The following is a 50508-nucleotide window of genomic DNA, read 5'->3' as shown; positions in this document are numbered from 1 at the left end:
GTATTATTAAAATCGCCACAAACAATTACTTTGTAAGGAGACTTCGACTTATGCTCTAAAAATAATTCCGTTTGCGCTTGCTGTAAACTAAAAGTTTTCTCTACGCGTTTAAACAGGTTTTCTGAAGTTTCCTTTTTTAATGGATCCGAACTCACATCAATTTTAAAGGATTGCAAATGTACATTATAGACTCTTATGGTATCTTTCCCCTTTACGACATCCGCAAAAATAGCATTGTTGAAGGTGTTTGGGAATTCAATGATACCTTTATTTATGATAGGAAACTTAGAAAATATAGCTTGTCCATTTATAATTTTACCACCAGAAAGCGATTCAAATTTGTAATAGCCCTTTAACGCCAATGCTTTATCAGGTCGGTAATCCTGCATACTGATGATATCAGGGTTCTTTTCATTAATAAACTCACTTATTTCTTTGCCAGCGTTGATATCAGGAATCCACTCAAAAACATTAAACAACCGGACATTATAATTCATGACGACAATATTATCAGTATCGACATCTTGGTTTGAACTGGTAAATTTATATAACGATCCTAAGTGTTTAAAACCGATCAGCAGAACAATCAAAGACAACAATAATTGTTTTCGAACTTTTAAAAGCCAATAGATTACAAAAAGAAGATTAACGATAATAAGAAAAGGCATCGTCAAGCTTAAAACAGATACAAAAGCAAAGCGTTTAGGCTCCACATATGGTAATATATAAGCTAACAGAAGTGTGACTGCCGCTAGGGAATTTAAGAAAAACACAAACTTATCAAACAGATTAAGTTTTTTCATTGGTCTTAGTCTTTAGCTTTGAATAAAAAAGCTTTTTCTTCTTCCGTCAGGCTCTCATAGCCACTTTTACCAATCTTATCCAGGATGATGTCGATTTGCTTTTGCTTATTAAACTCATTAAACTCCGATTTAGTATGACCTGCAACGGTATTTGATTTCCGCTTGTGAACCGTTTTTAAGGTCGATTTTTTAGAAGACTTAAAAAAACTGACAATCCCATCCATGAATTTTTCAAAACCTTTGCCAATATCGTGGCCCTTGATCAACTGTTTGGCATAAAAATAACCTAATCCCACACCACCCAAATGCGCAATATTGCCACCTTGATTCATTCCAAAAAGGCCTATAACATCAAAAACTACCAACGCAACGCCCAAATGCCAAAGCTTGATATTGAAGAAAACCACACGCACTTCGGTATTAGGCATATAAGCGCATAAAAAAATCAACAATGCTCGGACTCCAGCCGAAGCCCCAACCAAAGCACCAACAGGTTTTAATAAATTTTGCGGCAACACATTATAGGCAAAGAGGAAAAAAAGTCCGCCCATAATAATTCCGAGGAAATAAATATTTAAGGTCAATTTTTGGCTAAATAAATTAAGCATCATTCGCGATACATAATAAAGCACCAGCATGTTGAAAAGCAAATGAAAAAGGCCATAATGGATAAAACCATATGAAATGATACTCCATGGCTTAAAGATAAAATCGCCAACCTCTTTTGGTAATTCCAACCAATACAAAGGACTAGCAGTTTTGACAATCAGAGAAAGCAGTAGCCCTATTACAAAAATAGCCACGTTAATGCCGATAATTTTTTCAAGCACATTGAGTTGTCTCAATTTATCCTGAAGATCTTGATTTATTGAGGTCATCTATCCCAACGGTTTTTATTGAATTGCGTCTTTTTCCAATACCACATCATCAAGAATCCAGTCAACGCGCCACCAAGATGGGCAGCATATGCGGTATTACTCGGGCTAAAAAAGGATTGCCCTGTTACTGCCGAAATAAAGTCCAAAGCGATAATTCCCGGGATAAAATATTTGGCTTTTATAGGCACCGGCAAAAAGATAAGCATCAATTTTGATTCAGGAAACAACATACCGAAGGCCACTAAAACCCCCATAATAGCCCCTGAAGCACCGAGCATGGTCGAGTTAAAAATGTAAAACATACTTTGCAGCTCCTCTCTTTGTACGGCATTGACCCCGTTCATAATTTTCCCGGTACTCAATGTCTCATGGATTTGGGACGATGTAAATCCCGCTGATAGAATATTAGATTCTAAAGGTAAATATTGAATGTAATAGACCCCTAGCATAATTAAAGCTGCTCCTAAACCTGATGAAATATAAAAGAAAATAAACTTCTTAGCGCCAAATACTTGTTCAACAGCAGTACCAAACATCCATAAAGCGAACATATTAAATAAAATGTGCATAAAATCGCCATGCATAAACATGTGCGTGATAATTTGCCAAAACTGGAAGGCATCGTTCTTAGGGAAATGCAATGCAAATAATTCATCTAATACACCATTGTGCATGGTCATTTTAGCAATAAAAAATAATACATTGATAATGAGCAAATGCTTAACGGTATCTGTAATTCCTCTCATTCTTTTTAATCTTAACTTTAAATAAAATTACATAAATTTTCTATCAACTTCATCAATCGACATGGTAATAAATGTGGCTCTATTAGTTGGTGAAACCGATGGTTCCTTGCAAGCAAACAGACTATTCACTAAATGTTCTTGCTCTAAATTTGATAAAGACTGTCCTGTTTTGATGGCCAAAGTCTTCGCCATGGATTTTGCCAGCAAATCGGTCGCACTAAAATGGCTATCAGGTACTTCCTGCTCCACATCGCTTATAAGTTGTTCCAAAATCATGGAAACTTCGCTGTCCGGCACATTTATAGGAAGTCCTATAATTTCTACAAGTTCGTCGTCAATGGTTGAAAAAACAAAGCCTGTAGCTTCTAAATCTTCTTTTAATTGGTTCAAAATCGACAGCTCAGAACCTGTAAAATGCAATTGTAAAGGAAACAACAACTGTTGACTTACCGCCTCCTTAACTGTCATGCTTTTCAATAAGCCTTCATATAAAACCCGTTGGTGTGCTCTATGTTGATCAATCATCAACATTCCGGATTTTATGGTGCTGATGATGTATTTATTTTGAAATTGATAGGTACTTTGTGTGGTATCTGTGTATAATCCGCCGTCAAACAAAGACGTTTTTTCGGGTTCACTCTCAAATTCCACTTGACTAAAATCTTGCTTATCACGCGTGCCTTTGGATTCTAATCCCACATATAAACTATCCCAGTTGTTGGGCGTTTGTTTTCGAAAAGCTGTGATTTGCTTGCCAGAAATGCGTTCTTCCCGAAACGGATTATAATCTCTATCGACTTCAACCGTTGGGGTTGAAGCGCCTTTATCCTTATAATCATAAGGCGTATCCAGATTGGTGTCATATTCAAAATCCAACACTGGCGCAATATTAAACTGCCCCAAACTGTGCTTTACCGACGACCTTAAAATAGCATAAAGCGTATGCTCATCATCAAACTTTATCTCCGTTTTTGTGGGATGGATATTGATATCAATCGATTTTGGATCGACCGTTAAATTTAAAAAATATATAGGATGATTGCCGTCTTTGATCAAGCCTTCAAAAGCGGCGTTGATCGCATGATTAAGATATGGGCTTTTAATAAAGCGATTGTTGACAAAAAAGAACTGTTCTGTTTTGGTTTTTTTAGCAAATTCCGGTTTGCCCACAAATCCTGAAATGGTCAACACCTCCGTGGTTTCCTCAACGGGAACCAATTTTTCATTGGTTTTTGTACCAAAAATATGAACCACACGCTGGCGATAGTTGCTCTCCTGAAGATTGAAAACTTCGCTTCCATTATGGTACATCGCAAAGGCGATTTTTGGATGAGCCAGAGCCACACGATGAAATTCGTCAACAATATGGCGAAATTCGACCGTATTCGATTTTAAAAAGTTACGACGCGCGGGAATATTAAAAAATAAATGCTTTACAGCAATCGAAGTACCTGTTGGCGTAACCGTAACTTCTTGGGTTTTAATTTCACTGCCTTCAATGGCAATCAGCGTTCCAAGTTCGTCCGCATCTTGTTTTGATTTCAATTCGACATGTGCAATAGCGGCGATACTCGCCAATGCTTCCCCTCTAAAACCTTTGGTATTCAAACTGAACAAATCATCGGCTGATCGAATTTTAGAAGTGGCATGACGTTCAAAACTCAAGCGTGCATCCGTCGCACTCATACCTTTACCATTATCAATGACTTGGACCAGTGTTTTGCCCGAATCTTTAATAATTAATTTAATAGTAGTTGCATCAGCATCAATGGCATTCTCAAGTAATTCCTTGACCACAGAAGCAGGACGTTGCACGACCTCTCCTGCCGCAATTTGATTAGCAACATGATCTGGTAAAAGTTGAATAATATCTGACATTATTAGCCTTTTGGAAAGAATATGGACAAATCAAAACCTATTATTAACAGAAATATAAAAACTAAAATGCCAATAATAATGAGCGTTCGTCTGTTTGCTGCCGCATCAGGTGTGTTTTTATAATCGTCCCAAGCATTTATGAATTTACCTTTTAAACCCACCTTTGTGATGGTTTTTCTTTGGTCGTCAAATTTATGCTTGATTTCAAAAGGATTGCCTTCCCCTTGATAGTGACGCGGTACGTAATTGTATTTTTTGTTTTGACGTGTTTTAAAGATGCTCATAATTTCTAAATTTCGTAGTTACTTAAAACATACCAGATAACAATTACCATACCTAGAATAATAAGGAGAATAGGTAATGATGGCGTTTTCTTCTTACGCTGTGTCGTTTGACGCCATTGAGGATCAAAGTCATTTGATTTGTCCTTATGGTGTACTTTGAGATGTCTTGGTGTGTAACTGAAACGTTTAGGTTGACGCTGATTAAATAAATTCACTGTTGAATGTTTGCCTTTGTGAATTTCAAATGTACTCAAAATACGAGGAAAACCGATACTTTAACTGCTAAAAATTGTTAACGAAAAGCACGAATTTGGAAGTACTGACCGATGACCGATGACCGATGACCGATGACCGATGACAGATGGCCGATGACCGATCTACCTATCAGCCATCTGCGACTGTGACTGCAAACTGAAAAATGCCAACTGCCGACTGAACTACGCTTTCTGACGTAAAACCGCCATCTTAATAGCAGCTACTGCAGCTTCTACACCTTTGTTTCCATGCTTACCACCTGAGCGGTCGATAGATTGTTGCATGTCATTGTCAGTCAACACACAAAAGATAACAGGTGTGTCGTATAGAACATTAAGGTCTTTAATCCCAGAAGAAACGGCTTCACAAACAAAATCAAAATGTTTGGTCTCTCCTTGGATCACGCAACCTATGGCAATCACGGCATCCACTTTATGTTCCTGCATTTTTTTGCTACCATAAATGAGCTCATAACTACCTGGAACATGCCAGCTGATAATATTTTCAGACAATGCTCCGTGTTCAATCAATGTATCAACAGCACCTTTAAAAAGATTGTCTGTGATATTATTATTCCATTCTGAAACAACAATCCCAAACCGAAAGTCCTTCGCGTTTGGGATTGTGTTTTTATCATAATCTGATAAATTCTGATTTTTTGTTGCCATTTTTTTACAAACTTGCTTGTGCTTTTCCTATAAACACATCAATATTAGCTGCTTCACTTGACGTTGGATACGTATCTTTAATGGTATTAAAATGCTCAAGAGCCTTTTTTGTTTTACCTAAATTCAATGCTACATTACCTGCTTTAAACAAAAACATTGGAGTCGTGTAGTCGTTTGTATTCATTTTTGCAGCGTTTTCGTAATAGCTCAACGCATCTTCAGGTTGGTTCAACTGTACAAAAGCGTCTCCAATTCTTCCTTTTGCAATAGGGCCTAACATTTTATCTTTAGTTGAAAAATTACCCAAATATTTCACAGTATTTTGGTAGTCATTCAAGCTATAATAAGCCATTCCAGCATAATAGTTAGCTAGGTTAGCTGCTGGTGTACCACTGTGTTCTTTAATAATATCCAACATACCATATTTTCCTTCACCTCCGTTTAGAGACAAGGTATATAAGGAATCTTTAGCTGTATTTCCATTAACGGCTTGCTCAAAATACTGTTGTGCTTTAAACATATCGTTCATTGCTTCACTAGCCTTAGGCTCTGCAACAAACTTGTTGTATCCCAAAAACCCTAAAACAACCACAGCAACAACTGCAATAGCACCAATAATATAATTTTGGTTTTTTACTGCCCATTCTTCCGTTTTAGAAGCGGTCTCGTCTAAAGTATTAAATACCTCAGCCGTTGTTGAGTTTGCTTCTAAAGCTTCAGTCTTTTCTTCCTGCGTTTTCGGTTTGAAACCTCTTTTCTTATAAGTTGCCATATCGTCATTATTAATGCGCCGCAAAATTATAATATTTATTGATATTTGAAAGGTAATTTTGTTATTTTTCAATAATTTGCGCATCCTTTCGCATTGTTGGAAAACAATCTGATTATAAAGCGAATATTTTACATGATTTTAAACTCACTTTCTTTACTAAATTACAAGAATTTTGATAGTCAAAACTTCACTTTTGATCAAAAGATCAATTGCTTTGTAGGCGCCAATGGCATTGGAAAAACCAACGTTTTGGATGCGATTTATCACTTGTCTTTCGGAAAAAGTTATTTTAATCCATTAGCTTCTCAGAACATCAGACATGGCGAGGATTTTTTTGTGATTGAAGGTGTTTTTGAAAAAGACGATCGTGAAGAAAAAATCGTCGTCTCACTAAAAAAGGGTCAAAAAAAAGTAATTAAGCGAAATTCTAAAGTTTATGAGAAATTGAGCGACCATATTGGGTTTATTCCAGCGGTCATTATTTCTCCTGCCGATAGAGATTTAATTATTGAAGGCAGCGAGACCAGACGGAAATTTATTGATAGTGTCATTTCGCAAAGCGATAAAAACTACCTCAACCAGCTTATCAACTACAATAAAGTGTTGCAACAGCGCAATGCCTTATTAAAATATTTCGCACTGAACAACACCTTTAATGCGCAAACCCTGGAAATTTACAACGAGCAATTGCATGGCTATGCCTCTGAAATATTTACCATCAGAAAAGCGTTTTTGGAAACATTTATTCCGATTTTCAAAGCACGCTACAATGCGATAAGCAATAACAACGAGCCTGTACATTTGAGTTATAAAAGCGATTTATTTGAAGAGGATTTAAACGTTCTTTTAAGAAAAAACATCAATAAAGATAAGGCCCTACAATACACCTCGGTCGGCATTCACAAAGACGATTTGAATTTTGAGATTGATGGTTTTCCGATTAAAAGATTTGGTAGCCAAGGACAACAAAAATCGTTTTTGATCGCCTTGAAATTGGCACAATTTGATTTTATAAAACAAAAAAGTGGCTTCTCCCCGATTTTGCTTTTGGATGATATTTTTGATAAATTAGATGAAAATCGCGTGGCGCAAATTTTAGAACTGGTCGACAACAAAAATTTTGGACAGCTTTTTATTAGTGATACACACGCCGATCGCACCGAAAACATTATCAAACAAGTGCATCAATCTTATAAAATATTTAAATTGAAATAACTTACAAATTTAAAATTCCAAATCCCAGAGACTCTTTAAAATGAAAGTACTTTTGAAGTTTGGTACTTGATTTTTGAAAATTAAATGATTGACATCTTATGAAAAAATATATAATTTTAGTTTTTAGCTTAATTTTCCTGAACTGTTCGAATGATCCAAATTCATTTGTCAAACATTTGAACGGTTATTGGGAAATTGATGAAGTGACCTTAGCCGATGGTTCCAAACGCGATTACAACTATAACGATACGGTCGATTATTTTAATATTTCCGACAGTTTAACAGGCTTTCGAAAAAAACTAAAACCAGGTTTCGATGGGACTTACACAACTTCTGACGATGCTGAAAGTCTAAAGTTAAAAATAGAGAATGACAGTCTGCATATTTATTATTCCACACCTTTTTCTGAATGGAAAGAAACGGTTTTAAACGCCACGGAAGATCAACTTTTAATCATCAATGATCAACACATAAAGTATCTTTACAAGCGCTTTGAGCCTATAAATGTGAACGAATAATCTCCAAAATTGTAAAAAACTTGGTTCCAAAGAACAATTAACAACTTCTAAAATGGCAAAACGTACTAAAGACAACCTCTCCATCAGTGATCTCCTTAAAGAATTTGTGGACTCCAACAAGCTCCAAACAGGTTTGGACAAAGTAAACGTTCAAGACGCATGGGCACAAATGATGGGGAACGGCGTCAACAATTACACAACGGCCATCCAATTGGAACGCGATACACTTTATGTACAGCTCAGCTCGAGCGTTCTTCGGGAAGAACTCAGTTATGGCACCGAGAAAATCATTGCCATGCTGAACGAGTCGCTTGGCAAAGAAGTCATTAAAAAGCTGGTACTTCGTTAAATGAGAGCAGCCTGGACCGAACTGCTGTGTTTTTGATTCCATTTTTAGCGGTTTTTTTATCAAAAAATAGCGGTGTTGTTGCCTTTGGACGGGAGTTCATTTATATTGCTTTTAATTACAGGTCTTATTGGCGGCATTGCGGCAGGAGTCTCAGCTCTATTAGGAAAACAATGTAGCTTACTGGTTAATAGAGAGCAGCTGTTATAACCGCTCTTTTTTTTTGACCGATTTTTTCTCAAACGAAATAATACTGAATTATATTGTTAATAATCGGAATTAGGAATTGAATTGGTATGGCTATAATAGCCATATAACTGTGCAACCTGCTGATTTGAAATGATGAAAGAAAATTTACGCGAAAAAAATATTCAAAAGAATTTTGTCCAAAATGTAATTTGTATTCTTTTTGGAACTATCTTTGACTTATTATATACAATTAATTTAATATTTATTACAATGAGTAAAGGAACAGTAAAATTTTTCAACGATGCTAAAGGCTTCGGTTTTATCGTAGAAGAAGGAAACAACAAAGAACATTTTGTTCACATTTCAGGTTTAATTGACGAGATTCGTGAAGGCGATGACGTTGAATTCGATCTTACAGAAGGGAAAAAAGGATTAAACGCAGTTAACGTAAAAGTTATCTAATATATAAGCTTTTTTAATGATAAAGCCCTGCAACACTAGTTGCAGGGCTTTTTGTTTCAATGAGATCTCCAGCAAAAAAAGCCTGGAATTATATCATTCCAGGCTTTTTTATAGGTATTGTATTGATTTATCATGCTGAGATTTAAATCCTAGATCAAAATAAAACACAAAAGCCTGTATTCTATTATCTTTTAGTCTAGTCTCTAACGTCTAAAGCCAAAGCTGTCTAATCTCTTAATTAGAACATATCTCTTCCAGCAAAATGAAAAGCGCTTTCAATAGCAGCATTTTCATCACTGTCACTTCCGTGAACTGCGTTTTCACCAACAGAAGCTGCGAACAGTTTACGAATGGTTCCTTCAGCTGCATCAGCAGGGTTTGTTGCACCGATCAAAGTTCTGAAATCTTCAACCGCATTTTCTTTTTCTAAAATTGCAGCAACAATTGGTCCGCGTGTCATAAATTCCACCAACTCGCCGTAAAAAGGTCTTTCGCTATGAACAGCATAAAACGCCTGTGCGTCAGCAGTAGTCATTTGTGTTAATTTTAATGCTACGATTCTAAAACCTGAAGCATTGATTTTTTCTAATATTGCGCCAATATGTCCTTTTTCGACTGCATCTGGCTTAAGCATTGTAAACGTTCTATTAGTTGCCATATTTGTAATTTAATTAATTCTGATTACTATTATTTTCATTATTTGGTCCCTCCAAACTGATCCCCTTTCAGCGATTCGCCTTTTACAAAGCGCTTTTAAATTTCGTGCAAAAGTAAGGCATTTATAAGTAAAAACCATATTATGGATATTAAAAAATTGTATCTTCGCAGGCTATGACAGAACAAGATATTAAAGAAATTAAGGCCTTATTAGCGACGACAAAACACATCGTCATTGTCCCACACAAAAATCCTGATGGAGACGCGATGGGCTCTACCCTTGGTCTTTGCCACTATCTTATAAAGAATAACCATCAAGCGACCGTTGTTGTCCCAAATGATTATCCTGATTTCCTGAAGTGGCTACCAGGCCATGAAGATGTCATCATTTACGAATCTGATAAATCCAATGTAGAAAATCTGATCGAAAAAGCGGATATCATCTTTACCTTAGATTTTAACGCATTTCATCGCGCTGGCGACATGGAATTGCCTTTGGCCAATTCAAAAGCGATCAAAATCATGATTGACCATCATCAACAACCAGATCACTATGCTAAATATATGTATAGTGATGTCGGCATGAGTTCTACTTGTGAAATGGTCTACCATTTTATAAGCAAGCTTGGCGATGTTGACGCTATCGATGGAGCCATGGCGACATGCCTTTACGCTGGTATTTTAACCGATACTGGATCTTTTAGATTTCCGTCGTCAACAAGCACCACGCACTTGGTAGCCGCCTATTTGATCGATAAAGGCGCTAACCATTCTGAAATTTATAACGCCATATACGATACCAATAGTTATGAACGTTTACAACTTTTAGGAGTTGCCCTTAATAATTTAAGGGTGCTTCCAGAATATAAAACAGCATATATTACTCTATCGCAAGAAGAACTGAATGCTGGTAACTTTAGAAAAGGAGATACTGAAGGCTTTGTAAACTATGGACTTTCTATCAAAGGTGTCATTTTTGCAGCTATTTTTATTGAACACAAACAGGAAGGCATCATTAAAATATCTTTGCGAAGCGAAGGCGATTTTTCAGTGAACGAATTCTCCCGTGAAAACTTTGAAGGCGGTGGCCATACTAACGCTGCTGGTGGTAAAAGTGACCTCAGTTTAAATGATACAGTTGAAAAATTTATTAGTATATTGCCACGCTATAAACACACCCTAAATCCATGACAAGAGCCTTTCTTTTCATCTTAATATTAGCCGTTGGCCTCAGCAGTTGCAAGTCTCCTGAAGCCAGAAAACCAATTTCTCAAAAGTCGGGATCCTTTATAAAAATATCAGCAGAACGCAACAAAAAGCTGAATGCAAAAGAGTTTACGCAGATTCAGAATATCATCAAACAAGATACCTCAAAAAAATATATTGCTTCAGAAAGTGGCTTTTGGTACTATTATAACACGAAAGTTGAAAAAGACACCATAACGCCTTCCTTTGGCGACATTGTCAACTTTGATTATGATGTCAAAGATTTTAATGGCAATGATATTTATTCAGATGAAGAGATTCGTCCACGGGATTATGCCATGGATCAGCAAGAAATCTTTACAGGACTTAGAGAAGGTTTAAAACTAATGAAGCCGGGTGAAACCGTTACTTTTTTATTTCCTTCCCAAAAAGCTTATGGTTACTATGGTGACAAAAACAAAATTGGCACCAACACTCCAGTAATTTGCGAAGTGACCGTAAATTCAATAATTCAAACCAAAAACGAATAAACTATGCGAATGATTAAAAAGGCTCTTGGCCTCGTATTACTAATGGTCCTTGTTACTGCAACGGCTTGCAAAGACAAATATCCAGATTTAGAAGATGGATTGTATGCTGAAATTATTACCAACAAAGGCACGATGGTACTTCGTCTGGAATATGAAAAAGCACCTATTACCGTTGCGAATTTCGTGTCGCTAGCCGAAGGCACAAACACGCTTGTGGATAGTATGCACATTGGTAAAAAATATTACAATGGCTTAACTTTTCACAGAATTATTGATGAATTCATGATTCAGGGTGGAGATCCAACAGGCACTGGAAGCGGAAGCCCAGGATACAAATTTAACAATGAAATTTCTGAAGATTTACTACACGACAAAGTAGGAACTTTAGCGATGGCCAATTCAGGTCCAAACACCAACGGAAGCCAGTTTTATATTACGGAAGTTCCGACGCCATTTTTAGATGGTGCCTATAATGTATTTGGATACATCGTCTTAGGTGAAGATGTACTCCATACGATAGCTGGCCTTGAAACCACAAAACCAGGCGACAAACCAGTAGAGCCAGTTATTATGGAAGAAGTCAATATCATCAGAAAAGGAAAAGACGCTAAAAACTTTGATGCTCCAAGTATTTTCAAAAACCATTTTGCAGATGCTGAAAAAGTTGAAAAAGAACGTCTTGCCAAACAAGAAGAAGCTGAAAAGGAGAAAGCAGAAAAAATCGCAGCAGCTGCTGCAGATATGAAGCCAGCATTAGATACTTATGAAGGCAAATCAAAAACCTTGGCTTCTGGTTTAAAAATGTACAACATCACAAAAGGATCTGGTGCAAAACCAAAAAATGGCGAAACAGTAATGCTTAATTACGAAGGCTATTTTACAGACGGACGTCTTTTTGACAGTAACGTAAAAACTGTTGAAGAGCATTACGGCATGTACAATCCACAGAAAGATGAGGCGCAAATGTATAACCCAATGCCAATGCCAATTAGCCCAGAGGCTCAAATGATTCCTGGTTTTAAAGAAGCAGTCAATCAAATGCAGGTTGGGGACAGATCATACTTCTATTTACCATCACATTTGGCTTATGGAGAACGTGGTAATCGCATGATTGCACCAAATACAGATTTGATTTTTATTATTGATATGGTGGAAATACAAAAGTAAATCTTTGAAATTCCAAAAATATAAATTCCAATAATTATAGCGGAATAAGAAAACAAAAAAGCAGCTTTGAGAAGTCTTAAAGCTGCTTTTTTTTATAACTATTTCTATTAATAATAAGAACTCAAATTTTCATTCCGAATCTATTTTTCCAAAAAATATCTTACTAAATTATCAATGCCATTTTGGATTTTGGAATTTAGAAATTGGAATTTCAATCCCCTTACTTTTTTGGAATGTTCTTCAAAATCTCCAATACAAATTTCCAGTATTTTTGTACTGATGAAATTTGTGCACGTTCATCTGGAGAATGCGCTCCTTTGATATTTGGACCAAAACTGATCATGTCCATCTCTGGATAATTCTGTCCTAAAATACCACACTCCAAACCGGCATGACAAGCGGCTACATGAGCGTCCTTACCATTTAATTTGGCATATAATTCTGACAATACCTTTAAGATTTTAGAATCCATATTTGGTTTCCATCCTGGGTAATCACCATCAAATTCCACTTCACAACCCGTTAGTTCAAACGTAGCACGTAACATATTCGCCAAGTCCCATTTTGAAGTTTCAACAGATGAACGCGTCAAACAAGCAATCGTGATATTGCCATCCTTAACAATAACTCTTGCAATATTATTTGAGGTTTCCACCAAACCTTCAATGTCTAGACTCATTCTGTAAACACCATTACAAGCTGCATAGATTGCTCTGGTCAAACCTTCTTGAACTCCTAAATCCATCATCTTTTCTGGAGTCTCTATTTTGCTGATATCAATCGTCAAATTAGGTTCCAAAGTTTTATATTCGGTTTTGATATCGTCGATGACCTCTTCCATTTCCGTATGAAAAGCGGCTTCATTCATCGTGTCAATCGCTACAATCGCGTTGCTTTCCCTTGGAATGGCATTACGCAAACTGCCGCCATCAATTTCAGAAATACGCAATCCGAAGTTTTCAAAACCATCAAAAAGCAAACGGTTCATCAACTTGTTAGCATTCCCAAATCCTTTATCGATATCCATTCCGGAGTGACCACCTTGCAAGCCTTTTACCGTGATTTTATAACCTGTTTTAAACTCAGGTGTTTCTTCTTCCTGATACGTTCTTGTGGCAGTCACATCAACACCTCCAGCGCATCCAACACCAATTTCGTCATCTTCTTCGGTATCCAAATTCAAAAGAATATCGCCTTGCAACAAACCGCCTTCCAATCCTTTAGCACCGGTCATTCCAGTTTCTTCATCAATCGTAAATAACGCTTCAATAGCAGGATGTGGAATGTCTGTACTTTCTAAAATGGCCATAATGGTGGCAACACCGATACCATTGTCAGCACCCAACGTTGTACCCTTTGCCTTTACCCAGTCGCCGTCCACATACATATCAATCCCTTGGGTATCAAAATCAAATTGCGTATCGTTATTTTTTTGGTGGACCATATCCAAATGCGATTGCATGACCACAATTTGACGGTCTTCCATCCCTGAAGTTGCAGGCTTCTTGATAATTACGTTACCTACTTTATCTTCAAAAGTTTCCAATCCTAATTTCTGACCGAAATCCTTTATAAAAGCAATTACACGTTCTTCTTTTTTTGAAGGTCGCGGTATGGCATTCAAATCGGCAAATTTATTCCAAAGCACTTTTGGCTCTAGTTGTCTTATTTCTGTATTCATATGTAGATGTTTATTATTTTTTTAATGGTCATATGTATTTCGCAATTTTCCATTCATGTATGTGGACGAATTTTGGTCATGCTCATTTCATAAGTCTGAATTATGTTGTTCTACAAAGGTAGGGATTCATGGATGTTTTATAAAACAATTTTCTATTTTTGAGGCATGCGCAAACACACAAAACTTATTATTGCCCTTTCTCTGATACTTCAAATATTGCTCATAAAAGTATTGGCAAATTTTCCTGGATTAGTTGAGACCTATTATAGCAACGGCATTTACAAATGGATTTCCAAAGTGATGCATTTTGTCTTTGGATGGATTCCCTTCTCGGTGGGAGATATTCTATATACCCTTGCAGGCATCTATATCATCAGATGGATTTTCATGAACAGGAAACGCCTGAGAAAAGACACCAAAAATTATATTTTAGATATTCTATCGGCAGTTTCCATAGCCTATTTTGCATTTCATATTCTTTGGGCATTCAATTATTACCGATTGCCATTACATGCCTCATTAAAGATAGAAAACGATTATTCAACCGCGCAATTGGTGAAATTTACTGAAGAGCTGATTCTTCAAACCAACGTCATTCATGGCATCATCGAAAAAAACGACACGACTAAAGTTGTGATGCCTTATACCAAAAAAGAACTCCTTAAACTCACACCCAAAGGATATGAGCAACTCTCCAAGGAATTTCCGCACCTTGCCTATTGGCCAAGTAGCTTAAAGCGCTCCATTTATAGTTTACCCTTAACTTATATGGGTTTTAGTGGCTATTTGAACCCATTTACTAATGAGGCACAAATTGACGGACTTATTCCAACCTACAAATATCCGACCACCGCAAGTCATGAAATTGCGCATCAATTGGGCTATGCAGCCGAGAATGAGGCCAATTTTATTGGTGCTTTGGCCACCATGAAACATGAGAATATTTATTTTAATTACTCTGGATATTCATTCGCTTTGCGTCATTGTTTAAATGACATCTATCTCAGAGATCCCGTGAAATATGAAGAACTCTTAATGAAAGTGAATATTGGAATTCTAAAAAACTATGAAGAATCCCGATTGTTCTGGAAATCCTACGAAAACATTTCTGAGGTATTCTTCAAAAATACCTATAGCGGTTTCTTAAAAGCCAATAACCAAAAAGGCGGTATTGAGAGCTACAGTTATGTGGTGGCTCTTTTAGTCAACTATTTTGAAACGCATCCCTTATGAAACGTTAAAAATTTCTTAATACACTACTCCATAGTCCATATTTTTTATCTTTAGAACTCATTTTTCTAACTAACTACAACAGTATGATTAAATCATTTTTGACGCTCATGACGTTTATGTGCAGTTTTTCGATGCTTGCACAAGACTATTTCCCTAAAAACGATGGTGTTACAGCTAAAAACACCAATTACACGGCAATTACAAATGCCAAAATTTATGTAACGCCCACTCAAGTCATTGAGAAAGGAACTTTGCTTATTAAGGATGGCAAAGTAGTCGCAACAGGAACCTCGGTAACCATTCCTAAAAATGCGACGCAAATTGATGCTTCAGGAAAAAGCATCTACCCGTCTTTTATTGATATGTATTCTGATTTTGGAATTGAAAAACCAAAACGTCAAGCTGGCGCTGGAAGAAGTTCTCAATATGACGCCTCGCGATCAGGATTTTACTGGAATGACCACGTCATGCCAGAAAACAACGCCTTTGACCAATTCAAGTATGATTCAAAAAAAGCGGAAGATTTGATCAAAGCTGGTTTTGGTGTTGTCAACACCCATATCCAAGATGGAATTGTACGCGGAACAGGAACTTTAGTGGCTCTGAACTCTTTTGACGACAATGGTATGCGGGTTTTGGACAGCAAATCTGCACAATACCTTTCTTTCACTAAAAGCGTTACTTCCAATCAAGCCTATCCATCCTCAATCATGGGAAGCATGGCTTTATTGCGACAATTTTATTATGATGCCGATTGGTATGCCAAGGGCAATTCAAAAACAAAAGACCTTTCTATTGAAGCCTTGAACAACAACAAATCTTTGGTTCAAATTTTCGAAGCAGGCAGTAGAGCTAATGTTTTGCGTGCTGATAAAGTGGGCGATCTTTTCAATATCCAATATGTTATTTTAGGTGGTGGCGATGAATATGAGCGTATGGCGGAAATTAAAGCCATGAATGCCCCGATGATTATCCCAATCAACTTCCCTGATGCCTATGATGTAGAAAATGCATTTTTAGCCTCTACACTTTCAGTGCACGATATGAGAGCATGGAACCAAAAACCGACCAATCCAAAATTATTGGCCGATAATAATGTGACCTTTGCATTAACTACTTACAGTTTAAAATCGCCAAAGGATTTTAAAGCTAACTTAATGAAAGCGATTGACGCAGGACTTTCCAAAGAAAAAGCATTGGAAGCTTTAACAACTATTCCAGCGCAGCTTTTAGGAAAATCTGATAAAATTGGAACTTTAAAAAATGGTAATTACGCGAACTTCTTAATTACTTCTGGAGATATTTTTGACAAGAAAACCACCCTTTTTGAAAACTGGGTTCAAGGTCAAAAAAACACCATTGAAAACAGAAACATTGTTGACATTACTGGGAAATATGAGTTTTCTCTTGCTGGTGAAGCTTATGAAATGACCCTTTCGGGAGAATTAAACAAACTGAAATCAGATATCACTTCCAACAACAAAAAACGAGGCACAAAAATATCTTATGCAGACGATTGGGCAAATATTGCTTTTACAACTCAAGATAGTACAAAACAAGAATTTATCAGAATTATCGCCAACGTCGATGCCAATAAAAATCTGACCGGAAAAGCATTTATGCCCAATGGAACAGAGATGAGCTTTTTTGCGAAACAAACCGATGCCAAAAAAGATGGCACAGCTGAGAAGAAAGACGATGCTGATGCGGACAAAACAGATGCCAATGCTTTAGTTTCGCCAATCACCTTTCCTAACAATGGTTATGGTTTTGAAACCTTGCCAAAAGCTGAAACGTTACTATTTAAAAATGCGACCGTTTGGACGAGTGAAAAAGATGGCATCTTGCCAAACACAGATGTACTTATCAAAAACGGAAAAATCGCAAAAATCGGTAAAAATCTATCGGAAAGTGGCGCTCAAGTCATAGATGCTACTGACAAGCACTTAACTGCAGGTATTATCGATGAGCATTCCCATATTGCCGCAGCTTCAGTCAACGAAGGCGGACATAACTCTTCCGCAGAAGTGACCCTTGAAGATGTATTGGACGATACCGATATTAATCTTTACAGAAATTTAGCAGGTGGTGTCACGACGATTCAAATTTTACACGGATCTGCAAACCCAATTGGAGGTCGCTCGGCCATTATTAAACCAAAATGGGGATATGCTGCAAAAGATTTGATTTTTGAGCACAGCCCAAAGACCATCAAATTTGCCTTAGGTGAAAACGTAAAACAATCCAACTGGTCTGGTGGCAGATTCCCACAAACGAGAATGGGCGTCGAGCAGGTTTATATTGATTATTTCACGAGAGCGAAAGCGTATCAACTTGATAAAAAAAGTGGCAAGCCATACCGCAAGGATATCGAAATGGAGACCCTTGTCGAAATTCTAGAAGGTAAACGCTATATCAGCTGTCATTCTTATGTACAAAGTGAAATTAATATGCTAATGAAGGTGGCTGATCAGTTTAACTTTAAAATCAATACGTTTACCCACATTTTGGAAGGCTATAAAGTAGCTGATAAAATGCATGAACGGGGCATCGGAGGTTCAACTTTCGCCGATTGGTGGGGTTACAAATTTGAAGTTAACGATGCCATCCCTTATAATGCTGCCATAATGCACAATGTAGGCATCACAGTTGCCATTAATAGTGATGATGCTGAAATGAGCCGCCGATTAAATCAGGAAGCTGGTAAAACGGTTAAATATGGTGGTGTTAGTGAAGAGGAAGCTTGGAAATTTGTGACGTTGAATCCTGCAAAATTATTACATATTGATGATCGTGTGGGCAGCATTAAAGTTGGCAAGGATGCCGATGTGGTGTTGTGGACAGACCATCCACTTTCTATTTATGCTAAAGCCGAAAAAACCATTATTGAAGGTGTTACCTTTTTTGATTTAAAACGTGATGAAATGATCAGAGAGAAAGTCAAACAGGAAAAAAGCCAATTGATCAATGAAATGTTACAGGCCAAAAATAAAGGTTTGAAAACACAGCCTATCAAAAAGACAGAAAAGGAACTGATGCATTGTGACTCGGAGTAGTTTCCAGTCTTCAGTCTTCAGTCTTCAATTGGCAGTCGGTAGACGGTAGAAAAAACAAATCTTTAACTAAATCATAATAAGATTCCCTCCTTCGAGGGAATGAAAATAAGTTTATATGAAAAACAACCTATATATATTCATCATCGCTTTGTGTACCACCTTTGGGTTTGCACAACAAACACCAGCGTCAAAACAATCCAAACCGATTGCGATTACTGGTGCAACCGCCCATTTAGGTAATGGCAAGGTTGTCGAAAATAGTCTGATCATTTTTAAGGATGGTAAATTGACTACTGTGTCCAGTGGATCTCAGATGGATCTTTCTGGAATGGAAGTTATAAATGCCAAAGGCAAACACGTCTATCCAGGTTTTATCGTGCCTTCATCTACTTTAGGTTTGGCAGAAATAGATGCCATAAAAGCTTCCGTAGATGACAGCGAGATGGGAGAAATGAATCCCCACATTAGAAGTATTATTGCTTATAATGCGGAATCGAAACTTGTGGAATCTATGCGCCCAAATGGTGTTCTGTTGGGACAGATTGTTCCAAAAGGTGGTCGTATTTCAGGAACCTCATCGGTTGTTCAATTTGACGCATGGAACTGGGAAGATGCTACCGTTAAAGTGAATGACGGCATTTACATGAACTGGCCAAGTAGCTTTAGTCGTGGCAGATGGTGGCTGGGTGAAGATGCAGGATTAAAGATTAACGATAAATACAGCGAGCAAGTGGCCGAAGTGACATCATTCTTCAATGAGACCAAAGCGTATGCTGCAGGAGACAAAGCGACGGTTAACTTACCGTATGGCGCTACTCAAGGGCTTTTTGATGGTTCTAAAAAACTATACATCAATGTTAATGATGAAAAAGGTATTACTGATGCCATTTATTTTGCAAAAAACAATAAGGTTCAACATTTGGTCATTGTTGGCGGTAGTGAATCTTATAAAGTAGCCGATTTATTTAAAGAACATAACATTCCTGTGATCGTTCAGCGTGTTCACTCGCTTCCAAATCAAGAAGATGACGACTATGATATGCCTTATAAACTAGCGTCATTATTAGTTAAAAAAGGTGTTTTGGTAGCTTTAAACGCAAACGGAGACATGGAGCGTATGAGCTCTAGAAATCTTCCATTTTACGCAGGAACAACTGTTGTATATGGATTGGATAAAGAAGAAGCCCTAAAATTGATCACGTCCAATACTGCAAAAATCTTAGGCATCGACAAAGATTATGGCACCTTGGAAGAAGGTAAAAGCGCAACATTATTTATCAGTGAAGGCGATGCTTTAGACATGCGTACCAATCAACTTACCCACGCATTCATTGACGGACGTTTAGTGAGTTTAGAAACAAATCAAACGGAGCTTTGGAATCGTTATGATGAGAAGTATAAAGCGCAAAAATAATTAGAGGCTGGAAGCTGGAAGCTCGAAGCCTGAAGGAAGAAATTCAAATCGAAGTTGAAATTGAAGTTAAAACTCTAAATAAAACTTTTCTAATTAAAAAAATCTGTCAATCCTAATTTAGGGAGCGACAGATTTTTTTGTTTGGATTTTCACCTAAAGGAATTAAAAGATTACTTTCCATTTCTCACAAATTGAATCTTTATACTTAATACTTTGTACTCCCCGTTATATAACTACTGAATTAACTCACCACCTTCAGGTCTGCCATAAATTCTAATATCCATCTTAACCGTGGTCAACATGGGGCTAACAAATTTAACCTCATGATTTGGAGTCGTTGGTCTATTGTTTTCAACATTGTACCAAACCATAGTTTCTGGCAACAACATGCCTTCAACCTCTTGCCAATTGCTGTATTTGATAAAATGCCATTCGTTGCTTTTTTCATTTTCAGCATTCGCACCTTTATAGGCCAACCAAGTCATCTGATGGGAATCGGCATCATAATATAAAATATATTCATCATTGGAAGAAACGCCAACGCCATTTTCGTAGGATATTTGAATCCCAGGATAAGTTTTACCATCAAAAGTTAAAGAATCAGCTTCGGCGTACATCGTTCCATCATCAGCTAAAACAAAAGGCATCGCATAAAAATAGAACATCAAATTATAGTAAGATTCTGGGTTACCTTTAAAAACAGTGTTATCCTTATTTTTCGTCCACAGAACTTCCCCATCAAATCCAATGGTGTTTTTGGGCATTTCTATAAGTGCGTAGCGGTCTTTTAAATCGGTAGTGGTAATTTCATAACCTCCAGGTTTTTCAACCGAAAACTCTAAAGTTTCCATTTCATTCCAAGCATCAATTCCACCATGGGCATCAAAAACTTCAGTTAAATTTTCAGGATAGACCCTTGTAATGACATCGAGTTCTTCTTCAATATAAGGTTCGGTCTCTGTTTGAGTTTCAGCGTTTTTGTCTTTACAAGAAGCCATAATGACAAGTGCTAGTGATAAATAAATAATTTTTCTCATAAGTGATTGGTTTAGATTTCCTCAAAACGGAAATCAGTTTTGATAAGTTTAAAGTTCAACGACAAATTCTTTCTAAAATTACATAAAAACAAATTACGAAGGCTATGATCAATTTCTTCATCCCAAGGTAATAAGTTTTAAGCATAAATTTGTCCGTCCTATCGCACCGCGCTAGGCAGTCACAAGGTCGAGTTCGTCGATTATTCATTAAATAAAATCGTTGTTGTCCGATTAAAGTTGCATTGATCTTCTAAGAATCGTAATCTACAAAGGTCTTTCAACGTTTTTGATCCTGAACATCCTTCATTTCTCGGTTTTTGAAAACTATTGGTAAAACATCATAATCCATTCTATTTATGAATTTCACCGCCCATATTTTCAATTAATTACGTGTTTAGTCTTTGTTCTTGGTTCTATCAGCGGAGCGGTCTTAATTCTTTTCCGGACAATAGTGATATAAAATATTTGTGCTAAATTATTCGTGCCAATGAGTGAAATTAACTTCTCAAAAGGAATATTGTTTTTAATGGATCTCGTTTGTCAATTTCTCTATAATGCAACAATTCTTAGTTCATATTGAGTAAATTTGCGGAAGCAAAATACTACTCATCTGTGAATAAAGAAATAACAAGCGTTCAAAACCCTTACATTAAAGAGCTTTATCTGCTCAAGGAAAAATCAAGGGATCGCAAAAAATCAGGATTGTTTTTAATTGAAGGGGCACGCGAAATCGAATTAGCGTTAAAAGGGAACTATCAGTTGGAAACCATTTTGTATTATCCTGAAATATTTTCAGAAGCACAGGTAAATAGCCTAAAATCTGCGCAAACAAAAATCATCCAAATCTCCAAAGACGTCTATCAAAAATTGGCGCACCGAGATACTACTGAAGGCATCATTGCTGTAGCCAAAACAAAATCTCACGATTTAAACAATATCAAGTTTAAGTCTGAAAATCCTTTGATTTTGGTAGCCGAAGCTCCAGAAAAACCCGGAAACATTGGTGCCATTTTGAGAACAGCAGATGCCGCTAATGTAGATGCGGTAATCATTGCCAACCCCAAAACAGATTTATACAATCCTAATATCATCCGAAGTAGTGTGGGCTGTATTTTTACAAATCAGATTGCCACAGGATCAACTTCTGAAATTATTTCATTTTTGAAGGGAGAAAATATTGCTATCTATTGCGCTGCTTTACAAACTTCTGAACTTTATACTACTCAAGATTTCACCAAAGCTACTGCGATCGTAATGGGTACTGAAGCCACGGGATTGAGTGCTGAATGGCTGGAGCAATCCACTCAAAATATCGTCATTCCGATGCAAGGCGAAATTGATAGTATGAATGTATCTGTGGCTGCGGGAATCCTTATTTTTGAAGCAAAAAGACAGAGAAACTTTAAATAATATTCACTCGCAGAAGCGCTAAGACGCAAAAGATAAACTATCAATATCTTGACTGCCGACTGAACACTGCATACTGAAGACTAAAAAACATGAATTCCACTACTCTTTTCTACATCATAATTGCCATCATTATCATCGATTTTCTGGTTGATAAAATACTGGATGCTCTAAATGCTAAACGTTATAATGATCCTATTCCTGAGGAACTAAAGGATGTTTATGATCAAGAGGAATATCAGAAATCACAACGTTATAAAACTACCAACTACAAATTTGGCTTGATCACCACAACATTTTCTTTGGTATTGACCTTAGTGTTTTTAGGATTGAATGGTTTTGAATTTGTCGATAACATCGCACGAAGTTATAGCGACAATCCCATCATCATCGCGCTCATCTTTTTTGGAATAATCATGTTGGGAAGTGATATTCTCAGCACCCCTTTTTCCTATTACCAAACCTTTGTGATCGAGGAGCGTTTCGGATTTAATAAAACCACCAGAACCACCTTTATTTTGGACAAACTCAAAGGTTTACTCATGATGGCAGTTGTTGGCGGTGGACTTTTAGCATTGATAGTGTGGTTTTATCAGGTAACAGGAACTTACTTTTGGTTGTATGCTTGGGCATTGGTTGCCGTGTTTAGCATTTTCACCAATATGTTTTATGCGCGACTCATTGTTCCTTTATTCAATAAACAAACACCATTGGAAGCTGGCCAATTAAGGGATCAAATTTCAGATTACGCCAATTCCGTTGGATTTAATCTTGATAAAATATTTGTGATCGATGGTTCCAAACGTAGCACCAAAGCTAATGCTTATTTCTCAGGATTTGGAAGAGAGAAACGCGTAACCCTTTATGATACTTTGGTCAGTGATTTGGATAACGAGGAAATTGTCGCTGTATTGGCTCATGAGGTCGGACACTACAAAAAGAAGCATATTATTTTTAATCTGATTGCCTCCTTATTATTAACAGGATTAACGCTTTTTATCTTGTCCATTTTCATTTCAAATCCGTTATTAACCAACGCACTCAGTGTGAATATCCCTAGTTTTCATGTGGGCTTAATCGCTTTTGGATTGCTCTACTCGCCTATTTCAGAACTGACTGGATTTGTCATGAATCATTTCTCACGCAAATTTGAATATCAAGCCGATGATTATGCGAAAAACACTTATAAAGCTGAACCTTTAGTCAGTTCGTTAAAAAAACTTTCAAAAAACAGTTTGAGCAATTTAACACCACATCCTGCTTATGTTTGGGTGCATTACTCACATCCAACGCTTTTGGAGCGGGTTAGGAATTTAAGGAAGTAGCATTAAGTTGGACTTCCAAACTATTTTCAAGTTGAAAAACGGAATATTTTAAAGGATTAACTATTTTTACATTCAACGACATGCGACCAATGTGACAGATTTTTTCACATGAAATACGCTTTCTTTTGGAACACTACTTTTTTATAAAAATGACATGAGATTTCATACTATAATTTCAGAATTTAGAGATAAGCTTGAAAGTAGCCGAGATCAAGAAAAGATAACTCATGTTGAAATTGCAGCATTTTACAACAAACTCAACAACTTCGATCTTAAATTTGTTTTATTCTCAAAATATTACCGGAAATACATCGATAATCTCAATCGATTAAAACCGCAGCCAGAAGACAAAAACCCGGACTTAACTCTTTTGCGAGTTGCGTTGGCGGAGAACGAGTGGAAACCGACCACTCCTTTTGCTATATTTATTCACCATTTAAAATATGACAATAAGGTCACTTCCAAACCTTTTATTGCCTACCAAAAAAGACAGAACCGAAACAAACTAAACGCGCCTGCAACAAAGGTTAAGGAAGTTGAAAAACCAAAAAAATCTGAGAAATGGACTCGGGTTCCAATTCCAAGACATCATCCTCCAAGAAAACTACAATAAGTTTTTTTGAATTGTCTTCTGTGGAAGATTGGATCGCTTTGCCTTTATTGGTATTTTCTGCCAACCGTTTACAAATAGTTTTGCATTCTATCTTTGCCACTGTTGGTGTTTTACACCAACAGTTACCAAATGTTAGTTCATTCAATTGCTTGCTTAATTAAAAAAGCAATCAAATTCCTCCTAAGTTTTTCACTATCTAAACCTTAAAACGGCAAGGCAATGGATTCCGGATTTACAAAATCCTTGGTATAAGGATTTTCGAGAAAGCTCAGTGGTGGCTTTTGAGGCATTAAAATATCATCCCTTTCAATCCCATAAACCTGCCAATAGTTGGAGAGCAATTGGGCAAATACATCCTGATCCCATAAACCAAAAACTGGTGGTTTTCCATTGGTGTCAACTTCTATAGTAATTCCATGGTCTAGGTTTTCAATTTTGTATTGCGGTGTGTATTGCAGAATATAATCTGAATAATGAAACCTCGCATATAATTCTTCGAACTGTACGGGATGCAACACATGACCTTCAATTTTATCAAGGAGTTCCTTGTGTTTCTCGGCAATGACCCCATCATTTTGTAAGCACGCAACAAATCCAAAGCCATTGACTCCAAATGAGAACATTAAATTAATCGCATCGTCACGATAGCTAAAAATATCCGCAGAATATTTAAGAGGAAACACCACAATACTCCATGGTTTTTTTCCAATAAAAGAAATCGGTTCTATTATGGATTGCAACATTAAATGGAAGTGACTAAAGCGCTGCTTAAGGGTGAATGAAAGTGCAAATTCTTCACCTTGCTTGAGCAATCGGTCTCTTTCATAAACCATTTCATAGTACAACAAACCATAAACCATTCTGCCAGTCCATTGAAAAAGCAACTCTTGATCAAGAGAGGCCATACCTTCAAAACCCTTTTTATAGGCCTCTTGAACTTTTAGATCCAATTCATCAAAAGCCTTTTTTACATGGGGAGAACACGGCAATTTCAGATCTTCATAATGATAAGACTTGCCTTTATCCATCATCTCCACGCGTTCATCACCAAATTTAAAATGATCCATCAGCCACTCAGGAAAAACTGTCATCTTATCATCGGTCAAATCTCCTGAAAGGAAGCAAAAGTGTTCGTCAAAAATTAAATCTTGAAAAGGATTAAAAAGCGCTTGGGACATAATTATTCTGAAAAATGAGGTTATTTAATGGTTTGCAAATATAATCATAAACTATAGCTTGTCCTGTGCTCACTTTAAAAATCAATCCTTATTTATCTCGGCTTGTGGCATGACAAACCAAAGCTGATATATAAAATCCAGCTCAAAAAAAAGATATAACATCAAATTTTAGTAAATTGAATCAACAACACCTATAATTCTATAAAAACGCAAAAACTAGTTTATTTCTTAAGCCTATTAATATTAGCAGTAGCAATGTTTCTAATAGCGAATTATCCTGACTGTGACAAAACGAACATGAACATCATCTTAAAAAAGTAGATAAAAAATTTAACAACACACTTTAGTCACCTGCATTATAGACTTTTAATAAATCTCATAACCATTGAAACATTGCAATCATTTCCACCAGACAGCACAAGCAAGTAATTACCAACATGAATGTTATTGGTCGCAAATCATTTATAATTTTAAAACGGATACAAATGCTCAAACTAACGCGTCGCAAAACCAACAATATTAAAAAATCCCCAATCATCAATTTCAACCTATTTGAGCAGCATTCAAACAATTTCCCCGAAAAAATCGTTGCTCATTTCCTTTCTTTGTATTACATTTAGTTTATGACCGAAGTTGATATAGAAAAGGAAAATGCTGCCATTGCAAAAGCCTATAAAGAACTGCTTAAAGTAAGTTACCAGACCCTTACTGTTGCTGATAAAAAACTCATAAGACAAGCCTTTGATGTGGCCGTTGATGCGCATAAAAATCAACGCCGAAAATCAGGAGAAGCTTATATATTTCACCCTATTGCGGTGGCTAAAATTGTTGCTCAAGAAATTGGGCTCGACGCAACATGTATTGCTGCAGCATTATTGCATGACGTTGTAGAAGACAATCCTGATTACACCCTTGAAATCATCGAACAGAAATTTGGAAAAACCGTAACGCGAATTGTGGACGGATTGACCAAGATTGCATCGCTGAGCAAAGAAACCGACGTATCATCCCAAGCAGAAAACTTTAGAAAGATGCTGTTGACGCTTAATGATGATGTACGTGTGATTATCATCAAAATTGCAGACCGTCTCCACAATATGCAAACCATGGATTCCATGCGTACGGACAAGCAGGAGAAAATAGCTTCAGAGACCTTGTACATTTACGCGCCTTTGGCACATAGGATTGGACTTTATAATATTAAAAGCGACCTTGAAGATTTAGGCTTAAAATATACAGAACCTGAAGTCTATAATGAAATTCACAATAAGATAAAGGAAAGCAAGGAGGAACAAGATGCCTATATTAAAGCGTTTTCAAAAGTCATCGTTGACTCTTTGGACAAAGAAGGTTTAAGTTATACGATTAAAGGACGACCGAAATCCATCTATTCCATCCGAAGAAAAATGCTCAAACAAGGCGTTTCCTTTGACGAGGTTTATGATAAGTTTGCGGTAAGAATCATTTATAAATCTGATTTTGCGAATGAAAAGTTCTTGGCCTGGAAAATCTATTCCATTGTAACCGATCATTTTATTCCCAATCCTATTCGCTTACGTGACTGGATTTCCTCGCCTAAATCAACCGGCTATGAAGCTTTACACATAACGGTTATGGGACCAAAAGGACGCTGGGTAGAAGTGCAGATCCGCAGTGAACGCATGAATGAGATTGCCGAAAAAGGATACGCTGCGCACTACAAATATAAAGAAGGCAATGCGGAAGATGCCTTGGACACTTGGATTGACAAACTCCAAGAAGCCCTTGAAAGCAACGAAACCAATGCCGTCGATTTTGTGGAGCAATTCAAATTGAATTTGTATTCTAAAGAAATTTACGTGTTTTCACCTAAAGGCGATTTAAAATCATTGCCAAAAGGTGCTACCCCACTCGATTTTGCCTTTAGTATCCATACCGAAATCGGCATGAAGACCAGAGGCGCAAAAGTGAATGGTAAACTGGTGCCTCTCAGCCATGAGCTCCAAAGTGGCGATCAAGTGGAAATATTAACCTCTGAAAACATAAAACCTAACAGCAACTGGTTGGACTATGCGACTACGGCAAGAGCAAGAAGCAAAATCAAATCTTCTTTAAAAGATGAAAAGAAAGAAGTTGCGGTGGATGGCAAAGAACTTTTAAGACGAAAATTAAAGCAACTTAAGATCAATTTAGACGAAAAATCCATCAATGAAATGGTGGTGTTTTTCAAACTAAAAACGAGTTTGGATCTGTTTTATAGAGTGGGGATTGGCTCGATTGACAATACCATGCTCAAAGATTACGCGTCATCGAGGAGCAATGCTTTTATGACGTTCATTAAAAGTAAGATCCGTAAACCAACGGTAGTCCAAAACATTGATAACGACGAAATTACCGCCAAATACGACATGTTGGTATTTGGCAAGGAGGAAGAAAAGTTGGATTATAAACTATCTGCCTGCTGTAATCCAATTCCTGGCGATGAAGTTTTTGGATTTTTGACCATCAATGAAGGTATAAAAATTCATAAGAAAAATTGTCCAAACGCACTGAGCCTTCAATCTAACTATGCCTACAGAATTTTACAGGCCAAATGGATTGATTCTTCCCAGCAAGAATTTGCCGCACAGATCACCTTGAGTGGCATTGACAATATGGGATTGGTAAATAATATTACCAAAGTTATTTCCAGGAACATGCATGTCAACATGAAAAGTATTAGCTTTCAAACTGATGATGGTGTGTTTTCAGGTAAAATCAATGTTATTGTTAACAATAGCACCATGCTTAAAAAGCTCATGGAAAATCTAAAAAAAATTAATGGAATTGATAAGGTTACCCGAGTTTAAAAAGTGTAAATTTGCCCCGAACTTTCGGGATCAATTATGAGTGTAAAAACAGAACATACTAATCAGGAAATCGTAAAAAATGTGTTTACCACATTTTTGGAAAGCAAAGGGCACAGAAAAACACCCGAGCGCTATGCCATACTGCAAGAAATTTATGATAGTGAAGAACATTTTGATATAGAATCACTCTACATTAAAATGAAAAACAAAAACTATCGCGTCAGTCGTGCTACGCTTTACAATACCATTGAATTGTTATTGGAATGCTCTTTGGTACGCAAACATCAGTTTGGTCAAAATCAGGCACATTATGAAAAGTCATATTTTGACAAACAACATGATCACGTTATTTTAACAGATACTGGAGAGGTCTTCGAATTTTGCGATCCAAGGATCCAAACAATCAAAAAAACGATTGAAGAAGTCTTTAACATTACCATCTCCAACCACTCATTATACTTTTACGGAACAAAAAACGAACAACCTAAAGAATCTTAAAATGGCAGTAGATTTACTACTAGGATTACAATGGGGCGACGAAGGCAAAGGAAAAATTGTCGATGTGCTGACCTCCAATTACAATATTATTGCACGCTTTCAAGGTGGGCCCAATGCTGGACACACTTTGGTTTTCAACGGCAAAAAACACGTATTACATACTATTCCTTCAGGAATTTTTCATGAAGACACTGTTAATTTAGTTGGTAACGGTGTTGTAATTGACCCTGTTATTTTCAACAAAGAGTTGGACAAACTAGAAGAGCAACATGTGGACTATAAAAAGTCTTTGTTGATTTCTCGTAAGGCACACATCATTTTACCAACACACCGTTTACTTGATGCGGCCAGCGAAGCTTCTAAAGGAAAAGCGAAAATCGGTTCTACGCTTAAAGGTATTGGCCCAACTTATATGGACAAAACTGGTAGAAACGGAATTAGAGTCGGCGATCTTGAGATGGACGATTTTAAAGACAAATACCGTGCATTGGCCGATAAACATGAAGCCATGATTGCTTTTTACAATGTAGATGTACAGTATAATTTAAAAGAACTTGAAACTGAGTTTTTCAAATCAATTGAAGTGTTAAAAACATTGACTTTCATTGATTCTGAAGAATATTTACACCAAGCTCAAAAAGAAGGAAAGTCTATTTTAGCTGAAGGTGCTCAAGGTTCTTTATTGGACATTGATTTTGGAACTTACCCTTTTGTAACTTCTTCAAATACAACTGCTGCTGGTGCTTGTACTGGATTGGGTATTCCACCTAACGAAATTGGCGAGGTTTTTGGGATTTTCAAAGCCTATACCACAAGAGTTGGTTCTGGCCCTTTCCCTACCGAATTGTTTGATGAAGCGGGAGAAACCATGGGCCGTGTAGGTAATGAGTTTGGCGCTACAACTGGACGTTCACGTCGTTGTGGATGGTTAGATTTGGTAGCCTTACGTTATGCTTGTCAAGTGAATGGGGTGACCAAATTAATCATGATGAAAGGTGACGTCCTTTCAGGATTCGAAACCTTAAAAGTATGCACGTCTTACAATTATAAAGGCAAAGAAATACACCACTTCCCATACAATATCGAACCAGAAAACGTTACGCCTATCTATACTGAGTTTGAAGGATGGAACGAAGATTTAACTGAAATGACTGATGCTGCCAACATGCCGAAGGCTTTGGTAGATTATATAGAGTTTTTGGAAAAGGAACTCGAAATTCCAATTACGATTGTGTCTGTCGGCCCAGATAGAAAGCAGACGATTATAAGATAAATAGTTGAAACACGAACCTGCCTATCGAAAGGCAGGTTCATCTTTTAAGTAGTATCAATAATGTAATTTATGATAGTGCATAAGTATTACCGTCATTAATGTAATTAGTGGCACTCGTGCCCAAAAGCTCATCATTATAACATATTACCGAGACACCTAAATTGATGTTAACACAAAATAACGCTTAATTTAAAGAGTTACCTTAAAAATCATTTCTCGCACATTGAAAGCATTATATATTTTCACGGTATTATTTATAAGCTTAAGTTTTTCTGCTGTCTCTCAGACTCAAAAACTCAAGAAAATCCGTGTAGAATATTCAGGTTTTGTCGATTCTGACAGCCTAAGAGGACCTGGCGTTTCTGTATTCACAAGAGACAATACCCAACAAGTTCATTTTACTCACGAAGGCATCAATTTATGGTGTGACCAAGCTGTATATTACGAAAAGGAAGACTTTATTGAGGCCTATAGTAATGTGATCATGAAGCAGGGCGACACCATTAATATGAATGCAAAATATGTGGAATATAGTGGTAAGACCCAATTGGCATTTGCAAGTGGCGATGTGGTATTGACCGAACCAAAATCGGTTTTAACCACGGACACTCTCTATTTTGATCGTATAAAACAGCAAGCATTTTACCAAAGCAAAGGAAAGGTGGTGAGAGATTCCTCAGGAACCATCACGAGCCAAATTGGTCGCTACTATATGAACAGTAAAAAGTACCAATTTGTTAAAAATGTGGTTTTGGTCAATCCAGAATACACCTTAAACACAGAACACCTCGATTTCTACACGCAAACAGGTCATGCGTATCTTTTCGGACCTTCCACCATTGTTGGCGAAAACAATACTATTTATGCCGAACGTGGTTTTTACAACACCAATAACGACACGGGATACTTCGTCAAAAACTCAAAGATCAATTATGAGAATCGCGTTTTTGAAGGCGATAGCATGTATTTTGATAGAAAAAAAAGTTTCGCTTCGGCGACCAACAATATCATCGTTACCGACACCATTAACAACAGTATCGCCCGCGGCCATTATGCAGAAATTTGGCGCGCCAAGGATTCCGTATTCATAACCAAACGTGCGCTGGCCATTACCGTTCAGGAAAAAGATTCCATTTACATGCACAGTGATACCTTAATGGTGACAGGAAAACCTGAACATCGTATCACAAGAGCTTATTACAATGCAAAAATATTTAAAAGTGATTTGAGCGGAAAAGCAGATTCTATCCATGCCGATCACAAATCAGGATTGACACAACTCATTAATTTGGCACGCTTCTCCACTACCGATGCGTTTACCGTAAGACGCCGACCCATTCTTTGGAATTTGGGCAATCAGATGACAGGCGACACCATTCACCTTATATCAAACCCTAAAACAGAACAATTAGACTCCCTTGTGGTTTATGACAATGCCTTTTTGATTAGTCAGGACACCATCGGTAAAGGCTTTAATCAAATTAAGGGTCTACGACTTGTTGGCCTTTTCAAGGACAATGATCTTTATAATGTCGATATTATCAAAAATGCCGAAGTTATCAATTATTCCAGAGATGATAATCAGGAATTAATTGGGATCAACAAATCAAAATCCGGAAAAATCAATCTTAAAATTGAGGACGATTATAAAATTATCACCTTAATTGACCAAGTAGATGGCGATATATGGCCTGAATCCAAATTCCCCGAAAACGCCAGAAAATTAAGAGGCTTCGATTGGCGTGAAGAGGAACGCCCCAAAAGTGTTGATGATTTATTTAAAGATGACCCACCTTTAGTTTTACCCAAAATCAAAGGTCTAGACGATTATGTACCTCAAGAAGACTTCTTCGATGCCGCTTTAATGAAACGCGTGGAAGATGCCAGTTCAAAGGACACGAAAAAAGACGAGGAACAAAAGGCATCGCGTACTATTCCGAAGGAAGCGCTTAAAAAAGCAGATTCCTCTAAAGTAAACACCTTGCAAAAACCGAAAAAAAAGGATAATTAAAATGACTAGTGATTTTTTAAAGTACCAAGCACAAACTACACCACATCCTCTAGCTATGGAAATTTCCCATGCTGAAGGCTGTTATGTTTATGACACTAATAACAAAGCCTATCTTGATTTTGTTGCTGGTGTTTCGGCTTGTAGTTTGGGACACCGTCATCCAAAAGTGGTCAACGCTATAAAGGATCAGTTAGATAAATACTTGCACGTTATGGTTTACGGCGAGTATATTCAAGAACCTGCAGTTCAACTGGCCAAACTACTAGCGCAACACTTACCAGAATCTTTAGAATGTACGTACCTCGTCAACTCAGGAACCGAAGCTATTGAAGGCGCTTTAAAACTGGCCCGTCGCGCAACTGGCAGAAGCCAAATTATCTCTGCGCATCATGCGTACCATGGTAACACGATGGGATCCATGAGCGTGATGGGTTATGAAGAGCGCAAACAGGCCTTCAGACCTCTCATTCCAGATGTCGATTTTATTACCTTTAATAATAAAGAGGATTTAAATAAAATCACACCAAAAACTGCTGCCGTTATTCTTGAAACTATTCAAGGTGGTGCTGGATTTGTGGAACCATACGACAATTATTTGACCAAAGTCAGAACACGTTGCGATGAAGTTGGCGCCTTATTAATATTAGACGAAATCCAACCAGGTATAGGGCGTACCGGAAAATTATTTGGCTTTGAGCATTACAATTGCATTCCTGATATTTTGGTTACAGGAAAAGGACTCGGCGGCGGTATGCCCATTGGTGCCTTTTCAGCATCAAAGGCAATGATGCATACCTTACAGAACCGTCCCAAATTAGGACATATAACGACCTTTGGTGGCCATCCGGTTATTGCTGCCGCTGCTTTAGCAACCGTCAAAGAAATTGTAGAGAGTGATTTAATGCCTCAAGCTCTTGAAAAAGAACAGCTATTTAGAAAACATTTGGTACATCCATTAATTTCAGAAATCAGAGGACGTGGATTAATGTTGGCCGCTCTAACGCCTTCTGCAGAAATTGCAAACGAAGTCATTTTAAAGGCACAAAACAGAGGTTTAATTCTTTTTTGGTTACTTTTTGAGCCGAAAGCGATTCGTATAACACCACCTTTAACGATCACGAATGATGAAATTATTAAGGGCTGTAAGTTGATTATCGATATTTTAGACGAAATCTCCTCATAATTCCGTAATTTCGCGCGCACATTAAACCACTATATATCAGGAAGTAATAACGACCTACGGACGCTGTTAACTATTTTGTTGAAAACATTCGTGTTTAAAATCTCTTTTCTCTAATGTTAACGTTACATTTAATTTAACGAACACTAAAATGTGCTTATGGAGTTTAGTCAACATGACGACGACAATAATTATTCGCTAACAAAGTTTGAATCAATGTTAAAAACAAACGATGTGTTGTTTTTTGATTCCAATGAGTTTGAAAATATCATTCAGTTCTATTTTGAAAATGGCAGAATTGCTCGTGCAAAAAAAGCTATCAAATTAGGATTGGAGCAGCACCCTTCATCTATAGTTTTAAAACTTTTTCAAGTTGAAATCTACGTCTTAGAAGATAAATTGTCACAAGCCGAGAAACTTCTGGACACCTTGTATGTTTTAGAGCCTTCAAATGAGGAAATCTATATTCAAAAAGCGAATATTTTATCGAAACGCGACGAACACGAAAAAGCTATTGACACGCTAAAGATCGCTTTAACACTGACAGATTCAGATGAAGACGATGCCGATTTATTTGCCTTAATTGGCATGGAATATCTCTTTATGGATCAGTTTGAGAATGCCAAAAACTATTTTATCAAGTGTTTGGACTTGGACATAGAAGATTACTCAGCATTGTACAACATTATTTACTGCTTTGAGTTTTTAGATTTACATGAAGAAGCCATTGATTTCCTGAATCGCTATTTGGACAAAAACCCTTATTGTGAAGTAGCCTGGCATCAATTGGGAATACAGTATTTTACTTTAGAAGAATACACAAAAGCCCTTGCAGCATTTGAATTTGCCATTATTTCTGATGACACTTTTGTAGGTGCTTATCTTGAAAAAGGAAAGGTTTTGGAGAAATTGAAAAAGTATGAAGATGCTATTGAAAATTACAACGTGACTTTAGCGCTTGATGAACCGACCTCTTTTGCCTTATTAAGAATTGGCAACTGTTATGAAAAATTAGGTTCTGACGATTTGGCTGCACAATATTATTTTAAAACGGTCCATGAAGATCCTTTGTTAGACAAGGGTTGGATTTCCATTACCAGATTTTATAACAGAAAGAAAGACTACCAAAAGGCACTTTACTATATCAATAAAGCCATTAATATTGATGGCGATAATGTGAAGTATTGGAAATTATACGCGCAAATCAACCATCGTCTGAATTTTATTGAAGAAGCAGAACGCGGTTATAAAAAAGCTCTTGATTTAGGAAACTACGAATTGGACACTTGGCTGGAACGATCGGACGTGCTCATTAAATTGGGCGAGTACGAAGCCTCAGCGCTTAATCTTATTCAAGCTTCAGAATTCTATCCCGAAACTGCAGAAATTGAATACCGTTTGGCAGGCATCTATTTCACATTATTGGAAAATGAAAAAGGACAATACCATCTTAAAAACGGACTGCTCCTCAATTCGGAATTTTCTTTTATCATCGAAGAACTGTTTCCATTAATTGCTGAACACCAAATGGTGGTTAATATTATTTCAAATCCAAAAAAAACCTCCAAGTAAATTTCTATATCTTTACGTTTCTTATACGAAAAATAAAAAATGCAAAGACGCTTATCAGATTACCTATTCATTTCACTTAAAGGGATTGCTATGGGAGCAGCCGACGCTGTCCCTGGAGTTTCCGGCGGTACCATCGCTTTTATATCCGGTATTTACGAAGAATTAATTACAACCATTAGCGGTGTAAATTTAAGTTTATTGACCACACTCAGAAAGAATGGTTTTGCCGCTTTTTGGAAACAACTCAATGGCAGCTTTTTATTAGCTCTTCTAACCGGGATCATTATCAGTTTTGTGTCTTTTATGAGACTTGCCAAGTATTTGATTGAGCAACATCCGGTCTTAATTTGGTCTTTCTTTTTTGGGCTTATCATTGCCAGTATTGTCTTTGTGGGCAAACAAATCAAAACATGGAATTTAGGAACCATTATATCTCTGATTTTCGGAACTCTTGTCGCCTATTACATCACGACCTTACCTTCATTGGCCAATAATGACAGCCCTGTGTTTTTGTTTTTTGCAGGAGCCATAGCCATTTGCGCCATGATTTTACCTGGTATTTCAGGATCCTTCATATTAGTAATTCTGGGCGCCTATAAGACACTAAGCGATGCCTTACATGCTTTCGACTTTAAAAGAGTATTCATTTTTGCAGCAGGAGCTCTTATTGGACTCTTGAGTTTTAGCCATGTTTTAAAATGGCTGTTCAAAAATTATAAAAATACCACTTTAGCTGTATTAACAGGATTCATTTTTGGATCTCTCAACAAAATATGGCCTTGGAAGGAAACACTGACCGTTTTGGAAAAATCAACAGGACAAACGCATCCTGTCTCTCAATTTACCGAGCTAGGCACAATTGAAGTGTATCAAAGACAAATTAATGATTTCGAGACTATAAAAATGGTTTCGGAAAAAAGCGTGATGCCCTTTCATTATTCTCACATCAATAACGCCACCGACCCACAAATTGCATTTGCGATAGGCCTTATGATTATTGGATTTTTAACTATATTTATCCTTGAAAAGATAGGATCCAAAACCGAATAAATGCAAAGTACCAGAACCTTAACTGACAAAATTTTCCTCGTCATAAAAGGCCTGGGGATGGGTGCTGCAAATAAAGTACCTGGGGTTTCTGGTGGGGTCGTTGCTTTTGTGGCTGGGTTTTATGAAGAGTTTATTTATTCGCTTCAAAAAGTGAATAAAACTGCCTTCAAGCTACTATTAAACGGAAGATTCAAGAGTTTTTTCCGTTATATCAACGGACGCTTTTTGAGTATGCTTTTTTTTGGAATGATTGTCAGTTATTTCAGTGTTTCCAAAATCTTAGATTACTTTCTCATTCATTATGAACTCTATATATGGTGCCTGTTTTATGGTATGATCATCGGTTCAATTTACTATATCAACAAAGGTTTTAACGATTGGAACTTTAAAACCATACTTTCGCTTTCCATAGGAATTATATTGGGTATTGGTATCAGTTTCTTGGACCCCGCAAAAGAAAACGACAATTTGTTTTTTGTGTTTTTCTGCGGAATCATCAGCGTTTCAGGGATGACCTTACCTGGTTTTTCAGGATCTTTTATTCTGATCTTATTGGGTAATTATGTCTTGTTATTAGTGGATTCGGTCAATGCACTTTCTGATACGTTTTATGAGGTTTTTAGAGGCGATTTTAGCGTTTTCCATAATTCCGAAAGGATTCGGATGCTTCAAGTATTGGTGGTATTCACGGTAGGCTCAGTCGTAGGTCTTGTTACCTTTTCACATATCTTAAGTTACATTCTCAAACATTACAAAAGTATTACCATCGCCTCTATAATTGGCTTTATTGTCGGTTCGTTAGGCGTTGTTTGGCCATGGAAAAAAACAATTTATAGACTAAATGAAGAAGGCTTACATATCTATGATTCAACAGGTAAGCAAGTCGTTGAGAATTACGAACGATTTATTCCTGATCTTGGTAGTGAAACTTATATAGCAATTATGTATATTGTTATAGGAATAGCAATTGTTTTAGCTCTAGAATGGTATGCACAAAGAACCAGAAAAGTCAAAGTCTAAATTCGGCCTTATCGGAAAAAATATCGCCTATTCATTTTCAAAGGCTCATTTTACGGCCAAGTTTGAAAATGAACATCTGCCCTATTCTTACGAGAATTTTGATATCGACACGATTGATCAATTTCCTGAAATCTTAAAACAGAACGATACTATAGTAGGTCTCAATGTTACCATTCCCTATAAAGAACAAATCATTCCTTATTTAGATGAACTCAACAAAACCGCCTCAAAAATAGGTGCTGTAAATACCATAAAATTTCATCCATCAGGAAAAACCGAAGGATTTAACACCGATTATTATGGATTTAAAAAATCCATTGAACCGTACCTCAAGTCAAATCATAAAAAGGCGTTGATTTTGGGAACAGGTGGCGCTTCAAAAGCAATTGCCTATGCGCTGAAAAAGCTAAAAATTCGCTTTGATTATGTATCTCGAAATGCCCATCCAGATGCAAAATATTTGTATACTGATTTGACAGAGGACATCATTAATAAACATCAAATTATTATCAATTGTACACCGATCGGCACACATCCCAAGGTAAATGAATGCCCCGATATTCCGTACGACGGTATCACCAAAGAACATTTGCTATACGACTTGATCTATAACCCTATTCAGACCAAATTCTTAATGTGTGGCGAACTATTAGGCGCCACCACATGCAATGGTTCGAAAATGTTGGAATACCAAGCAGAAAAAGCCTGGGACATCTGGACCAAATAAAAATCACCTAAAACCACCTTTCTCTTTGTTATCTAAGGGGTTGTTAGTATATTTACTTCTTTACAAAAGCAAGAACTTTAATTTTATGACAATGTCAGAGAAAGATAACCTGCATATAGCAGATGGAAACGAGAATATAAAAGATGAGGCTATCACTTCTGAAAAAACAGTAGCTGAAACCCAAGACTCAAATTCGGAAGAGAACACTTCAAACGAAACAACTGAAACCTCTATTTCCTCGGATAATAAAGATGATAATCCAGAAGATGCTACTCCTGAAATTTCAGAAGACAAAGAAGTAGCACATACAACTTCTGAAGAATCGTCTGGCACTGAAGACGAAACAGCCCCTCCAAGTATAGAAGCAGCAACTACACCAAAGAAAGATGCTTTTGTGAATGAAATTGAGGAGTCCAATGCTGAGGATGCTGAGGATGAAAGTAATGTGGAACGTCATAATCTAGAAGAAAAAGATTATTCTGTCATGAGTATGGAGCAATTGTCGGATGAGTTCGAAAACTTGCTGAAAACCAAAAAGGTACAAACCATAAAAACCCATGCGGAAGAGATCAAAACGGAGTTTAACTCTAAATTCTCAGAAATTCTTGATGAAATGAAAGAGGAGTTTTTAAGCGAAGGTGGCAATGAAATTGATTTCTTTTACTCCAGTCCGTTAAAAAAACATTTCAATTCGCTTTATAAAGATTATAAAACCAATCTGAATGCGTATTACAAGACTTTAGAGACCAATCTCAAAACCAATTTAGATAACAGGTTACGCATTATTGAGGATATCAAAGGCCTTATTAATGTTGAAGAAAATATCAACACGACCTATAAGCACTTTAAGGATTTACAGGAAGAATGGCGTACTGCTGGTCCAATTCCAAGAGACAAATACAATAATGCATGGAATACTTACCACCATCATGTGGAAATTTTCTATGACTTTTTGCATCTTAATCGCGATTTACGCGACATGGACTTTAAGCATAATCTTGATCAGAAACTAAAAATTATAGCCCGTGCTGAAGAATTGGCAAAAGACGAAAATTCAAACCGAGCGTTTAGAGAATTACAGGTCCTCCATAAAATGTGGAAGGAAGATTTAGGACCGGTTGATAAAGAACATCGTGAAGCCATTTGGGAACGTTTTAGTAACGCCACCAAAACTATTCATGAAAAGCGTCAAGCCTATTATCTCGATGTTGACAAAGCTCACGAAGCCAATCTTGATAAAAAACAAGCTATCATCACTAAAATAGAAGAAGTTGCTCAAGATGATTCGAGTTCTCATCAAGCCTGGCAAAATAAAATAAAAGTCATTGAAGGTTTACGCGTCGACTTTTTCAACGCAGGAAAGGTGCCTATCAAGGTCAATGAAGCGACGTGGGCAAAGTTTAAGGCGGCCGTAAGAGTTTTTAACAAGAAGAAAAATTCTTTTTATAAAAACTTAAAAAAAGACCAATACACCAATTTACAAAAGAAATTGGATCTGATTAAAATAGCAGAGGACAATAAGGACAATGACGATTTTGCCACAGTCAGTCCATTGATGAAGAAAATCCAAAATGATTGGAAACATATTGGCCACGTTCCTAGAAAAGACAGTGATAAAATTTGGAAACGTTTTAAAGCGGCCTGTAATCACTATTTTGACAAAGTTAATGCTGAACGTAATGCCGCCGACAAAGAACAGGTTGAGGCATTCGAAAATAAAACAAAGCTGCTGGATTCCTTAAAAGATCTGCAATTAAGCGGTAATCCAGAACAGGATTTAGAGACCATCAAGCAAAAAACTGAAGAGTGGGGTGCTTTAGGACAAGTTCCACAAAGCAAACGCTTTATAGAGGGAAAATTCAATAAAACTCTTGATGGCTTATTCAATAGCTTAAAACTGGACAAATCAGAGGTTGAAATGATCAAGTTTGAAAACAAACTCGAGCATCTTGCACAACCGGATGATACGCGACTTTTGGATAATGAGCATCACTTTATCCGTAAAAAAATCGACGAAGTTAGAGGCGAACTCAATCAGCTTGAAAATAACCTACAATTTTTCTCTAATATAGATGAAAGTAATCCTTTGGTAAAAGACGTGTTGAAAAACATTGAAAATCATAAAGAAAACCTAGCCGTTTGGGAAGAGAAGTTTAAAAAGTTGAAAGAATTGTATTAGTAGTTCACTTTAAAAATATAAAAGTCTAATGTTTCAATTTGAAATATTAGACTTTTTTTTTATTGCTCAGTTTAAAAAATATTAAGGAAACCAAATAGCTATAAAAATCAAATCCTACCTGTGAAAACAGGTAGGATTTTGACCCCTAACTAAACTAAATTTTTAATCTTAATTAATACCGCTTAAAATATAATTAAGATTACCTACTTATGATTATGAAACTAAAATTAAGTTCCAATCTATTAGATATACGTCACAACTAATGTATTTGGATTACGAGAGTGAAAATAAATTACATTTTTTTTGCTTCTTCCCAATAAACATCCATTTCCGACAAGCTCATTTCCGACAATGGCTTATTTATTTCCTTAGACTTAGCCTCCAAATATTGAAATCTTTTGATGAATTTTTTATTGGTTCGTTCTAGAGCATTTTCAGGATTTATTTTTAAAAAGCGCGCATAATTGATAATGGAAAACAAAACGTCGCCAAGCTCACTTTCCATTTTATCGGCATCGCCATTCGTAACCTCTACTTTTAGCTCGTTGAGCTCCTCCTCTACCTTTTCATAAACTTGTTCAGGATGTTCCCAATCAAATCCAACACCAGCCACTTTATCTTGTATCCTATTGGCTTTTACCATGGCAGGCAAACTTGTTGGCACACCTTGCAGCACGCTCGTTTTGCCCTTCTCTTTTAACTTAATCTGTTCCCAATTGCGCTTCACGTCCTCTTCATTCTCCACCTTGACATCGCCATAAATATGTGGATGACGTTCAATGAGCTTATCACAGATACTGTTACAAACATCGGCAATATCAAAGTCATTAGTTTCACTTCCAATGCGCGCATAGAAAACAATATGCAATAACACATCGCCCAATTCCTTTTTCACCTCGTCCAAATCCTTCTCCAAAATCGCATCGCCCAGTTCATAAACTTCTTCAATCGTCAAATGCCTGAGGGTTTCCATCGTCTGTTTCTTATCCCACGGACATTGCTCACGCAATTCATCCATAATGGTCAATAGTCGTTCAAAGGCTTGTAATTGTTGTTGTCTTCGTGTCATAAACGTTGTTTTTTATCAAATTCAAAATTACGAAATTGGGAAAGGTAATGGCGGTTAATGTGTAGAATCTTAATTAGTATTAAGTACTAAGAATTAAGAAAGTTCGTTCATAAAACCCGTTCAAGGAATTTCTTAAAAGTATTCAAAAGAAAAACCCACGATTTTCAAATGAAAACATGGGTTTTATATATAAAGTATCAAATCTTTCTTCTTGATACTTTGTTCTTAATACTTTGTACTTAATTCTTACTGGGCTTTTCTAGCACTTGTGTTTTTAATTGAGCCTCCTTTTTTAGAAGCCGATGCTTTTGGTGCTGCACTTTTAATGGCAGAAGGGTTAGCAGTAGTTTTAGTCTGTGCTACTTCTACTTTGTCAGTCGCAGGCTTATCTTCTACTACTTCATCTAATGAAGCTAACAAATCATTCCCTTGTAAAATATTGTACCACTGGATAACTTTTTTGATATCGCTTGGATAGACACGATCTTCATCATAATCTGGCAACACAGCAAAGAAATATTCTTCTAAGGCATCTTTAGAATCTTTATGACTGATAGACGTTTGTTTACCATCTTCTTTTTCACGCACCTTTTTCAAAACCTCACGTAATGGAACTTCTTCAGTAAGTGTGTACATGGCAATTTCGCTCAAAACGCTCACATTACTGTGAACATTAACAGTGATGCGCTTTTTGTCGAGTAAGGACTCTGCCAAAAAACCGCTTCTTGTTTGGGTTACAATTTTGTAAAGCCCTGGTTTACCTGCAATGGATAAAATCTTATCTAAACTCATACTTTCTATATGCTTTTTATTTTTGAAGTTGACAAATATATACCTTTGCCTTTAATTTCTAAAAAATTAACGTTTCTTTTTCAGGGCAGGAAAACGCATCTTATAATCGACACTAATATTTCCTTTAGAAATATTACTCAACCTACCTTTGATCAAACGTTTTTTTAAGGTCGATAGTTTATCTGTAAACAAAATACCATCAATATGATCATATTCATGTTGAATGACTCTGGCCACAAGTCCGTCAAATTCCTCAACATGTGTATTAAAATCCTCATCCTGATATTCTATCTTGATTTTTGGTTTTCTGAACACATCTTCCCTTACGTCTGGAATACTTAAACAGCCTTCATTAAACGCCCATTCGTCGCCAGTTTCCTCAATGATTTTCGCATTTATAAACGTCCGTTTAAAACCCTGTAACTGCGCTTGTTCTTCCTTAGTCAAATCCTCATCTTCAGAAAAAGGTGTGGTATCGACAACAAACAAACGGATTGCAAGTCCAACTTGCGGTGCCGCCAAACCAACGCCAAAGGCATCATACATCGTCTCATACATATTGGCAATAAGCGCTTTCAGATTAGGATAATCGGCAGAAATATCTTCGCCTTCCTTTCTTAAAACGGGGTCGCCATAAGCAATAATAGGTAAAATCATTATTCTTTAAATTTACGACTGCAAAAGTACAATTCTTATTTAGGAATTAATAAACATAGGATAAAATTGTTAGGGAGTCTTTATTGATTATACAAATAACTCTGAAGAATAATCGTGGCGCTTATTTCGTCTACCAAGGCTTTATTTTTACGTTGCCCTTTTTTTAGTCCACTGTCAATCATGGTCTGAACGGCCATTTTTGAAGTAAAGCGTTCATCCACACGTTTAACAGGCATTTCAGGAATGGCGGTAGAAAGTTTTTTTAAAAAGGACTGAATAGATGCTTCACTTTCAGATACGTCATTGTTCATTTGCTTAGGTTCGCCTACTAGAAACAATTCTACTTTTTCTTTGGAAATATAATCCTTTAAAAACGGCAATAATTCTTTCGTCTCCACAGTAGTCAATCCGGAAGCGATGATTTGAAGTTCATCGGTTACCGCAATACCAGTGCGTTTTGTGCCATAATCAATTGCTAAAATTCTTGCCATCGTTAGTTCCCACGAAAGTGGGAATCTCATTTTAAAATGTTAATACCTGCAAATTTACGGGAATTAAATTAGGGACAGAAGTGATTGTTTGCAAATTAACATAAGAGGTTGTTCCACAGAGAAATGCAGAGGAAGCACAGAGTTACACGGAGAATTATCGAATATCTTTCAAATACTTGTATTAGAAATTTAATGCAAATCCATCAAATCAGCGTTGCATAAAAACTCGTCTCAGAATAAATCAAATATGACACATTCTTTTCCCAACTGAATTTTAGGTTTATCTTTGCGTGAATTTAAATTTAGCCATGAAACAACTACAGCAAAACATTGAAAACGCCTGGGAAAACCGTGAATTACTCTCAGATAAAGTGACCATTGACAGCATCAGAAGTGTCATCGATTTATTAGATGAAGGCACTTTAAGAGTAGCCGAACCAACTGCCGACGGTTGGCAGGTAAACGAATGGGTAAAAAAGGCAGTCGTTCTTTATTTCCCTATCCAAAAAATGGAAACTCTTGAAGCCGGCATTTTCGAATATCATGATAAAATTCCTTTAAAACGCGGCTATGCAGAAAAAGGCATACGTGTGGTTCCTAATGCAGTGGCAAGACATGGCGCTTTCATTGCAAAAGGCACTATTTTGATGCCAAGTTATGTCAATATTGGCGCTTATGTGGATGAAGGTACGATGGTCGATACATGGGCAACAGTAGGCAGTTGCGCACAGATTGGCAAAAACGTACACTTGTCTGGCGGTGTTGGTATCGGTGGTGTTTTAGAGCCGTTACAAGCAGCTCCTGTGATTATCGAAGACAACGCTTTTATTGGCAGTAGATGTATTGTAGTAGAAGGTGTAAGAGTTGAAAAAGAAGCCGTATTAGGCGCCAATGTCTGCTTAACCGCCTCTACTAAAATTATTGATGTGACGGGCGACGAACCTGTTGAAATGAAAGGCATTGTGCCGGCACGTTCTGTCGTGATTCCAGGAAGTTACGCCAAAGAGTTTCCATCAGGAACCTACAACGTCCCTTGTGCCTTGATTATTGGAAAACGTAAAGAAAGCACCGACAAGAAAACATCATTGAATGATGCTTTACGGGAATATAATGTGGCCGTATAATTAGAAAAGAATGGCAAATTACTATAAAAGTTTAGCACTTTTTGCAAAACGCATTTTACTGGTTCTACTTGTTTACACCTTATGTAGAATTTTATTTTTAGCTTTCAATTTTGGGGCATTTAATAAACCCTTTTTGAGTGCGTTTTTTGGAGGTCTGAGATTCGATCTTTCTGCTATTGCTTATATTAATTTGCTATTCGCCTTTTTACATGCTGTACCTGGGAAATTCAAATACAACGCCCTTTACCAAAAAGCGCTTAAGATTGGCTTTTACTGTGTAAACATTGTATTTATACTTACCAATTTTGTGGATTTTGAATATTATAAATTCACAGGAAGACGTAGCACTTTTGGATTGTTAACTGCCCAAGGCATGGAGCATGAAATCGGTGGTCTTATTGGCTCTTTTTTAATGGAGTTTTGGTATTTATTACTCATTGCGATAGTATTGGCGATAGTTTTCTATAAAGCCATTCCTATTTTAAAACGTCCAATTCCAGCGGTCAGAACCTCCAAGATGGATTATGCCAAACAAACGGTATTGTTTATCGGTATAATGATTACGACCATAATCTTCGGAAGAGGTGGTTTTCAGGAAAAGCCACTTCGCATTATAGATTCGAGTGGTTATGGCGCCTTAAACCATTCGGCATTGGTGCTTAATACGCCATTTTGCATCTTAAAAACTTTGAATCAAAAAGAAACTTTACGCAGTCCTGAGTACTTCTCAAAAGAGGAATTAGACCAAATATTTAGTCCGGTTATCAGCATTACCTCTGATAAAGAACCGACAAAACAAAATGTCGTTCTCATAATACTGGAAAGTTTTGGAAGAGAAAATTTAGGTATTGGTGCTACCCCATTTTTAGATTCGCTCATCACAAAATCCTATTATTTTGAAAACGGTTTTGCTAACGGAAAATTATCCATAGATGCCGTACCTTCTACCTTAACCAGCATTCCTAGTTTATTAAAACAATCCATAATAACCTCTAGCTACTCCGTCAATAAAGTGAATGGCTTGCCAAAGATTTTGAAGGATCATGGGTATGAAACTTCATTTTTTCATGGTGCGTTTAATGGTAGTCAAAACTTTGATCAATATTCTATAGTTGCCGGTTTTGAAAATTACTACGGAAAGGACCAGTATGAAGGCCCTGAAGCTTTTGATGGTCGCTGGGGAATTTTCGATGAAGAATTCCTTCAGTTTTTTAATAAAAAATTAACCACATTCCAACAGCCTTTTTTTAGTACCATTTTTACGGTTTCGTCTCATAACCCGTATATCATTCCAGAAAGATATAAAGACAAATTTCCAAAAGGAAAGACGAAAATCTATGAAAGCGTTGCTTATTCTGATTATGCTTTAAAACAGTTTTTTGAAGCCGCTAAAAAGGAAGCTTGGTACAAGAATACCGTTTTTGTGATTACGGCCGACCATACTTCGTCGGAGCCTACTAGTGAAATCTATAAAACAAACGTAGGAAAGTTTAGAATTCCGATTCTATTTTTTGATCCTTCAAACGAGAATTTCGTAGGAAAACATATGAAAAACTTCCAACAGATTGATATTTTGCCTTCTGTTTTAGACTATCTGGGGATTTCAACAACGAGCATCAGCTATGGGAAATCATACACATCTAATAAAGACTTCGTTGTTTATTATTTAGATAATATCTATCATCTTATTGATGGCGATTATTATTTAGCATTTGATGGCACGAAAGCTCTAGCACTTTACAACTTTAAAGAAGATCCATTATTGAAAAAGAATTTACTTTCGACAGAAACCGAAAAAGCGAAAAACTTAGAAAAATTTATCAAGGCTTATATTCAATCGTTTAACGAACGCATGATTGAGAATAACTTAACGCTTTAGTTTTTCTAAGCGCTGTAGTTTTATAAGTTTCGCATATTTCATATAGGAGAAAAAAGCTTGTATTAAGGCAATTGTAATCCCATCTAATCCATTAAAAATTCCTTTTTTAAAGAAATAGCATCGAAAAAAAGCAACTGCTCCATTTAGTACGGGCTTAAAACTATTTATACGGTTTCCTTGATTGAAAAGTTGACTGGCGTGCCAAGTAGAATATTGATTTTTTTTGGCGATAATTTGCTCAAAAGTATCCCAGCCATAATGTAAAATATGAACATTTACTTTCATCTCATTCGTGGCCACTATTTTTTGATGCACTTTAGAAAAGGATGGCGCCGCTGTCTTTTTATTGAAAAATCGCACTTTGTGATCGGGATACCATCCAGAAAAATCAATTAACTCATCATCTAGAAAGTTTTTAACCCTAAAAGAAAAGGCATCATAACCACCTTCCACATACTTTTTATCTAATATAAATTGTTCTGCGTCCGCATCTAAAATCTCGTCGGCATCAAGATTTAAAATCCAATCATTTTTACAGAACGGCAAACCGTACGCACGCTGTGGACCATCACCTAAAAAAGATTGAGAAATAACTTTGGCGCCCTTGCTTTCCGCAATAGCCACTGTATTGTCGCTACTCATGGAGTCAACTATAATGACCTCATTACAAACTTTAAACAAGGCGTCAATGCATTTTCCTATATTTTTCTCTTCATTAAAAGTAATGACCAATCCGCTAATGTCCATAAATAACATGTTTACAGGACAAAAATACAGTTTTCCTTTAAGTAATGCTCAACATAAAATTTAAACCTTCTTGGTGCCGTTCTATCGATGCTGAAAGTAAAATTCATTTAACAGAGATTAACTCGGCAACGAAACAATAACTAAAACCCATAGGTAGTAAGCAATTCCGAAATAGGAATTATATTTAAAAAAAAGGTTATAAATTTGTTCGGAAATATAAATACGAACTCATTTCATCGAATTAAATTCTATAAATCTATCAATTGCCCCAAATCTATTATGAATTCATTTAAATCATGACGATAAAAAACACTCCTACAACCTCTTTGATTTTAACCACCTATAATTGGCCAGAGGCGCTTGAGCTTGTTTTACTGAGCATCGTCAAACAAAGTGTTTTACCTGATGAAATTATTATTGGCGATGATGGATCAGGGCCTGAAACTAAGGCCGTCATTACAAAGTATCAAAACAACTATTCAGTTCCGATTATACATGTTTGGCATGAAGATGATGGCTTTCGAAAAACTGAAATTTTAAATAAAGTGATTGCACGAGCCACATCAGAATATATCATTAAAATTGATGGCGACATTATTTTACACCGTCATTTTGTGAAAAACCATCTACAAATGTGTGAAAAAGGAGTTTACACCTGTGGTTCAAGAGTTTCTTTAAGTGATGAGGCTTCAAAAAAAGCACAGGAAACCAAAAACATTTCCTACCGTTTCTTTTCCAAAGGAAACAACAACCGACTCAACGCACTTTACAATCCCTTCCTGATGAAACTATTTTCGTACTATAATGATAACCTCATGAAAATTAGAGGTTGTAATACAGGAATGTGGCGAGATTTGATAGAAATAACCGGTTATAATGAGGATATGATTGGCTGGGGAAGAGAAGATTCTGAGATATCGGCAAGATTAACGCATGCCAAAAAAAGAAAAAAAAATAACAAATTTGGAGCCCTTAACAATCATCAACATCAAAGTTTTAGTTCGCGTTCCGAATTAAACGAGAATCATGAAATTTTCTCTTAAACCATAGATGAAAACCTCACGCGATGTAAAAATAGTTTAGATAAACATCTCCAAAACGCAACTAGTAAGAACTAAAAATATCTTTTTAAATTGAAAAGCCCCACAAAAATATCGGCGTTATTAATTGTTTATAATGAAGTCAATCATATTCAAGAGGTTATAACTAACATCAGTTTTTCTGATGAAATTATTGTTGTCGATTCTTTTAGCACCGATGGTACAGTTTCGGAATTAGCTCAATTTAAGCACGTAAAAACAATACAACGCAAATTTGATAATTTTGCAGACCAAAGAAACTTTGCCATGCAACAAGCCACTCACGATTGGGTTTTATTTATTGACGCTGATGAACGCATAACTGACGCGTTAAAATCAGAAATTATCACAACAGTTAATTCCCCAACTGATGCTGTTGCGTTTATGGTTAAACGTCTGTATTTTTTTAATAAAAAAAGAATCTTTTTCAGTGGTTTTCAAACCGATACTACCTATCGGTTATTTAAAAAAGATCGCGCAAACTATATTGAAGATAAAATAGTACACGAAATGCCTCAGATAGATGGCAAAAGTGAAATTTTAAAAAACAATATGCTGCACTATTGCATTGACAATGCACCTCATTATAAAGCGAAGATGGAACATTATGCAAGCCTCAAAGCCTTAGAACTATATAAAAAAGGAAAAAAACCAACACCTTTCCATTTTATTTTTAGACCCGTTTATAAATTCATTAATAACTATTTTTTTAGACTGGGTTTTTTAGATGGAAAACCAGGTCTTCAAATATGCTATTTAAATGCTTATGGCGTTTATTATAGATATAAGGAACTTGAAAAATTAGTGACTGATTCCGGAAATTAATTTTTTTCTTTGGTTTTGTCCTATAAAATATCACTGGAAAACTTCGGCTTCAACCATCCAAATCGCCAATAATTTATGAGAACTTTAGTCATTGGGAAAACCGATTTCATAGCGAGCTGAAAAACAGTCCTATGAGTGAAAAAAAAGATAAATACAATCATTTTTATATATGCACAAAGAAATTTCAAATGCAGTTCAAGTTTTAAAAGATGGCGGACTCATACTCTATCCTACCGATACCGTTTGGGGAATTGGCTGTGATGCTACCAATGCGGAGGCGGTTGAAAAAGTGTTTCAACTGAAAGAGCGCGCAGACAACAAAGCACTGATTTGTTTGGCAGCCGATGATCGCATGTTGAGTAAATACGTAAAAGAGATTCCAAAAGTAGCGTATGATATTTTTGACGTTGCTGAAGAGCCAATTACAATTATTTATGATGACGCTCAAAATTTGGCCGAAAATTTAATTGCAGAAGACAAATCCATTGCCATCAGAATTCCGAATGACGATTTTTGTTTTCAGTTGCTCAGGCGCTTTGGAAAACCCATCGTTTCAACATCGGCTAATGTCAGCGGCAAACCCACACCAAAATCATTCAAAGAAATAGCACCCCACATTTTAAAAGGTGTGGACTATGTTGTAAATTTGCATCGCGAAAAAGTTTGCGCCAAACCTTCGTCAATCATTAAGTTGAGTGCGAATGGAAAGGTGAAAATTATAAGATAAAAAAAACTCCAAAATTCAAATTCCAAATTCCAATAATCTGTTTGGTATTTGGTACTTGAAATTTGAATATTATGAAATATCAAGCCTTAACTCATCCAATTTTTAAAATCATCTCCCAATCTGCTGAAGAATTAGGAATTGATGCATACGTCATTGGTGGCTTTGTTCGTGATTATATCCTAAAACGCGGCCAACATAAAGACATTGATATTGTCGCTATTGGCAGTGGTATTGCCTTGGCAAAGCAAGTGGCCAAAAACATTCCAAACCGTCCTAAAGTTCAAGTGTTCAAAACCTATGGCACTGCTATGTTACGTTATGAGGACATTGAAATCGAATTTGTAGGCGCCCGCAAAGAATCTTATACGGAAGAAAGCAGAAATCCGATTGTGGAAAATGGCACTTTGGAAGACGACCAAAATCGTCGTGATTTTACGATAAATGCGATGGCTCTTGATTTGAGTTCAGCTCATTTCGGTAATTTACTCGATCCGTTTGGTGGCATTGCTGATTTGGAAGCGAAAATCATCAGAACGCCATTAGATCCTGACATTACCTATAGCGACGATCCGTTGCGCATGATGCGTGCCATCCGATTTGCGACACAGCTCAATTTTACCATTGAAAAAAAATCGCTTGACGCCATTTCAAAAAACAAGGAACGCATTAAAATAATTACCAACGAGCGGATTGTGGTTGAGCTCAATAAAATTATTGAAAGTGACATTCCCTCCATCGGTTTTTTATTATTGGAACAAACTGGCTTACTAAATTATATCCTTCCAGAATTGAGCGCCTTAAAAGGTATTGATGAGAAAGAAGGACAAACACACAAGGATAATTTTTATCACACCTTAGAAGTTGTTGATAATATTGCTCTACACACCAATGATGTGTGGTTACGATGGGCAGCACTTCTGCATGATATCGGTAAAGCACCCACAAAAAAATTCAGTAAAAAAGTTGGCTGGACGTTTCATGGCCACGAATTTGAAGGCTCAAAAATGGTCTACAAGTTGTTTAAACGTTTGAAAATGCCATTGAATGATAAGATGAAATTTGTTCAAAAAATGGTGTTTATGAGCTCCCGACCTATTGCCTTGGCAAATGATGTGACGGATTCTGCCGTGAGACGCTTGGTTTTTGACGCTGGCGATAATGTGGATGATTTAATGGTGTTGTGTCAAGCTGATATCACGACCAAAAATCCAAAGAAATTTAAAAAATATCACAATAATTTCAAACTCGTCAGAGATAAGATT

Annotated in this window: 44 protein-coding genes and 1 pseudogene; 29 read left to right on the top strand and 16 right to left on the bottom strand. The window is 36.6% G+C overall.

Translation table 11 applies throughout. The features are described from left to right. From ABIQ28_RS03035 to ABIQ28_RS03005, 7 genes are all read right to left on the bottom strand, one after another. Positions 1-803 (bottom strand): endonuclease/exonuclease/phosphatase family protein (locus ABIQ28_RS03035; RefSeq protein WP_348035275.1); only part of this gene is annotated, 803 nt, incomplete at its 3' end. 5 nt (positions 804-808) lie between these two features. Next, positions 809-1681, bottom strand: coding sequence for a rhomboid family intramembrane serine protease (locus tag ABIQ28_RS03030; RefSeq protein ID WP_348035274.1), 873 nt, complete (start codon positions 1679-1681; stop codon positions 809-811). Then, positions 1678-2427 (bottom strand): rhomboid family intramembrane serine protease, encoded by a 750-nt coding sequence (locus ABIQ28_RS03025; protein ID WP_348035273.1) that lies wholly within the window; start codon positions 2425-2427, stop codon positions 1678-1680. Before ABIQ28_RS03025 ends, ABIQ28_RS03030 begins: the two co-directional genes overlap by 4 nt. A gap of 27 nt (positions 2428-2454) precedes the next feature. Then, a complete protein-coding gene (gene mutL, locus ABIQ28_RS03020) occupies positions 2455-4305 on the bottom strand; it encodes a DNA mismatch repair endonuclease MutL (RefSeq protein WP_348035272.1) in 1851 nt (616 codons plus the stop codon). Positions 4306-4307: 2 nt separating this feature from the next. Next, entirely contained in the window at positions 4308-4589 is a 282-nt protein-coding gene (locus ABIQ28_RS03015; protein ID WP_348035271.1) for a riboflavin synthase subunit beta, read from the bottom strand. Between the two features lie 437 nt (positions 4590-5026). Continuing rightward, entirely contained in the window at positions 5027-5512 is a 486-nt protein-coding gene (gene ribH, locus ABIQ28_RS03010) for a 6,7-dimethyl-8-ribityllumazine synthase (RefSeq protein WP_348035270.1), read from the bottom strand. Between the two features lie 4 nt (positions 5513-5516). Beyond that, positions 5517-6284, bottom strand: a complete 768-nt coding sequence (locus tag ABIQ28_RS03005) for a tetratricopeptide repeat protein (RefSeq protein ID WP_348035269.1) — start codon at positions 6282-6284, stop codon at positions 5517-5519. 132 nt (positions 6285-6416) lie between these two features. Here ABIQ28_RS03005 and ABIQ28_RS03000 point away from each other — a divergent pair, with 132 nt between their 5' ends. The 4 genes from ABIQ28_RS03000 to ABIQ28_RS02985 all read left to right on the top strand — a co-directional run bounded on the left by ABIQ28_RS03000 (position 6417) and on the right by ABIQ28_RS02985 (position 9014). After that, complete coding sequence (locus ABIQ28_RS03000) at positions 6417-7499, top strand: DNA replication/repair protein RecF (protein ID WP_348035268.1); 1083 nt, start codon at positions 6417-6419, stop codon at positions 7497-7499. A 98-nt stretch (positions 7500-7597) separates the two neighbouring features. Continuing rightward, positions 7598-8017: a lipocalin family protein gene (locus ABIQ28_RS02995; RefSeq protein WP_348035267.1), complete on the top strand. Its 420-nt coding sequence runs from the start codon at positions 7598-7600 to the stop codon at positions 8015-8017. Between the two features lie 52 nt (positions 8018-8069). Then, positions 8070-8366, top strand: coding sequence for a DUF721 domain-containing protein (locus tag ABIQ28_RS02990; protein WP_348035266.1), 297 nt, complete (start codon positions 8070-8072; stop codon positions 8364-8366). Between the two features lie 456 nt (positions 8367-8822). Then, positions 8823-9014, top strand: a complete 192-nt coding sequence (locus ABIQ28_RS02985) for a cold shock domain-containing protein (protein ID WP_348035265.1) — start codon at positions 8823-8825, stop codon at positions 9012-9014. A gap of 238 nt (positions 9015-9252) precedes the next feature. Here the strand turns inward: ABIQ28_RS02985 and ABIQ28_RS02980 are convergent, their stop codons facing one another. Then, the gene (locus ABIQ28_RS02980) at positions 9253-9672 is read right to left on the bottom strand and encodes a nucleoside-diphosphate kinase (RefSeq protein WP_348035264.1); all 420 of its coding nucleotides are present in this window, start codon (positions 9670-9672) and stop codon (positions 9253-9255) included. 173 nt (positions 9673-9845) lie between these two features. Between ABIQ28_RS02980 and ABIQ28_RS02975 the strand changes: the two genes are divergently transcribed. Genes ABIQ28_RS02975 through ABIQ28_RS02965 form a run of 3 tightly spaced genes read left to right on the top strand, consistent with a single transcriptional unit; the run spans position 9846 to position 12574 of the window. Continuing rightward, the gene (locus tag ABIQ28_RS02975) at positions 9846-10862 is read left to right on the top strand and encodes a bifunctional oligoribonuclease/PAP phosphatase NrnA (protein WP_348035263.1); all 1017 of its coding nucleotides are present in this window, start codon (positions 9846-9848) and stop codon (positions 10860-10862) included. Next, a complete protein-coding gene (gene gldI, locus ABIQ28_RS02970) occupies positions 10859-11407 on the top strand; it encodes a gliding motility-associated peptidyl-prolyl isomerase GldI (RefSeq protein WP_348035262.1) in 549 nt (182 codons plus the stop codon). The genes ABIQ28_RS02975 and gldI overlap by 4 nt, the downstream gene beginning before the upstream one ends. Positions 11408-11416: 9 nt before the next feature. Further along, a complete protein-coding gene (locus ABIQ28_RS02965) occupies positions 11417-12574 on the top strand; it encodes a peptidylprolyl isomerase (RefSeq protein ID WP_348035261.1) in 1158 nt (385 codons plus the stop codon). 220 nt (positions 12575-12794) lie between these two features. Here the strand turns inward: ABIQ28_RS02965 and ABIQ28_RS02960 are convergent, their stop codons facing one another. Beyond that, complete coding sequence (locus tag ABIQ28_RS02960) at positions 12795-14255, bottom strand: aminoacyl-histidine dipeptidase (protein WP_348035260.1); 1461 nt, start codon at positions 14253-14255, stop codon at positions 12795-12797. Positions 14256-14420: 165 nt separating this feature from the next. Between ABIQ28_RS02960 and ABIQ28_RS02955 the strand changes: the two genes are divergently transcribed. The 3 genes from ABIQ28_RS02955 to ABIQ28_RS02945 all read left to right on the top strand — a co-directional run bounded on the left by ABIQ28_RS02955 (position 14421) and on the right by ABIQ28_RS02945 (position 19958). Next, the gene (locus tag ABIQ28_RS02955; RefSeq protein ID WP_348035259.1) at positions 14421-15488 is read left to right on the top strand and encodes a DUF3810 domain-containing protein; all 1068 of its coding nucleotides are present in this window, start codon (positions 14421-14423) and stop codon (positions 15486-15488) included. Between the two features lie 83 nt (positions 15489-15571). Next, a complete protein-coding gene (locus ABIQ28_RS02950) occupies positions 15572-18544 on the top strand; it encodes an amidohydrolase family protein (protein WP_348035258.1) in 2973 nt (990 codons plus the stop codon). 115 nt (positions 18545-18659) lie between these two features. After that, a complete protein-coding gene (locus tag ABIQ28_RS02945) occupies positions 18660-19958 on the top strand; it encodes an amidohydrolase family protein (RefSeq protein WP_348035257.1) in 1299 nt (432 codons plus the stop codon). A gap of 233 nt (positions 19959-20191) precedes the next feature. On the opposite strand, the gene ABIQ28_RS02940 is transcribed toward ABIQ28_RS02945, so the two are convergent. Continuing rightward, positions 20192-20995, bottom strand: a complete 804-nt coding sequence (locus ABIQ28_RS02940) for a DUF6503 family protein (protein ID WP_348035256.1) — start codon at positions 20993-20995, stop codon at positions 20192-20194. Positions 20996-21607: 612 nt separating this feature from the next. Here ABIQ28_RS02940 and ABIQ28_RS02935 point away from each other — a divergent pair. The 3 genes from ABIQ28_RS02935 to ABIQ28_RS02925 all read left to right on the top strand — a co-directional run bounded on the left by ABIQ28_RS02935 (position 21608) and on the right by ABIQ28_RS02925 (position 24340). Further along, positions 21608-22405, top strand: a complete 798-nt coding sequence (locus tag ABIQ28_RS02935; protein ID WP_348035255.1) for an RNA methyltransferase — start codon at positions 21608-21610, stop codon at positions 22403-22405. Between the two features lie 89 nt (positions 22406-22494). Then, positions 22495-23727 carry a M48 family metallopeptidase gene (locus tag ABIQ28_RS02930; RefSeq protein ID WP_348035254.1) on the top strand — a complete coding sequence of 411 codons (1233 nt, stop codon included), beginning with the start codon at positions 22495-22497 and terminating at the stop codon, positions 23725-23727. A gap of 154 nt (positions 23728-23881) precedes the next feature. After that, positions 23882-24340 (top strand): hypothetical protein, encoded by a 459-nt coding sequence (locus ABIQ28_RS02925; protein ID WP_348035253.1) that lies wholly within the window; start codon positions 23882-23884, stop codon positions 24338-24340. 203 nt (positions 24341-24543) lie between these two features. On the opposite strand, the gene ABIQ28_RS02920 is transcribed toward ABIQ28_RS02925, so the two are convergent. Then, on the bottom strand, positions 24544-25518 hold the full coding sequence (locus ABIQ28_RS02920; protein ID WP_348035252.1) for a hypothetical protein: 975 nt from the start codon (positions 25516-25518) through the stop codon (positions 24544-24546). Between the two features lie 623 nt (positions 25519-26141). On the opposite strand from ABIQ28_RS02920, the gene ABIQ28_RS02915 reads away from it, so the two are divergent. The 10 genes from ABIQ28_RS02915 (at position 26142) to ABIQ28_RS02870 (ending at position 39856) form a co-directional block, all read left to right on the top strand. Further along, entirely contained in the window at positions 26142-28346 is a 2205-nt protein-coding gene (locus ABIQ28_RS02915) for a RelA/SpoT family protein (protein ID WP_348035251.1), read from the top strand. 36 nt (positions 28347-28382) lie between these two features. Next, positions 28383-28844, top strand: a complete 462-nt coding sequence (locus ABIQ28_RS02910; RefSeq protein ID WP_348035250.1) for a transcriptional repressor — start codon at positions 28383-28385, stop codon at positions 28842-28844. Position 28845: 1 nt separating this feature from the next. Continuing rightward, the gene (locus tag ABIQ28_RS02905) at positions 28846-30117 is read left to right on the top strand and encodes an adenylosuccinate synthase (protein ID WP_348035249.1); all 1272 of its coding nucleotides are present in this window, start codon (positions 28846-28848) and stop codon (positions 30115-30117) included. Positions 30118-30340: 223 nt separating this feature from the next. After that, the gene (locus ABIQ28_RS02900; RefSeq protein ID WP_348035248.1) at positions 30341-32128 is read left to right on the top strand and encodes an OstA-like protein; all 1788 of its coding nucleotides are present in this window, start codon (positions 30341-30343) and stop codon (positions 32126-32128) included. A gap of 1 nt (position 32129) precedes the next feature. Further along, a complete protein-coding gene (locus tag ABIQ28_RS02895; RefSeq protein ID WP_348035247.1) occupies positions 32130-33311 on the top strand; it encodes an aspartate aminotransferase family protein in 1182 nt (393 codons plus the stop codon). Between the two features lie 156 nt (positions 33312-33467). Next, positions 33468-34880, top strand: a complete 1413-nt coding sequence (locus ABIQ28_RS02890; RefSeq protein WP_348035246.1) for a tetratricopeptide repeat protein — start codon at positions 33468-33470, stop codon at positions 34878-34880. A 39-nt stretch (positions 34881-34919) separates the two neighbouring features. Further along, positions 34920-35930: a DUF368 domain-containing protein gene (locus ABIQ28_RS02885; protein WP_348035245.1), complete on the top strand. Its 1011-nt coding sequence runs from the start codon at positions 34920-34922 to the stop codon at positions 35928-35930. Then, on the top strand, positions 35931-36950 hold the full coding sequence (locus ABIQ28_RS02880) for a DUF368 domain-containing protein (RefSeq protein WP_348035244.1): 1020 nt from the start codon (positions 35931-35933) through the stop codon (positions 36948-36950). Continuing rightward, positions 36919-37677 carry a shikimate dehydrogenase gene (locus ABIQ28_RS02875; RefSeq protein WP_348035243.1) on the top strand — a complete coding sequence of 253 codons (759 nt, stop codon included), beginning with the start codon at positions 36919-36921 and terminating at the stop codon, positions 37675-37677. Before ABIQ28_RS02880 ends, ABIQ28_RS02875 begins: the two co-directional genes overlap by 32 nt. Before the next feature lie 91 nt (positions 37678-37768). After that, complete coding sequence (locus ABIQ28_RS02870) at positions 37769-39856, top strand: DUF349 domain-containing protein (protein ID WP_348035242.1); 2088 nt, start codon at positions 37769-37771, stop codon at positions 39854-39856. 292 nt (positions 39857-40148) lie between these two features. Here ABIQ28_RS02870 and mazG read toward each other — a convergent pair whose 3' ends face one another. From mazG to ruvX, 4 genes and pseudogenes are all read right to left on the bottom strand, one after another. Then, on the bottom strand, positions 40149-40925 hold the full coding sequence (gene mazG, locus ABIQ28_RS02865; protein WP_348035241.1) for a nucleoside triphosphate pyrophosphohydrolase: 777 nt from the start codon (positions 40923-40925) through the stop codon (positions 40149-40151). A 414-nt stretch (positions 40926-41339) separates the two neighbouring features. Then, positions 41340-41717, bottom strand: a pseudogene (locus tag ABIQ28_RS02860) (DUF5606 domain-containing protein); the annotation flags it as partial. 66 nt (positions 41718-41783) lie between these two features. Then, on the bottom strand, positions 41784-42374 hold the full coding sequence (def, locus tag ABIQ28_RS02855; RefSeq protein ID WP_348035240.1) for a peptide deformylase: 591 nt from the start codon (positions 42372-42374) through the stop codon (positions 41784-41786). Between the two features lie 80 nt (positions 42375-42454). Then, entirely contained in the window at positions 42455-42865 is a 411-nt protein-coding gene (gene ruvX, locus ABIQ28_RS02850; RefSeq protein ID WP_348035276.1) for a Holliday junction resolvase RuvX, read from the bottom strand. A gap of 308 nt (positions 42866-43173) precedes the next feature. Here ruvX and ABIQ28_RS02845 point away from each other — a divergent pair, with 308 nt between their 5' ends. Then, positions 43174-43989, top strand: coding sequence for a 2,3,4,5-tetrahydropyridine-2,6-dicarboxylate N-succinyltransferase (locus ABIQ28_RS02845; RefSeq protein ID WP_348035239.1), 816 nt, complete (start codon positions 43174-43176; stop codon positions 43987-43989). 10 nt (positions 43990-43999) lie between these two features. Then, positions 44000-45868, top strand: a complete 1869-nt coding sequence (locus ABIQ28_RS02840) for a sulfatase-like hydrolase/transferase (protein ID WP_348035238.1) — start codon at positions 44000-44002, stop codon at positions 45866-45868. Here the strand turns inward: ABIQ28_RS02840 and ABIQ28_RS02835 are convergent. After that, a complete protein-coding gene (locus ABIQ28_RS02835; protein WP_348035237.1) occupies positions 45857-46615 on the bottom strand; it encodes a glycosyltransferase family 2 protein in 759 nt (252 codons plus the stop codon). The two genes, ABIQ28_RS02840 and ABIQ28_RS02835, sit on opposite strands and share 12 nt — an antisense overlap. Before the next feature lie 296 nt (positions 46616-46911). Between ABIQ28_RS02835 and ABIQ28_RS02830 the strand changes: the two genes are divergently transcribed. The 4 genes from ABIQ28_RS02830 to ABIQ28_RS02815 form a co-directional block, all read left to right on the top strand. Further along, positions 46912-47658, top strand: coding sequence for a glycosyltransferase family 2 protein (locus tag ABIQ28_RS02830; protein WP_348035236.1), 747 nt, complete (start codon positions 46912-46914; stop codon positions 47656-47658). Positions 47659-47748: 90 nt separating this feature from the next. Then, positions 47749-48519: a glycosyltransferase family 2 protein gene (locus ABIQ28_RS02825; RefSeq protein WP_348035235.1), complete on the top strand. Its 771-nt coding sequence runs from the start codon at positions 47749-47751 to the stop codon at positions 48517-48519. 169 nt (positions 48520-48688) lie between these two features. Continuing rightward, positions 48689-49246: an L-threonylcarbamoyladenylate synthase gene (locus ABIQ28_RS02820; protein ID WP_348035234.1), complete on the top strand. Its 558-nt coding sequence runs from the start codon at positions 48689-48691 to the stop codon at positions 49244-49246. 71 nt (positions 49247-49317) lie between these two features. Further along, positions 49318-50508 (top strand): HD domain-containing protein (locus ABIQ28_RS02815; protein WP_348035233.1); only part of this gene is annotated, 1191 nt, incomplete at its 3' end.

The sequence above is a fragment of the Gelidibacter sp. genome (genome assembly GCF_039916245.1).
Lineage (GTDB): Bacteria > Bacteroidota > Bacteroidia > Flavobacteriales > Flavobacteriaceae > Gelidibacter.
Note: the sequence above shows the minus strand (reverse complement) of the source record. Positions and strands in the feature narration are given on the sequence as shown.

Bases quoted from the DNA above. Each gene is read 5' to 3' on its own strand.
- ABIQ28_RS02820 (WP_348035234.1), top strand. From the start codon at position 48,689: ATGCACAAAGAAATTTCAAATGCAGTTCAAGTTTTAAAAGATGGCGGA.
- def (WP_348035240.1), bottom strand. From the start codon at position 42,374: ATGATTTTACCTATTATTGCTTATGGCGACCCCGTTTTAAGAAAGGAA.
- gldI (WP_348035262.1), top strand. From the start codon at position 10,859: ATGACAAGAGCCTTTCTTTTCATCTTAATATTAGCCGTTGGCCTCAGC.
- ABIQ28_RS02975 (WP_348035263.1), top strand. From the start codon at position 9,846: ATGACAGAACAAGATATTAAAGAAATTAAGGCCTTATTAGCGACGACA.
- ABIQ28_RS02890 (WP_348035246.1), top strand. From the start codon at position 33,468: ATGGAGTTTAGTCAACATGACGACGACAATAATTATTCGCTAACAAAG.
- ABIQ28_RS02950 (WP_348035258.1), top strand. From the start codon at position 15,572: ATGATTAAATCATTTTTGACGCTCATGACGTTTATGTGCAGTTTTTCG.
- ABIQ28_RS02875 (WP_348035243.1), top strand. From the start codon at position 36,919: ATGCACAAAGAACCAGAAAAGTCAAAGTCTAAATTCGGCCTTATCGGA.
- mazG (WP_348035241.1), bottom strand. From the start codon at position 40,925: ATGACACGAAGACAACAACAATTACAAGCCTTTGAACGACTATTGACC.
- ABIQ28_RS02870 (WP_348035242.1), top strand. From the start codon at position 37,769: ATGTCAGAGAAAGATAACCTGCATATAGCAGATGGAAACGAGAATATA.
- ABIQ28_RS02955 (WP_348035259.1), top strand. From the start codon at position 14,421: ATGCGCAAACACACAAAACTTATTATTGCCCTTTCTCTGATACTTCAA.
- ABIQ28_RS03005 (WP_348035269.1), bottom strand. From the start codon at position 6,284: ATGGCAACTTATAAGAAAAGAGGTTTCAAACCGAAAACGCAGGAAGAA.
- ABIQ28_RS03015 (WP_348035271.1), bottom strand. From the start codon at position 4,589: ATGAGCATCTTTAAAACACGTCAAAACAAAAAATACAATTACGTACCG.
- ABIQ28_RS02960 (WP_348035260.1), bottom strand. From the start codon at position 14,255: ATGAATACAGAAATAAGACAACTAGAGCCAAAAGTGCTTTGGAATAAA.
- ABIQ28_RS02995 (WP_348035267.1), top strand. From the start codon at position 7,598: ATGAAAAAATATATAATTTTAGTTTTTAGCTTAATTTTCCTGAACTGT.
- ABIQ28_RS02965 (WP_348035261.1), top strand. From the start codon at position 11,417: ATGATTAAAAAGGCTCTTGGCCTCGTATTACTAATGGTCCTTGTTACT.
- ribH (WP_348035270.1), bottom strand. From the start codon at position 5,512: ATGGCAACAAAAAATCAGAATTTATCAGATTATGATAAAAACACAATC.
- ABIQ28_RS02830 (WP_348035236.1), top strand. From the start codon at position 46,912: ATGACGATAAAAAACACTCCTACAACCTCTTTGATTTTAACCACCTAT.
- ABIQ28_RS02885 (WP_348035245.1), top strand. From the start codon at position 34,920: ATGCAAAGACGCTTATCAGATTACCTATTCATTTCACTTAAAGGGATT.
- ABIQ28_RS02980 (WP_348035264.1), bottom strand. From the start codon at position 9,672: ATGGCAACTAATAGAACGTTTACAATGCTTAAGCCAGATGCAGTCGAA.
- ABIQ28_RS02930 (WP_348035254.1), top strand. From the start codon at position 22,495: ATGAATTCCACTACTCTTTTCTACATCATAATTGCCATCATTATCATC.
- ABIQ28_RS02915 (WP_348035251.1), top strand. From the start codon at position 26,142: ATGACCGAAGTTGATATAGAAAAGGAAAATGCTGCCATTGCAAAAGCC.
- ABIQ28_RS02925 (WP_348035253.1), top strand. From the start codon at position 23,882: ATGAGATTTCATACTATAATTTCAGAATTTAGAGATAAGCTTGAAAGT.
- ABIQ28_RS02945 (WP_348035257.1), top strand. From the start codon at position 18,660: ATGAAAAACAACCTATATATATTCATCATCGCTTTGTGTACCACCTTT.
- ABIQ28_RS02990 (WP_348035266.1), top strand. From the start codon at position 8,070: ATGGCAAAACGTACTAAAGACAACCTCTCCATCAGTGATCTCCTTAAA.
- ABIQ28_RS03000 (WP_348035268.1), top strand. From the start codon at position 6,417: ATGATTTTAAACTCACTTTCTTTACTAAATTACAAGAATTTTGATAGT.
- ABIQ28_RS02835 (WP_348035237.1), bottom strand. From the start codon at position 46,615: ATGGACATTAGCGGATTGGTCATTACTTTTAATGAAGAGAAAAATATA.
- ABIQ28_RS02905 (WP_348035249.1), top strand. From the start codon at position 28,846: ATGGCAGTAGATTTACTACTAGGATTACAATGGGGCGACGAAGGCAAA.
- ABIQ28_RS02840 (WP_348035238.1), top strand. From the start codon at position 44,000: ATGGCAAATTACTATAAAAGTTTAGCACTTTTTGCAAAACGCATTTTA.
- ABIQ28_RS02845 (WP_348035239.1), top strand. From the start codon at position 43,174: ATGAAACAACTACAGCAAAACATTGAAAACGCCTGGGAAAACCGTGAA.
- ABIQ28_RS02985 (WP_348035265.1), top strand. From the start codon at position 8,823: ATGAGTAAAGGAACAGTAAAATTTTTCAACGATGCTAAAGGCTTCGGT.
- mutL (WP_348035272.1), bottom strand. From the start codon at position 4,305: ATGTCAGATATTATTCAACTTTTACCAGATCATGTTGCTAATCAAATT.
- ruvX (WP_348035276.1), bottom strand. From the start codon at position 42,865: ATGGCAAGAATTTTAGCAATTGATTATGGCACAAAACGCACTGGTATT.
- ABIQ28_RS02920 (WP_348035252.1), bottom strand. From the start codon at position 25,518: ATGTCCCAAGCGCTTTTTAATCCTTTTCAAGATTTAATTTTTGACGAA.
- ABIQ28_RS03025 (WP_348035273.1), bottom strand. From the start codon at position 2,427: ATGAGAGGAATTACAGATACCGTTAAGCATTTGCTCATTATCAATGTA.
- ABIQ28_RS02940 (WP_348035256.1), bottom strand. From the start codon at position 20,995: ATGAGAAAAATTATTTATTTATCACTAGCACTTGTCATTATGGCTTCT.
- ABIQ28_RS02895 (WP_348035247.1), top strand. From the start codon at position 32,130: ATGACTAGTGATTTTTTAAAGTACCAAGCACAAACTACACCACATCCT.
- ABIQ28_RS03030 (WP_348035274.1), bottom strand. From the start codon at position 1,681: ATGACCTCAATAAATCAAGATCTTCAGGATAAATTGAGACAACTCAAT.
- ABIQ28_RS02910 (WP_348035250.1), top strand. From the start codon at position 28,383: ATGAGTGTAAAAACAGAACATACTAATCAGGAAATCGTAAAAAATGTG.
- ABIQ28_RS02880 (WP_348035244.1), top strand. From the start codon at position 35,931: ATGCAAAGTACCAGAACCTTAACTGACAAAATTTTCCTCGTCATAAAA.